Source organism: Pseudomonas bohemica (assembly GCF_002934685.1).
GTDB classification, from domain to species: domain Bacteria; phylum Pseudomonadota; class Gammaproteobacteria; order Pseudomonadales; family Pseudomonadaceae; genus Aquipseudomonas; species Aquipseudomonas bohemica.
In genome coordinates, this window is sequence record NZ_NKHL01000112.1 from 54028 (window position 1) to 111698 (window position 57671).

Annotated in this window: 52 protein-coding genes and 1 pseudogene (2 of these 53 only partly in view); 20 read left to right on the forward strand and 33 right to left on the reverse strand. The window is 61.1% G+C overall.

What is annotated here, in order from left to right; genetic code table 11:
- The 7 genes from pstB to CE491_RS17420 form a co-directional block, all read right to left on the reverse strand.
- On the reverse strand, positions 1 to 254 hold the 5' portion of the coding sequence (gene pstB / locus CE491_RS17390; RefSeq protein ID WP_110949568.1) for a phosphate ABC transporter ATP-binding protein PstB. 526 nt of this gene lie to the left of the window's left edge; the window shows 254 of its 780 coding nt (coding positions 1-254); the start codon lies at positions 252 to 254; its stop codon lies beyond the left edge, outside the window.
- Positions 254 to 1132 carry a phosphate ABC transporter permease PstA gene (pstA, locus tag CE491_RS17395; RefSeq protein ID WP_110949569.1) on the reverse strand — a complete coding sequence of 293 codons (879 nt, stop codon included), beginning with the start codon at positions 1130 to 1132 and terminating at the stop codon, positions 254 to 256. The genes pstB and pstA overlap by 1 nt, the downstream gene beginning before the upstream one ends.
- The gene (pstC, locus tag CE491_RS17400) at positions 1129 to 2124 is read right to left on the reverse strand and encodes a phosphate ABC transporter permease subunit PstC (protein ID WP_110949570.1); all 996 of its coding nucleotides are present in this window, start codon (positions 2122 to 2124) and stop codon (positions 1129 to 1131) included. The genes pstA and pstC overlap by 4 nt, the downstream gene beginning before the upstream one ends.
- A 70-nt stretch (positions 2125 to 2194) precedes the next feature.
- The gene (pstS, locus tag CE491_RS17405) at positions 2195 to 3214 is read right to left on the reverse strand and encodes a phosphate ABC transporter substrate-binding protein PstS (RefSeq protein WP_110949571.1); all 1020 of its coding nucleotides are present in this window, start codon (positions 3212 to 3214) and stop codon (positions 2195 to 2197) included.
- A gap of 520 nt (positions 3215 to 3734) precedes the next feature.
- Entirely contained in the window at positions 3735 to 5042 is a 1308-nt protein-coding gene (locus CE491_RS17410; RefSeq protein WP_110949572.1) for an MFS transporter, read from the reverse strand.
- Between the two features lie 70 nt (positions 5043 to 5112).
- Positions 5113 to 6306 carry a CaiB/BaiF CoA transferase family protein gene (locus tag CE491_RS17415; protein ID WP_199885151.1) on the reverse strand — a complete coding sequence of 398 codons (1194 nt, stop codon included), beginning with the start codon at positions 6304 to 6306 and terminating at the stop codon, positions 5113 to 5115.
- A gap of 1 nt (position 6307) precedes the next feature.
- The gene (locus CE491_RS17420; RefSeq protein ID WP_110949573.1) at positions 6308 to 7138 is read right to left on the reverse strand and encodes an enoyl-CoA hydratase/isomerase family protein; all 831 of its coding nucleotides are present in this window, start codon (positions 7136 to 7138) and stop codon (positions 6308 to 6310) included.
- Positions 7139 to 7398: 260 nt separating this feature from the next.
- Between CE491_RS17420 and CE491_RS17425 the strand changes: the two genes are divergently transcribed.
- Complete coding sequence (locus CE491_RS17425; protein ID WP_110949574.1) at positions 7399 to 8082, forward strand: GntR family transcriptional regulator; 684 nt, start codon at positions 7399 to 7401, stop codon at positions 8080 to 8082.
- Positions 8083 to 8206: 124 nt separating this feature from the next.
- Here CE491_RS17425 and CE491_RS17430 read toward each other — a convergent pair whose 3' ends face one another.
- The 5 genes from CE491_RS17430 to CE491_RS17450 form a co-directional block, all read right to left on the reverse strand.
- Positions 8207 to 8983 (reverse strand): ABC transporter substrate-binding protein, encoded by a 777-nt coding sequence (locus CE491_RS17430; protein ID WP_110949575.1) that lies wholly within the window; start codon positions 8981 to 8983, stop codon positions 8207 to 8209.
- A 138-nt stretch (positions 8984 to 9121) separates the two neighbouring features.
- Complete coding sequence (locus CE491_RS17435) at positions 9122 to 9478, reverse strand: RidA family protein (protein ID WP_110949576.1); 357 nt, start codon at positions 9476 to 9478, stop codon at positions 9122 to 9124.
- Positions 9475 to 10899 (reverse strand): NAD(P)/FAD-dependent oxidoreductase, encoded by a 1425-nt coding sequence (locus tag CE491_RS17440; RefSeq protein ID WP_110949577.1) that lies wholly within the window; start codon positions 10897 to 10899, stop codon positions 9475 to 9477. The genes CE491_RS17435 and CE491_RS17440 overlap by 4 nt, the downstream gene beginning before the upstream one ends.
- On the reverse strand, positions 10892 to 11218 hold the full coding sequence (locus CE491_RS17445) for a (2Fe-2S)-binding protein (RefSeq protein WP_110949578.1): 327 nt from the start codon (positions 11216 to 11218) through the stop codon (positions 10892 to 10894). Before CE491_RS17445 ends, CE491_RS17440 begins: the two co-directional genes overlap by 8 nt.
- On the reverse strand, positions 11208 to 12332 hold the full coding sequence (locus tag CE491_RS17450; RefSeq protein WP_110949579.1) for an NAD(P)/FAD-dependent oxidoreductase: 1125 nt from the start codon (positions 12330 to 12332) through the stop codon (positions 11208 to 11210). Before CE491_RS17450 ends, CE491_RS17445 begins: the two co-directional genes overlap by 11 nt.
- Before the next feature lie 118 nt (positions 12333 to 12450).
- On the opposite strand from CE491_RS17450, the gene CE491_RS17455 reads away from it, so the two are divergent.
- From CE491_RS17455 to CE491_RS17475, 5 genes and pseudogenes are all read left to right on the forward strand, one after another.
- A complete protein-coding gene (locus tag CE491_RS17455; RefSeq protein ID WP_110949671.1) occupies positions 12451 to 13356 on the forward strand; it encodes a LysR substrate-binding domain-containing protein in 906 nt (301 codons plus the stop codon).
- A gap of 78 nt (positions 13357 to 13434) precedes the next feature.
- Positions 13435 to 13767 (forward strand): hypothetical protein, encoded by a 333-nt coding sequence (locus tag CE491_RS17460; RefSeq protein WP_110949580.1) that lies wholly within the window; start codon positions 13435 to 13437, stop codon positions 13765 to 13767.
- Between the two features lie 690 nt (positions 13768 to 14457).
- Positions 14458 to 15789 (forward strand): OprD family porin, encoded by a 1332-nt coding sequence (locus CE491_RS17465; RefSeq protein ID WP_110949581.1) that lies wholly within the window; start codon positions 14458 to 14460, stop codon positions 15787 to 15789.
- A gap of 114 nt (positions 15790 to 15903) precedes the next feature.
- Positions 15904 to 16026 (forward strand): annotated as a pseudogene (locus CE491_RS17470) (cupin domain-containing protein); the annotation flags it as partial.
- 148 nt (positions 16027 to 16174) lie between these two features.
- Complete coding sequence (locus CE491_RS17475; RefSeq protein ID WP_110949582.1) at positions 16175 to 16438, forward strand: hypothetical protein; 264 nt, start codon at positions 16175 to 16177, stop codon at positions 16436 to 16438.
- Between the two features lie 41 nt (positions 16439 to 16479).
- Here CE491_RS17475 and xylB read toward each other — a convergent pair whose 3' ends face one another.
- The 6 genes from xylB to CE491_RS17510 all read right to left on the reverse strand — a co-directional run bounded on the left by xylB (position 16480) and on the right by CE491_RS17510 (position 24690).
- Positions 16480 to 17964, reverse strand: coding sequence for a xylulokinase (gene xylB, locus CE491_RS17480; RefSeq protein WP_110949583.1), 1485 nt, complete (start codon positions 17962 to 17964; stop codon positions 16480 to 16482).
- A gap of 29 nt (positions 17965 to 17993) precedes the next feature.
- A complete protein-coding gene (locus CE491_RS17485; protein WP_110949584.1) occupies positions 17994 to 18992 on the reverse strand; it encodes a LacI family DNA-binding transcriptional regulator in 999 nt (332 codons plus the stop codon).
- Between the two features lie 23 nt (positions 18993 to 19015).
- Entirely contained in the window at positions 19016 to 19957 is a 942-nt protein-coding gene (locus CE491_RS17490) for an ABC transporter substrate-binding protein (protein ID WP_110949585.1), read from the reverse strand.
- Between the two features lie 63 nt (positions 19958 to 20020).
- Entirely contained in the window at positions 20021 to 21013 is a 993-nt protein-coding gene (locus tag CE491_RS17495) for an ABC transporter permease subunit (RefSeq protein WP_110949586.1), read from the reverse strand.
- A gap of 839 nt (positions 21014 to 21852) precedes the next feature.
- Positions 21853 to 23412: a sugar ABC transporter ATP-binding protein gene (locus tag CE491_RS17505; RefSeq protein WP_199885152.1), complete on the reverse strand. Its 1560-nt coding sequence runs from the start codon at positions 23410 to 23412 to the stop codon at positions 21853 to 21855.
- Positions 23413 to 23790: 378 nt separating this feature from the next.
- Positions 23791 to 24690: a LysR family transcriptional regulator gene (locus tag CE491_RS17510; protein WP_110949588.1), complete on the reverse strand. Its 900-nt coding sequence runs from the start codon at positions 24688 to 24690 to the stop codon at positions 23791 to 23793.
- Positions 24691 to 24793: 103 nt separating this feature from the next.
- Here CE491_RS17510 and CE491_RS17515 point away from each other — a divergent pair, with 103 nt between their 5' ends.
- Together CE491_RS17515 and CE491_RS17520 are read left to right on the forward strand one after the other, a co-directional pair.
- Positions 24794 to 25315, forward strand: coding sequence for a GlcG/HbpS family heme-binding protein (locus CE491_RS17515; RefSeq protein ID WP_110949589.1), 522 nt, complete (start codon positions 24794 to 24796; stop codon positions 25313 to 25315).
- Between the two features lie 187 nt (positions 25316 to 25502).
- A complete protein-coding gene (locus CE491_RS17520; RefSeq protein WP_110949590.1) occupies positions 25503 to 26672 on the forward strand; it encodes an SMP-30/gluconolactonase/LRE family protein in 1170 nt (389 codons plus the stop codon).
- A 64-nt stretch (positions 26673 to 26736) separates the two neighbouring features.
- Here CE491_RS17520 and CE491_RS17525 read toward each other — a convergent pair whose 3' ends face one another.
- On the reverse strand, positions 26737 to 29100 hold the full coding sequence (locus CE491_RS17525) for a DNA polymerase II (RefSeq protein WP_110949591.1): 2364 nt from the start codon (positions 29098 to 29100) through the stop codon (positions 26737 to 26739).
- A gap of 179 nt (positions 29101 to 29279) precedes the next feature.
- On the opposite strand from CE491_RS17525, the gene CE491_RS17530 reads away from it, so the two are divergent.
- On the forward strand, positions 29280 to 30518 hold the full coding sequence (locus CE491_RS17530) for a M20/M25/M40 family metallo-hydrolase (RefSeq protein WP_110949592.1): 1239 nt from the start codon (positions 29280 to 29282) through the stop codon (positions 30516 to 30518).
- 77 nt (positions 30519 to 30595) lie between these two features.
- Here CE491_RS17530 and CE491_RS17535 read toward each other — a convergent pair whose 3' ends face one another.
- Entirely contained in the window at positions 30596 to 31777 is a 1182-nt protein-coding gene (locus CE491_RS17535) for an aspartate aminotransferase family protein (protein WP_110949593.1), read from the reverse strand.
- Positions 31778 to 31875: 98 nt separating this feature from the next.
- Between CE491_RS17535 and CE491_RS17540 the strand changes: the two genes are divergently transcribed.
- On the forward strand, positions 31876 to 32778 hold the full coding sequence (locus tag CE491_RS17540; RefSeq protein WP_110949594.1) for a LysR family transcriptional regulator: 903 nt from the start codon (positions 31876 to 31878) through the stop codon (positions 32776 to 32778).
- Between the two features lie 52 nt (positions 32779 to 32830).
- On the opposite strand, the gene CE491_RS17545 is transcribed toward CE491_RS17540, so the two are convergent.
- Positions 32831 to 33301 carry a RidA family protein gene (locus CE491_RS17545; RefSeq protein ID WP_110949595.1) on the reverse strand — a complete coding sequence of 157 codons (471 nt, stop codon included), beginning with the start codon at positions 33299 to 33301 and terminating at the stop codon, positions 32831 to 32833.
- 191 nt (positions 33302 to 33492) lie between these two features.
- Between CE491_RS17545 and CE491_RS17550 the strand changes: the two genes are divergently transcribed.
- Positions 33493 to 34509, forward strand: a complete 1017-nt coding sequence (locus CE491_RS17550; RefSeq protein WP_110949596.1) for a zinc-dependent alcohol dehydrogenase family protein — start codon at positions 33493 to 33495, stop codon at positions 34507 to 34509.
- A gap of 154 nt (positions 34510 to 34663) precedes the next feature.
- On the forward strand, positions 34664 to 35587 hold the full coding sequence (locus tag CE491_RS17555; RefSeq protein WP_234407619.1) for a PI-PLC domain-containing protein: 924 nt from the start codon (positions 34664 to 34666) through the stop codon (positions 35585 to 35587).
- Position 35588: 1 nt separating this feature from the next.
- Here CE491_RS17555 and CE491_RS17560 read toward each other — a convergent pair whose 3' ends face one another.
- The gene (locus CE491_RS17560) at positions 35589 to 35906 is read right to left on the reverse strand and encodes a hypothetical protein (protein ID WP_110949597.1); all 318 of its coding nucleotides are present in this window, start codon (positions 35904 to 35906) and stop codon (positions 35589 to 35591) included.
- 215 nt (positions 35907 to 36121) lie between these two features.
- Positions 36122 to 37579 carry an MltF family protein gene (locus tag CE491_RS17565; RefSeq protein WP_110949598.1) on the reverse strand — a complete coding sequence of 486 codons (1458 nt, stop codon included), beginning with the start codon at positions 37577 to 37579 and terminating at the stop codon, positions 36122 to 36124.
- Positions 37580 to 37775: 196 nt separating this feature from the next.
- On the opposite strand from CE491_RS17565, the gene CE491_RS17570 reads away from it, so the two are divergent.
- The 3 genes from CE491_RS17570 to CE491_RS17580 all read left to right on the forward strand — a co-directional run bounded on the left by CE491_RS17570 (position 37776) and on the right by CE491_RS17580 (position 40575).
- The gene (locus tag CE491_RS17570; protein WP_110949599.1) at positions 37776 to 38594 is read left to right on the forward strand and encodes a TatD family hydrolase; all 819 of its coding nucleotides are present in this window, start codon (positions 37776 to 37778) and stop codon (positions 38592 to 38594) included.
- A gap of 155 nt (positions 38595 to 38749) precedes the next feature.
- Positions 38750 to 40069, forward strand: a complete 1320-nt coding sequence (locus tag CE491_RS17575; RefSeq protein ID WP_110949600.1) for a methyl-accepting chemotaxis protein — start codon at positions 38750 to 38752, stop codon at positions 40067 to 40069.
- 284 nt (positions 40070 to 40353) lie between these two features.
- Positions 40354 to 40575: a hypothetical protein gene (locus CE491_RS17580; protein ID WP_110949601.1), complete on the forward strand. Its 222-nt coding sequence runs from the start codon at positions 40354 to 40356 to the stop codon at positions 40573 to 40575.
- A gap of 50 nt (positions 40576 to 40625) precedes the next feature.
- On the opposite strand, the gene CE491_RS17585 is transcribed toward CE491_RS17580, so the two are convergent.
- The 7 genes from CE491_RS17585 to CE491_RS17615 form a co-directional block, all read right to left on the reverse strand.
- Positions 40626 to 41420: an acyl-CoA thioesterase gene (locus CE491_RS17585; RefSeq protein WP_110949602.1), complete on the reverse strand. Its 795-nt coding sequence runs from the start codon at positions 41418 to 41420 to the stop codon at positions 40626 to 40628.
- A gap of 100 nt (positions 41421 to 41520) precedes the next feature.
- Complete coding sequence (locus tag CE491_RS17590; RefSeq protein ID WP_110949603.1) at positions 41521 to 42300, reverse strand: CHAD domain-containing protein; 780 nt, start codon at positions 42298 to 42300, stop codon at positions 41521 to 41523.
- 21 nt (positions 42301 to 42321) lie between these two features.
- Positions 42322 to 44322 carry a transglutaminase TgpA family protein gene (locus CE491_RS17595; protein ID WP_110949604.1) on the reverse strand — a complete coding sequence of 667 codons (2001 nt, stop codon included), beginning with the start codon at positions 44320 to 44322 and terminating at the stop codon, positions 42322 to 42324.
- A 13-nt stretch (positions 44323 to 44335) separates the two neighbouring features.
- Positions 44336 to 45292, reverse strand: coding sequence for a DUF58 domain-containing protein (locus CE491_RS17600; RefSeq protein WP_110949605.1), 957 nt, complete (start codon positions 45290 to 45292; stop codon positions 44336 to 44338).
- Positions 45289 to 46206: an AAA family ATPase gene (locus CE491_RS17605; RefSeq protein WP_110949606.1), complete on the reverse strand. Its 918-nt coding sequence runs from the start codon at positions 46204 to 46206 to the stop codon at positions 45289 to 45291. Before CE491_RS17605 ends, CE491_RS17600 begins: the two co-directional genes overlap by 4 nt.
- A 314-nt stretch (positions 46207 to 46520) precedes the next feature.
- Positions 46521 to 46799: a hypothetical protein gene (locus CE491_RS17610; protein WP_110949607.1), complete on the reverse strand. Its 279-nt coding sequence runs from the start codon at positions 46797 to 46799 to the stop codon at positions 46521 to 46523.
- Between the two features lie 172 nt (positions 46800 to 46971).
- The gene (locus tag CE491_RS17615) at positions 46972 to 47355 is read right to left on the reverse strand and encodes a tautomerase family protein (protein WP_110949608.1); all 384 of its coding nucleotides are present in this window, start codon (positions 47353 to 47355) and stop codon (positions 46972 to 46974) included.
- 158 nt (positions 47356 to 47513) lie between these two features.
- On the opposite strand from CE491_RS17615, the gene CE491_RS17620 reads away from it, so the two are divergent.
- The 3 genes from CE491_RS17620 to CE491_RS17630 all read left to right on the forward strand — a co-directional run bounded on the left by CE491_RS17620 (position 47514) and on the right by CE491_RS17630 (position 50551).
- Positions 47514 to 48578 (forward strand): patatin-like phospholipase family protein, encoded by a 1065-nt coding sequence (locus CE491_RS17620; RefSeq protein ID WP_110949609.1) that lies wholly within the window; start codon positions 47514 to 47516, stop codon positions 48576 to 48578.
- A 289-nt stretch (positions 48579 to 48867) separates the two neighbouring features.
- Complete coding sequence (locus CE491_RS17625) at positions 48868 to 50067, forward strand: MFS transporter (RefSeq protein WP_110949610.1); 1200 nt, start codon at positions 48868 to 48870, stop codon at positions 50065 to 50067.
- A 118-nt stretch (positions 50068 to 50185) separates the two neighbouring features.
- Entirely contained in the window at positions 50186 to 50551 is a 366-nt protein-coding gene (locus CE491_RS17630; protein WP_110949611.1) for a glyoxalase superfamily protein, read from the forward strand.
- A gap of 26 nt (positions 50552 to 50577) precedes the next feature.
- Here CE491_RS17630 and CE491_RS17635 read toward each other — a convergent pair whose 3' ends face one another.
- Positions 50578 to 51114: a GNAT family N-acetyltransferase gene (locus CE491_RS17635; protein WP_110949612.1), complete on the reverse strand. Its 537-nt coding sequence runs from the start codon at positions 51112 to 51114 to the stop codon at positions 50578 to 50580.
- Positions 51115 to 51137: 23 nt separating this feature from the next.
- Positions 51138 to 53153: an excinuclease ABC subunit UvrB gene (gene uvrB / locus CE491_RS17640; protein WP_110949613.1), complete on the reverse strand. Its 2016-nt coding sequence runs from the start codon at positions 53151 to 53153 to the stop codon at positions 51138 to 51140.
- 348 nt (positions 53154 to 53501) lie between these two features.
- Between uvrB and CE491_RS17645 the strand changes: the two genes are divergently transcribed.
- Positions 53502 to 54698: an amino acid aminotransferase gene (locus tag CE491_RS17645; protein ID WP_110949614.1), complete on the forward strand. Its 1197-nt coding sequence runs from the start codon at positions 53502 to 53504 to the stop codon at positions 54696 to 54698.
- Between the two features lie 1209 nt (positions 54699 to 55907).
- On the opposite strand, the gene CE491_RS17650 is transcribed toward CE491_RS17645, so the two are convergent.
- Positions 55908 to 56873, reverse strand: coding sequence for an isopenicillin N synthase family dioxygenase (locus CE491_RS17650; protein WP_110949615.1), 966 nt, complete (start codon positions 56871 to 56873; stop codon positions 55908 to 55910).
- A 319-nt stretch (positions 56874 to 57192) separates the two neighbouring features.
- Here CE491_RS17650 and CE491_RS17655 point away from each other — a divergent pair, with 319 nt between their 5' ends.
- Positions 57193 to 57671: the 5' end (the start) of an alpha-hydroxy acid oxidase gene (locus CE491_RS17655; protein WP_110949616.1), read on the forward strand. 715 nt of this gene lie beyond the right edge of the window; 479 of the gene's 1194 nt are visible here — the first part of the coding sequence; its start codon is at positions 57193 to 57195; its stop codon lies off the right edge, out of view.

A 57671-nucleotide genomic window follows, 5' to 3' on the forward strand; every position in this document is an offset into this window, starting at 1 on the left:
CCCGGCGCGAGGATGTTTTCGCCATTCAGTATCACTTCGCCCCTGGCTTCCTGTTTCGGGTACATCGAATAGATCCGGTTGAACACCCGCAGCAGGGTCGACTTGCCACAACCCGAAGGGCCGATGATCGCGGTGATGCGCTTCTCGGGAATGTTCATGTCAATCGACTTCAGCGAACGATGGCCGTTGTAGAAAAACTCGAGGTCGCGTACCTGGATTTTGGTTTTTTCGTCGGCGAGGGAAAGGTTGTTCATCAGGACGCCCTATTGCGCAAAAGGAGAAGACGGGAGCTGAGGCTCAGCAACAGCACGAACAAGGTCAGAATCAAGGCGCCGGCCCAAGCCAGGGAATGCCAGTCATCGAACGGGCTCATCGCGTACTGGAAGATCACCACGGGAACGCTTGCGATCGGTTTGAGCACATTGCTGCTCCAGAACTGATTACCGAACGCGGTGAACAGCAGCGGCGCGGTTTCGCCGGTGATGCGCGCCAGTGCCAGCAGCACCCCGGTCACGACACCGGCCTTGGCCGCACGCAGCACGATCTGCAGCGTCAGTTTCCACTGCGGCACACCCAGCGCCAGGGCGGCTTCGCGCATGGTCGAGGGTTGCAGCTGGAGCATTTCATCGGTGGTCCGCACCACGACCGGAATCACCAGCAACGCCAGGGCCAGGGCACCGGCGATGGCCGAAAAACCGACCTGATGGTTGGTCAGCGCGCTGACCGGCAGGATCACCGCGGTATAGACGAACAGACCCAGCACGATCGATGGCGCCGAGAGCAGAATGTCGTTGATGAAGCGCACCGCGTTACCCAATCTGGAGTGGCGAGCGAACTCAGCCAGCCAAATACCGGCCATCAGACCGATCGGAGTGCCGATCAACAGGCCGATGCCAGACATCAGCACGCTGCCGTAAAAGGCGTTGGCCAAGCCGCCCGTGGACCCCGGCGGCGGAGTCATCTCAGTGAACAGGCGCAGGTTCAGCGCCTCGAAACCGTTGATCACCGTGGTCAGCAGAATCCACACCAGCCACAGCAGACCGAAGGCCGTCGCGCCGCAACTGAGGACCATGGCAATCATGTTCTTGATCGCGCGGGCCCGGTACAGGTTTTCGTTGTCGACCTTACTCATAGACCCTCCTTGCGCGACAGACGAGAGAGCATCAGACGGGCGATCGCCAGCACAATGAAGGTGACCACAAACAGCAAAAAGCCTAGGGCGATCAGTGAAGAACGGTGCAGGTCGGTGTAGGCCTCGCTGAACTCGTTAGCGATCACGGAGGCGATCGAGCTGCTGGGCAGCATCAGCGATGCGGAAAACTGGTGGGCGTTGCCCAGTACGAAGGTCACCGCCATGGTTTCACCCAGCGCGCGCCCCAGGCCCAGGAAGATGCCGCCGACCACCGCCGAACGGGTGTAAGGCAGGACGATGTCCCAGACCACTTCCCAGGTAGTACCGCCGAGGGCGTAGGCCGACTCTTTCAGCGCCACCGGCACGCTGCGGAACACTTCGGTCATCACCGAGGTAATGAACGGTGTGATCATGATCGCCAGCACGATACCGGCCGTGAGCATGCCGATACCCAGCGGCGGGCCCTGGAACACCGGACCGATCAAAGGCAGGGCGCCCAGATTGTCGTTGATCCAGGGCGCCATGTTTTCCGCCATGAACGGGCCGAAGACGAACAGCCCCCACATGCCGTAGATAATCGAAGGAATGCCCGCCAGCAGTTCGACCGCGGAGGCAATCGGCATCCGCAACCAGGGCGGCGCGACTTCAGTCAGAAAAATCGCGATGCCGAAGCTCACCGGAACGGCGATCAGCAGCGCGAGAAAGGATGTCACCAAGGTGCCATAGATCGGGACCAACGCGCCGAAGTGGCCGTTGACCGCATCCCATTCGGTACTGGTAAGAAATTCGAAACCAAAGGTCTTGAACGCCAGGGCTCCGCCCCAGAGTGTCGAGCCGGCGATGCTCGCCAGCAACAGCAGCACCAACAGAGCCGCTGCCAGCATCGTGCGCCGGAACCAGGCGTCGTGTCGGTGATCGCGGGCCGCGCGTTTTTCGCTCTCGGACGTGACGTCCGCAACGGCAGCGGACATATATTGGGTGTTTTCAGTCATGGTGGGTCCACTCGCAAAGAAACCCTGTCACCGAGCGCCCGATGACAGGGGTAAACCGGATAACGTCGAGTTACCGGGTGAACTCGGTTTTCCAGTAGTCTTCGATCTTGCTGACCAGTTCTTTAGGCAGAGGTACGTAGTCCAGCGACTCTGCCTGGGCCTGACCTTTTTCCAGGGACCATTTGAAGAAGTCGAAGGCAGCAGCGCTCTTCTCGGCATTCTTCGGCTGCTTGTACATGATGATCCAGGTGGTCGCCGTGATCGGCCATGCGTCAGCGCCCGGGGCGTTGGTCATGATCAGGTTGAAGTCTTTGGCGTCTTCCCATTTGGCGGTGGCAGCAGCCGCTGCGAAAGCCTTGGCGCTAGGCTCGACCACCTTGCCAGCAGCGTTTTCCAACTTGGCGAAGGCAATGTTGTTGGTTTTGGCGTAGGCGAATTCAACGTAGCCGATCGAACCCTTGATCTGTTTCACGTAGGCAGCCACACCTTCGTTGCCCTTGCCACCCACACCGACCGGCCACTGCACGGCAGAACCTTCGCCAGGGCCGTTTTTCCAGTCAGGGCTGACCTTGGCCAGGTAGTTGGTGAAGTTGAAGGAAGTACCCGAACCGTCCGAACGATGAACCACGGTGATGTTGGATTCAGGGAGTTTCAAACCCTTGTTCAGCGCAACGATTGCCGAGTCGTTCCACTTGGTGATCTTGCCCTGGAAAATATCAGCCAGAACCTTGCCGCTCAGCTCCAGTTTGCCGGTCTCGATGCCTTCGACGTTGATGACTGGAACGATACCGCCGATCACGCTGGGGAACTGACCCAGGCCGCCGGCCTGCAGGTCTTCCGCTTTGAGAGGCGCGTCGGAAGCGCCGAAGTCCACGGTCGCAGCCTTGATCTGAGCGATACCGCCGCCCGAACCGATGGACTGGTAGTTGATCTTGGTATCAGTGCTCTTGCTGTAGTCGGTTGCCCATTTGGAAATGACTGGGAACACGAAGCTCGAACCAGCACCAGTGACGTCCGTAGCGTGTGCCATCCCGGTCAGGCACATCGAAGCCAGCAGGAGTGACAGGCGTGTTTTTGTCAGCAGATTCACGGCAATACCTCAGCAGGAGAATTTGTGTGTGTGGTCACAGTTGAAGACCCGATGCAGATTTAAAACCGGAAACATTTCTGTTTGATGACAGTCTTTAGACAGAGAAAAAAAACGGCGGATTTTGTAGGAGATTTCTTACACGCTGCAAAAGCAAAACCCCCGGTTTCATTGAAGAAAACGAGGGTTGTCTAGTGTTGAGAATTTAATATCAATACGCCACATCGGCAGTCGACTAATGGTTTTTTTGCTCCCAGACGCTACGTCCTTAAGCACCACACCGCTTCTTGGCCTCTCCTGTAAGATCGTTGCCGGACGGCTACAGGGAGCGAACGTGTATGACAAATCCCGACACGCCGCAGACCTGTTGGAAAACGTTGGAGTTTACGACGGGCAGCGATGCCGGGGTGTCAGTAACCCATCTACAACAGACCCACCGCGTTCGCTGCCGACGTAACCTCCGACGTCTCCCACACTGCGAAGCGGGTTGGCTCCAGCCCGCGCAGGTTTGCAAACGAAGGATTTACTTGGCGACTGCCTCTTTGCTCTCAAGTGTGTCGAAGGTTTTCTCGGGCGCCTTTTCCTCTGCCAAAAAGGTTTTCTGCGGCTGCATGGTGAAGGTCATCAGCACCCCGAACGCCAGCACGCCGATCGAGATCAGAAACGGCAAGGTCCAATTACCGGTCTGGTCGATCAAATAACCGGCCAGCACCGGGCTGATGATGGTCGCCGTGGCTGCCGTGCCGTTCATGATGCCGCTGGCGGTACCGGCGCGATCGGTAGCGATGTCCATCGGCACGGCCCACATCGGCCCCACCGTCATTTCATTGAAGAACAGCGCCATGGCCAGGAAGATCAGCGAGTACAGCGGCTCCTGGAACAGCAATACCGGGATCAGCGACAGCCCGGTGCAGGCCATGCACACCGCGACCAGATAACTGCGCGCGACTTTGACGTTGCCGGTCTTGTGCAGCAGCTTGTCGCTGATCAGGCCGCCGAGCAGGTCACCGACGACACCGGCGAAGAACACGCCCGACGTGAACAGCACTGCATCTTTGATGTTCAGGTGGTAGTTGTGCATGAAGTACATGGGAATCCAACTGAGCATCAGCCAGAGGATCCAGTTGTAGCAGAAGTACACGCTGGACACCGGCAACATGCGCCGGAACAGTCGCCCATAGGTGCCGGGCGCATCGACTCGACGAGGTTTGGGCGCAGGCAGTGCAGCAAGTTCCTGCTCGGTGATGCGCGGGTGGTCGCCAGGCTTTTCGGTATACGTCACGTACCACAACACCACCCAACCGAAACTCATGGCGCCGAGCAGGTAGAACGAGAAGCGCCAGTCATAGGTGGTCATCAATGCCGCGACGATCAGCGGCGCACAGGCATTGCCCAGGCGCGCGGCAGCGTGGGTGATGCCCTGAGCGAAGCCGCGACGTTCCTTGGCGACCCAGGCAGCCATGGCGCTGGTGGATGCCGGAAAGGTCGCGCCCTCCCCCAGCCCCAGCAACATGCGCGCGGCCACCAGACTCAGAAAGCCGCCAGCCATGCCGGTCAAGACCGTCGCCGCCGCCCAAATGAAGGCGCAGACGATCAACGTACGTTTGGCGCCGTAGCGGTCGCTGACCCAGCCGCCGATGAACTGGAACACCATGTACGGATAGGCGAACGCAGAAAAGATGAAACCCAGTTGCGTGTTGCTCAAGCCCAGCTCAGTGCTGAACTGCCCCGCCGCCGTACTGACATTGACCCGGTCGACGTAAGTAATGAAGTACATCAGGCACAGCATCATCATGACGACGGTGGTGGCCTTTATCTTTAACCTGTTCATGGTTGCGGTCCTCAGTGTCTTTTTTGTAATTGTTCGTTGCTCACTAACACGCTTGCGCAGGGATCAGAGGCTACAACTCGAGAATCGCCCCCTCACGGCGCAGCTCGGAAATCTGCCCGTCGTCGTAGCCGTACTCGGCGAGGATTTCCAGGGTGTGCTCACCCAACAACGGCGAGGGTCGGGTGACCTGTTTGGGGGTCTCGGAAAAGCGGATTGGCAAGGCGATGCTGCGCGCCGTACCGGTCACCGGATGATGCGTTTCGACGATCATTTCCCGCTCCAGAATCTGCGGGTGTTCGACAGCCTGCGAGATGTCCAGCACCGCGCCCACCGGCAACCCGGCGAGGTCGAGCCGCGCGACCCAATTGTCGGTGGTGTCCTGCACCAGGCATTCGGTGATCAATGCCACCAGCACTTCGCGGTTGTTCATGCGCAGCACGTTGGTGGCGAAGCGCGGGTCATCGCTGATGTGTGGCGCGTTCAGCACCTGCAGCAAACGCTCGTAATTGCCCTGATTGGCGGCACCGATGTTGATCCAGCCGTCGCGGGTCTTGAAGGCTTGATACGGCGTACTGGTGGAGTTGGCCGAGCCCATCTTCGGCAGGATCACGCCTTCGGAGAAGTAATTGGCCGCAGGCCAGTACATCTGCTGAAAACCGGCCTCCAGCAACGAGGTATCGACCACCTGCCCCAGCCCGGTCTTCTGTTTATGGGCATAGGCCGCGGCGATGCCCAGCGCGGCAAGAATCCCGGCATTGATATCGGCAATCGGCGAACCGGCCTTGATCGGCGCCTGTCCCGGTTCGCCGGTTGAACTCATCAGCCCGGACAGCCCCTGAGCGATGAGGTCGAAGCCGCCCTTGTCAGCGTAAGGACCAGTGCGGCCGTAGCCGGAAACCGAACAGTAGATCAGGCCCGGGTTGAGCTTTTTCAGCGTTTCGTAACCCAGCCCGAGCTTTTCCATGGTGCCTTTGCGGTAGTTCTCGGTGACCACATCGGCATCGCTGAGCATGCGCCGCAGCACATCCTTGCCGCCCTCGGTCTTGAGGTTCAGGGCGATGTCGCGCTTGTTACGGTTGAGGATCATGAACGAGGCGGATTCGCCGTGATCCAGAATCGGCGCGAAGCGGCGGCAGTCATCGCCGTCCATTTTCTCGACTTTGATCACATCTGCCCCCATGTCCGCCAGCATCATCCCGCAGATGGGGCCGGACATGATGTGCGACAGTTCGATGACTTTCATGCCTTGCAGTGGGCCGGCCATATTATTTGCCTCCAAAAACAGGTGTGCGTTTGGCCAGGAAGGCCTGATAACCGATCTGGAAATCCTCGGTGGCAAAGCAATCGAACGCCTCGTCGTATTCCTCGGCGGTCAAGGGCGCAGGATCCAGCGAGCGCTGAACGAACTGCTTGTGCCAGCGGGCCACCAGCGGCGCACCGTCGGCGATACGGCGCGCGCTGATCATCGCCTGCTCTTGCACGTCGGCATCGCTCACCACCCGCGTAACGATGCGTTTGTGCAGTGCCTCATCGGCGCCGAAGACCCGGCCTTCCAGGAGCATTTCGAGCGTGACGTCGGGACCTGCAATGCGCATCAGCCCGCTCATTTCATCGTGGGACATCGCCAGTCCCAGCTTGTTGACCGGCACGCCGAAGCGACTCGACTGGCCGCAAATACGGATGTTGCACAGCGAGGCAATGCCCAGGCCGCCGCCGACGCAGATACCGTGAATCATCGCCACCAGCGGGTGCCGGCAGTGGGCGATGGCCCGCAAGGCACTGTGCATCACCGGTCCGTAGCGGCGAGCCAGTTCCTGGTTGCCGCGATGGGTTTCGAACTCCGAGATGTCGTTGCCAGGCCCGAAAGCCTTGGTCCCGGCGCCACGAATCACGATGCAGCGCACCGAGTCGTCGGCGTCGAGTTGGCGGATGGTGTCGTCCAGCAGCTTCCACATTGACAGCGTCGTAGCGTTGAGCTTTTCCGGGCGATTGAGGATGACCGTGGCGATGCTTGCGTCACGTTGCAGAAGGATTTCGGGAGCGGGCTGGACACAGGTTTGGCGAGGGTCAGCCTGAGGAGAAACGTGGGTATTCATAGGAGGTCCTTATTATTTTTGGGATACCATTTTATATTTTTGGTATCCCAAATATAGCCGCTGCTTTTGTCGGTGCAAGAATTTTTTTGCGAAAAATCAGGCGAGCAGACGAAATGCACGGGATCAAACTTCCCGTAAACATTGATCCTGAGCTTTGCATTGAGATGGCGCGTAGATAATTTTTTGATTCGCCGGGATAATCCTTGCCAGACGCAAGTGTCACCTTCGCAGAATTCCGGGATACCGATGGAGAGGGACCGATGTCCGAAAACAATAATCTGGCAAACATCAACGAAGCCGCTTACGCCGCCTTGCGCGAACGCATCATCAGCGGTGAGCTCGTGCCGGGGGCTCCGCTGTCCGAACGGGCGCTGTGCGAGGAATTGGAAGTGTCCCGCACCCCGCTGCGTGAGGCGATCAAGATGCTCGCCCGCGAGGGGCTGGTGGAAATATCCGCTACCCGCCGTGCGCGGGTGGCCAGTGTCAGTCTGGAGGAGGCGGCCAACATGCTGACCCTGTTGGCGGCGCTGGAAGGGCTTTCAGGGGAACAGGCCTGCCAGAAGATCTCGGCGGCCGACATCGCCGAGCTCGAAACCCTGCAGGCGGCGATGCGCCTGTCCCACGAACAGAGCGACCTGCGCAGCTACTTCAACCTCAATCAGCAGATTCACCTGAAAATTCTGCAGGTGGCCGATAACCGGGTATTGTCAGAGATGTTCAACAACCTCAACGCCCGTCTGCGCCACGTCCGCCGCCGCCTCAACCCCACGCCGGGGCGCTGGCAACAGGCGATCAACGAGCATGAACAGATGCTGACTTACCTGAAAAAGGGTGAAAGCAAAAAGCTGCGCACGTTGATGGAAGACCATTTGCGCAACAAGATCGACGTGTTCCTGGCGACGATGCTCGAACACGGAATTGTGAGCGTGCAGCGTTCGGCGTAAAGGCTGCCACCCCAGGATGCTGCGCTCGCCTCTTTATATGCAGCAGCCCGGCCTGCCGGCAGCAGCGATCACACGGCCGCGACCGCTGGCAGGGCGGACTGCTATGAGGGAACAGCGCTAAACCTTACTCGCCATAGATATCGAAATCGAAGTACTTCTTCTCGATCTGCGCATACGTGCCGTTCGCGCGAATGGCCGCCAGGGCCTGGTTGAAGCGCTCTTGCAGCGGGTCGCCCTTGCGCACGGCCACGCCGATGCCGGTGCCGAAGTACTGTTCTTCGGTGAAGGCCGGGCCGACGAATGCGTAGTCCTTGCCCTCAGTTTTTTTCAGCAGACCTTCGTCGATGGCCACGGAACTGGCCATGGTTGCGTCGATGCGCCCGCCCAGCAAGTCGAGGAACACTTCATTCTGCGAGCTGTAGCTGACGATCTGCGCACCAGCCGGAACGAATTTGTCGGTGACGTACCGCTCGAAGTTGGTGGCGCGCTGCACGCCGATGCGCAGGCCTTTGAGCTGCGCGGGGATGTCGGTGATGCCGCTGTTCTTGCGCACCACCAGGCGTGCCGGAATGCGGTAGTAGCGGTTGCTGAAGTCCACTGACTTCATGCGCTCGGGGGTGATCGACATCGACGAGATGATCGCGTCGACCTTCTTCACTTTGAGTGCCGGGATCAGGCCGTCGAACTCGTTTTCCTTCCATACGCATTGCACTTTCATTTCCGCGCACAGCGCCTGGCCGATATCGTAATCGAAGCCGACGATCCGGTTGTCGGCGGTCTTCGAGGCAAACGGCGGATAAGCCGCTTCGATCCCCAGTTTCAGCGGTGCATCGGCGGCATGGGCGTTGACGGCGAGCAAAGAGGCGAGGCCCAGTGTGGTGACGATGGTTCTGATGTTCATGCATGGCTCCGGACGATGTTGTTCAAGTCGGACGAGCCCTCGGCATGAGGATCTCGCCCGTTATGGCAGCAGCAATGTGAACGGCGGGTGGGCGCTCTGGATGCGTGAGCGAATGGCGCCCTGCCCTTGCAGCAAAAATCAGACGGCGGCGGTGACGATGATCTCCACGAGGATTTCAGGGTCATCGAACATCACCTGGCAAGTAGCCCGCGCCGGGGTCTGCGCGGCGTCGACCCAGGCGCTCCAGGTTTCGTTCATGCCAGCGAAATCGGCGGTCATGTCTTTCATCCAGATCTGCACGCTGAGCAAGCGGCTCTTGTCGCTGCCCGAGGCGGCGAGCAGTTCGTCGACGCGCTGCAGCACCTGACGGGTCTGGCCGCGAATATCCTGGGTGCAGTCGGCGGCGACGATACCGGCCAGCCAGGCCACGCCGTTGTGAACCACGCTGCGGCTCAGGCGAGGGTTGCTTTCGATACGGTGGATCGAGGTGCTCATGACAGGCTCCTTTCAGGGGTTGAGGATGTGGACGTCTCAAGCTCACGCTCGCTGGCCAGTTGCGCCAGGGTGATGGGCTTGAGCGGTGGGCGAATGCGGTAGTAGCCGACCTGCGCCGGGGAGACGTTGCGATGCTCGGCGATGATTTCAGTGACGCTCAGACCACATTGACGGCCCTGGCATGGCCCCATGCCGCAGCGACCGAATGCCTTGGTCTGGTTGGGCCCCAGGCAACCGAGCTCGACGTAACCGCGAATGGTTCCAGCGCTGACCTCTTCGCAGCGGCAGACGATGGTGTCGTCGTGGGGAATGCGGTTTTGCGCAAGGGGGCGATACAGCGCGTCGATCAAAGGCCGAGCGGCGCTTTGTCTGCCCAGCATCTGCAGCCAGGGTTTGCTGAGGGCCTGCAGGCGACAGGCGTCGATTTTCTGCAACCGATGAGCGATCGCCAGAGCAGCCAGACGACCCTGGGTCGCCGCCACATTGGCGCCACCGATGGCCCCGCCATCACCGGCGATGAAAATCCCCGGCAAACTGGTCTCACCCCAGCTGTCGCGGCGGGCGACCCAGCACAACTGTTGCTCGTTCCAATCGTGGTCGGCGCGCAGGGATTGGCTGATCTGGATATTCGGCGCAACGCCCTGATGCAGCAGGATCAGCGACGCCCACACCTTCTGCGCCCGGCCGTCGCTGTCGAAGCACAACGCTTCTGCCCTTCGCCCGCCTTCTACCCGAAGGTTGCGGGCGGCGCGGTAGTGTTTGACGCCAGCGCGCTTGAGCGTTGCGAGCAGCGACAGCCCTTTGAGCAGGTCTCGCCAACCGGCAAGCGCCTGGCGCAGCTGCCGCGAATGCTTGAACACGTCGCGCCGCTCGCTGGTGTCCACCAACGCTTCGATGCCAATCCCGGCGCGCAGGTATTGCACCGCCAGCAGATAAAGCAAGGGTCCGCACCCGGCCAGAATCACCGGGCCCTGCGGCACCAGCGCTGCGCTCTTGAGCAGGATCTGGCCCGCGCCCGCGGTCATCACGCCCGGCAGGGTCCAGCCGGGAATCGGCATCGGACGCTCCATGGCACCGGTGGCAATCAACAACTGGCGGCCTTGCAGCACGCGCGCCTTGCCGTCCAGCAGAAAGTGCACGCAACGCTCTTCGGTCACCTGCCAGACAGCCGCATTGGGTTGATAACGCACGTTGCTGGCCAACAGCGCTTCCACCAGCGGTTGCCCTGCGCTGTAATCGCTGCCCAGCACCTGACGGGTACGCGTATCGGCCTGGGCGACGTTGCGCCAGATCTGGCCGCCGGGGCTGCCCTGCTCGTCCAGTAGCACGACCTCAAGGCCGTGGGCCGACGCTTCCAGCGCTGCGCTGATGCCTGCGGGGCCGGCGCCGATGATGATCAGATCCACGACTGGATCACTCATCGCCCTGGCCTCCGATCAGCAGATCCCGTGCACCACGCTGACGACGTACGCGCATGCCTTCGACGACCTGAATCAGACACGCCTGACAGTTGGCCTGGCCGTCGACCTCCACCAGGCATTCGAAGCACACCCCCATCATGCAGTAAGCAGCGCCGGGCCGGCCGTTGATAGCGCTCTCGCGGGTCGCCCCCAGATCATGAGTCAGCAATGCCGCGGCCAGGGACACATCGGCGGGCACCGTCAGCGGCGTGCCTTCGAACTCGATCTGCACGTATTTGTCTGCCAGCTGCAGACGCCGGAACAGTGTTTCAGTGGGCATAGTGCACCTCGCGCATGCCCTTGAATCGGGCGAGATTGAACGGCCGTATCGCAGGCTCGTCGGCCTCACCGGCGATCCAGGGCGCCAGGCGCAATGCATGGGCGGCGGCCAGGGTCACGCCGCTGTGGCAGGTGACGACAAATGCGCCGGGACTGTCGTGGGCTGCTTCGTAGATCGGATAGCCGTCGGCGCTGAGCACACGCAATGCACCCCAGGCCCGCACCATGCGCACCTGCCCCAGCCGCGGGAAACACTGCACGGCACGGGCGGCGATCTCGGACATCACCTGGCTGCTGGTGCGGTCGTCGAAACCCACTGCCTCCAGCGAATCGCCCAATTGCACCGTGCCTTCGTCGGTCTGGCGCACATAGGTGGTGGGGTATTGCAGAAACGGCTGCAGTCGTTCCGTGACCAGAATCTGCCCGCGATTGGGCCGCACCGGCACGTCCATGCCCAGCATCGCGCCCAGTGGGCGATTGCCCAGTCCTGCGGCCAGCACCAGATGTTCGGCACAGAACCGCTGCTCCCCGGCCCGCAGCTCGAAGCCGCTGGCGTGCTGATCGATTCCCTCGACGCTCAGCCCGTTGACGATCTTTACCCCTCGTGTCTGGCAAGCGGCATACAAGGCCCGCAGCAGTTTGAGCGGATTGACATGGCCATCCATCGGCGTGTAGCAGGCGCCGACTACTCCCGGACCGATGCCCGGAATACGCTTCTTGAGCTGGGTCGGGTCGAGCAGTTCGAACGGGTAATCGCCGTCGAACGCTTCTTGCAGCCAGACCAGCCGACGGGTTTCTTCAGCCAGCTCCTCGTCGCTCAAACACAGCTGAAACCCGCCGGGCTGGCGCAGATGCACGTCAATACCGGTATCGGCGTGCAGCAAGGCATTGAACTCGGGCCACAGCGCCACGGACTGTCGGGTCCAGCCGGCATAAGGCGCGTTGCGATAGCCTTTGCCTTGCACCCAGAGCAAACCGAAGTTGCCGCGAGCGGCGCGCAGGGCATCGTCGCCCTCGTCGAGGACCGTGACCCGACGTCCGAGCAGAGCCAGCCCATACGCAATGGACATACCAACCAGCCCGCCACCGACGACAATCAGATCAGTCTTGTGCATGAATCATTTCTTGGCCTACAGCCCGGTGGCAATCAATGAATCCGATGCTAGTGGCTCTGTCAGGCAACTGAAAAATGCTTTATTTTCTGCCAGTCATGTCTTTTTGTTATGGGGCCAAATGAATCTGCGTCAGCTCGAAGCTTTCAGGGCCGTGATCCTCAGCCAGACCGTCACCCGCGCCGCCGAAATGCTGCACATCTCTCAACCGGCGGCGACGCGATTGATTGCCAGCCTGGAGGACGACATCGGCTTTACCCTGTTCGATCGGATCAAGGGGCGGCTGCAGCCCACGGCCGAAGCCATGACGCTGTATCAGGAAGTGCAGCGCTCGCTGGTCGGGGTCGAGCGCATCGCGCGGACTGCGCAGGATATTCGCAGCCTCAAGCGTGGCTCGCTGCACATCGCCTGTGCGCCAGCGATGGGACTGGTGTTCATGCCTCGGGTGATTGCCGCGTTCATGGCCGAACACGACGGCGTGCATATCTCGCTGGTGGTGCATTCGTCTTCGGAAGTGATCGATCTGGTGGTCGGTCAGCGCTGTGACCTGGGCATCATCGTGCTGCCCAACACCTACCCCAGCCCGCGTTCGGAGCAACTTCTGGCGACCCGCATGTTGTGTGCATTGCCAGCAGGTCACAGGCTGTGTGACAAGTCGGTGATCGTTCCCGAGGACCTGCGCGGCGAGGCGTTCATTTCCTATCCGCATTCCATCGGTTCGCGGCAGCAGATCGACACGATATTCGCCGCGCACGGCGTCGAGCGGCAGCTGCGTCTGGAAACCCAACTGTCGCAACCGATGTGCGAATTCGTCGAACACGGCTTGGGGGTGGCGCTGGTGGATGTGCTGAGCGCGGTCAATTATCGCGGCACCGGGATTGTTTTTAAGGCCTTCGAGCCGGCCATCGAGATGGACTTCAGCATGCTGCTGCCCGTGCAAGGGCCGGCCTCGAAGCTGCAGACGGCCTTCCTCGAACACACGCAAGCCTTCATCGCCCGCCACGTCCCTGACGCCTACCGGCTTTGACCGTCTGTCGGCAAGAGGGCACGACTTGACCGAGCGGGCGGACCAATATGTATCCACGACAGAAAAGGGATTCACATCATGATCACGAAGAAATTGACTGCCCTGACCCTCGCCAGTCTGCTTGCTGTAGCGACCGGTTCTGCATTCGCGGGCTCCACCGGCCCAACCGATCCAGTTAACTCCTCCGGTACTGTAGGCCCACGCGACAGCAACCAGGGTCCAGCCACTGATGGCACGCCTAAGACCGGTGCTGGTAACAGTTCCACCCCCGGCACCAAAGGCATGGGCAGCAACGACGGTAACGGTGCTTCCGGCCAGGGCGGCGGTATGACTAACGGCAGCGGCATGGGCGGTAATGGTGGCGGCGGTGAAGGCGCAGGCGGCGCGGGAGGATCCGGCGGCAGCAAGTAATCGACGTAGCCTGCACAGGCACATATGCGTCCTGATCATGGGAGCGACTCGGTCGCTTCCATTGCATTACTTGACTTGTCGTATCGATCTCGCCCCTGCGCAACGTTCAAACCTTCCCGTTCCATGAACGCTTTGTTTCTGATTCCCCCTTGCGTCCCCCGCCGTAATATCCTTCCCGAACCCAAAGACGCACCGCAAAGGTAGGGGAATGCCTGCCCGCCATAGAAAGAGCTGCCTACCCTGGCCAGTTACCTGCCCGGCATCCTGAACCCCGATCTTGAAGACAACGACCTGCGGTCATCCAGGCATATTGGGAAACGCTGCCAGGCGAACGCCGCACGCTTCGCCCAGCCGAGCAACGAAGTCTCACCAGGCCTGTCGAGCAATCGGTGAGCACGGCCGGTTACGTGCCAAAGTGATGCCTAACAGTGCAATTTTGCAGGCAGTCGCTGAGAGCGGGTTATCCACTTTGCAGGTGCAAAATCACTTTAACCGCGCGGGTTAATTGCCTGTTAAGTAAACCAATCGTCAGAAAATCGGGCTTTGGAGGGTTGATTGCGCCGGTAAGGTGGCGAACTGCAAATCCACGATTATCCTTTGCGTCTTGCAGGCGAGTTGGTGCTTTTACTTGTGCGCGTCATTGCATGAAGTAATAGCGGGTGCCTCAGAAACCTGAGAGGTAATGCCATTATGAGAGTGATAAGTCTGAGTCTGATCGCGTTGGCGGTTTCGGCGGGATATGTCCAATCAGTAGAAGCAGAAGCCTTCGTCAGCGATCAGGCCGACGCCAAAGGCTTTGTCGATGACGCCAAGCTGAACGTGTTGTTACGCAATTACTACTTCAATCGAGATGGAAAAAGCGGCGCACAGGATCGACGTGACTGGTCCCAGGCGGCGATGGCCAACTTCACATCGGGATTCACCCCGGGCACGGTCGGTTTTGGTGTCGACGCCTTTGGCTGGTACGGGTTGAAGCTCGATGGCGGTGCCGGGCATTCGGGCACCGGCAATATTCCAGTAGACAGCAGTGGCAGTCCGGAAGACGAGTTCGCCACAGCGGGCGGGGCGATCAAGGCACGGATTTCCAAGACCGAGCTGAAGTGGGGAACCATGCAACCCACCGCGCCGGTGTTCGCGGCAGGCGGTTCGCGCCTGTTCCCGCAGACGGCGACCGGTTTCAGCCTGCAAAGCAGCGAGATCAAGGACCTGGACCTTGAAGGCGGACATTTCACCGCCGGCAATGGGCCGCAGCACACCCGTGCAAGCGGCGAGCTGTACGCCACTTATGCCGGCGTGACCACCGACAGCGTCGACTTCGTCGGCGGCAAATACGCGATCAACGACAGTCTGTCGGTGCAGTTGTACGGTTCCGAATTCGAAGACGTCTGGCGTCAATACTATGCCAACGCCAACTATGTGCTGGCGATGCCCAGTGACCAGTCGTTGACCTTCGACCTCAACATCTACCGCACCAACGACGAAGGTCAGGCCAAGGCGGGTGAGATCGACAACACCACCTGGTCTCTGGCCGCTGCCTACAGTTTCCTGGCCGGGCACATCTTCACCCTCGCCTACCAGAAGGTGCATGGCGATGAGCCGTTCGACTATGTAGCTTTCGGCGATAACGGGCCAGGCACTACGGGCGACTCGATCTTCCTCGCCAACTCCGTGCAGTATTCGGACTTCAACGGCCCGGGAGAAAAATCCTGGCAGGCACGCTATGACCTGGCAATGAGCGCCTACGGCATTCCGGGCCTGAGTTTCATGGCGCGTTACATCAACGGCCGGGACATCGACGGCACCAAAATGGCCGCCGACAGCCCTTATCGCGCTTACGGTTATGGCGAAGACGGCAAACACCATGAGACCAATCTGGAAGCCAAATACGTGATTCAGGATGGCCCGGCCAAGGACCTGTCGTTCCGCATCCGTCAGGCCTGGCATCGTGGCAATGCCGATCAGGCCGAGGGTGATCAGGACGAGTTCCGGCTGATCGTGGACTATCCGATTTCGGTCCTGTGACGCTGGATTACACGCAATTGGCCTCATGATCTTTTCCCGGATTGGCAGTGTGACCGCTGGCATGCAAGGCATAGCGTGGCAGCTGTCATCCCATCCGAGAAAGCTCATGAACCCTACGAGCCCGCAGGCTCCAAACACTACGAATCGCGCAACGCCAGCGCGACCCGACCTGCAAAATTACTGGTGTTCATCCTGCTGGACGACAACGGCGAAGTGTTGAAGCCCTTGCCGAAATAAGAAGCCTTGCGACGCGGCTGCCGCTCTGGGCCGCGGCACCGCCGGTCCGGGTTTGCTGCCGCGCCGCTAAATTTTTCTCGTCAACTGTCGATAAACCGTCGGTAGAGCCCGAAGATCGGGCCGGACTTGATGAACGAAAGGCACAGGTATGTACGACATTTTTCTGCTGGTAGAACATGGCCGCGATCAGGGCGAAGTTTCCGTTCTTGGCTGGTTCGATAACGAACGCGCAGCCAAAGACACCGCAGAGGCGATGGAGTGGAAGGCTTATCGCGAAGAATCCAAGCGCCAGCACCAGTGGTCCAGCAAACCGTTGCTGCCACCGGATCAGACCGCCCATCGGCGGTTCTGGGTCAAGGGCATTTCCAAATTCAGCCATACCCCCGCGCCACGTTCCTGGGCGGTGCATTGAGGAAAAATCCGATCACCTGCAGCTGTAACAGGTACGCCCTATCAGCCATGCAACCCCTGCGCCGCAGGCAACAACCCGCGAAACTTCGCGTAGCGCGCCTGCAACGCGGGCTGCACTGACGCTATCGGTCGGTATCGCGCCTTGATCGGCATTGCGTTGTGCAACGTTTCAACCCCCTGCCCGATCACCAGCAACCCCAGTTTCGCGGCGCCAATGCAGGCGCTCAGCTCGCTGCCGTGCAAGGTATAGACTTCGCGATCGAGAATGTTGGCCAGCAGCTGCGCCCAATACTCACTGCGCGCACCCCCGCCTACCAGCGCGCAAGCGTTAACCTTCGCCCCGGCCGACAGCGCTGCGTTCATCGCGTCCAGGAGGCCGAAACCGACGCCCTCCAGCACGGCATAACCCAGCATCGCGGGCGTGCTGTCGTGGCCGAGGCTCATGAAACCGCCGCGCAACAGGGGGTCGTTGTGCGGGGTTCTTTCCCCTGCCAGGTACGGCAGAAACATCGGACAGGTCGCGGCAACAGGCTGATCCACGGGGAGAGCCATGCGCACCTGATCCAGCAGGGTTTGCTCATCGGGCTGCCCCAATAAACGCGTCACCCACCGTAGGCAACTGGCCCCCGCAAGCATCGCGCCCATGGTGTACCAGCGCTTGGGCAGTGCATGACAAAAGCTGTGAACCGCACTGGCCGGATTGCCCGCCGCATGATCAGTGATCGCCACAATGGCCGCGCTGGTGCCGAGAGTCACGAACGCATCCCCCGCATTGATCGCACCGATGCCCACCGCCGACACCGGGTTGTCGCCACCCCCCGCCGCGACGGGCAGACCCACGGGCAAACCGAGCAACCGCGCCGCCTCTGCGTTCAAGGTTCCAGACAGCTGATCGGCCTCCAGCAGCCTCGGCATCTGCGCCAGGCTCAAACCGGTGGCACGCAGCATCGGTTCGTACCATTGACGCCGCACCACATCCAGCCACAGCGTGCCAGCCGCGTCGGACATGTCGCTGACCCGCTCGCCGGTCAACACCAGACGCAGGTAGTCCTTGGGCGACAACACGCAATCGATCTTCGCGAACATTTCAGGTTCGTTCTGCCGCAGCCACAGCAGCTTCGGCGCGGTCAGCCCGGCCATCGCCAGGCTGCCTGTGATCTGGGCGTACTCGGGGAATTCTCGATTCAACTGTTCGGCCTGCGGTACCGCTCGCGAGTCATCCCAGAGGATTGCCGGATACAAAGTCTGCCCAGCGTCGTCCAGCAGCACAGCGCCGTGCATCTGCCCGGACAGGCCCAGACACTCGATTCGCGTCCAGGCGTCCGATTGCTGGCTACGCAACTGCCCGAGTGCCGTCACGCAGCCCTGCCACCAGTCAGCGGGATTCTGCTCCGACCAGCCGGTTCGCCTGCGCGAAAGCGTGACCGGCGCTCCCGCCTGGCCCAGCACCACGCCTCGTGCGTCGAGCAGGATGGCCTTGAGCTCCGAGGTGCCCAGGTCGATGCCCAGAGAAACAGCTTGGCTCATGAATGTTCAGTTCCTGTACGGGGCAGCGATCAACGGCACCCACATGAATTTCGTATGCGCAACGTGGCCGCCAGCCGCTCGGATTGCCGCGTGCCGTCGGGGCTGTCGATACGCTGCAACAACAACTGTACGGCGCGCGCGCCCAGGGCATGCACCGGTTGGGCAATCACGCTCAGACGTGGCAGGAAGAGATCCGCCCAGTCGAAATCGTCGAAGCCCACCAGCGCCATCTGTTCCGGCACCGCGATATTTGCGTTCCTTAGCGCGTGCATGGCACCAATGGTCATCAGATTGTTGGCGGCCATGATCGCGCTTGGCGGCTTGGCCAACGCCAACAGCGTCGCAGCGGCCCTTCGCGCCGATTCGCTGTTGGATTCGCCATTGACCAGCAGCGCCTCATCGAACGCAAGCCCTGCCTGGGACAGCGCCTGGCGATAGCCTTCGATGCGCTCTTCGGTGGTACTCAAACCGCGATGACCGGCGATCATGCCAATCCGCTGATGCCCGTGGCCGATCAAATGAGCGACCAGGGCCTGTGTCGACTCGCGGTTTTCCACGCCCACCTGGTCGAAGCCGTCCGCAGCCAGACGGTCCACCAGCACCGTGGGAATGGCGTTGGCCTGCAGATACACCAGCGCCGCCCGTTCGGGATCGCTGGAGGGGGCAAGCAAAATGCCGTCGACCCGTCGATGATGCAGCGCCCTGACCACGCGAAGTTCCTGCTCGGGATCATCGTGGGTATCGACGAACAGCATCATGATGCCGTGGCGCTCACACTCGGTTTCAATGGCGTGAACGGTTTCGCTGAAGTAGTGGTTGGACAGCGCCGAAATCGCCACGCCAATGGTATTGGTGCGCGAGCGGGCCAGCGAACGCGCCAGGGTGTTGGGGATATAACCCAATTCCCTGACCGCCTGCTGCACCGCATCAAGGGTCCGCGGGCTGACCTTGCGCGTGCCATTGAGCACATGGGACACCGTCGACGTCGATACCCGCGCCAGTCGCGCCACGTCCTCCATCTTGACCACTGCGTTCACTCCCGCTTGGCGTCTCAGTGCTTGCTCGACCAGCCGCTATAGGAATCGATGTTGTCGCGGGTGATCAACTTCGGCGTGAGTTGGGTCACCGCTTCGGCCGGTTTCTTGTCGTTGAGCAGGTCGTTACCGATCACCACCGCTTGCTGGGCCATGGCCCATGGGTCCTGACTGGCCGATGCCTGTATCGAGGATTCGGACTTCAACGCGTGCTCGATGTCCGGGGCGCCGTCCACCGAGGTGATGATGATGCCGTTGCGTTTGAGCTGCCGGGCCGCCAAGTCGCTGCCGATGGCTTGCGGGTCATTGATCGCGAACAGGCCATCGAGTTTCGGGAAGCGCGTGAGGTAGCCCTGCATCGCATTCAGGCCGCCATCGCGGGAGCCCTTGGCGTCCTGATCATCGGACAAAACCTTGATGTCCGGCGCGGCGGCGAAGGCGGATTTACACCCGGTCACGCGGTCGGTCACCGCCGTGACTTGCGGGCCGTTTTCGATGATCACATTGCCCTTGCCGGACAGTTTCTCGACGATGAATTGACAGGCCAGCCTGCCGGCTTCGACGTTGTCGGTCTGCACCGTCGCGTCCACACCAGCCGCGCTGACGTCGACCGCGACCACCTTGATGCCCGCGGCTTGAGCTTTCTTGATCGCCGAGGCAATGGCTTTCGGGTCCACGGCGTTGATCAGGATCAGATCCACGCCCGCCGCGATGAAGTTGTCGATCTGCGAGAATTGCTTGCTCAGGTCGTAATCGGCGGACACCGACGTGACCTTGGCGTCGGGATTGATTTCAAGGGCCTTGGCCTTGGCGCCGTCGGCCAGCGTCACGAAATACGGGTTGCCCAGCGAGCCCAGGCTGATACCCACCGATTTCAGCTCGCGGGCCTCGACGCCTTGAGACAACAGCGCCGCCAGGCACAGGGATATGACAGCAGGGAATTTACGTTTGACGTTCATGTTTTCTCTCTTGTGATTATTGTCAGAGCAATTATTTGGAACGCGTGAAACCAAACCGTGAATTCAGGTGCGCGCACCGGACTGGCGATAGCGATCCAGCGCCACCGCGCCGATGATCACGATGCCTTTGATGATGTATTGCCAGATATCCGAGACACCGAGCAGCACCAGGCCATTGGTCAATACCGCGATGATCAGCGCGCCGATCAGGGTGCCGCCGATGGTGCCGACGCCACCGGTAAAACTGGTGCCGCCCAGGATCACGGCGGCGATGGCATCCAGCTCGTATGACTGCCCCAGTTGCAGGCCGTTGGCCGCGAACAACCGCGACGCGCTCATCACCGCGCCCAACCCCGCCAGCGCACCGGAGACGGCATACACGAACAGCAACACCTTCCACACCTTGATCCCGGAGAGGCGCGCCGCTTCCGGATTGCCGCCTACCGAGTAGATCTGCACCCCCATGACGGTGCGACGCAGGATGAACCAGGAAATCGCAATGACGGCCACGGCGATGATCACCAGCCAGGGCACGCCGAGCACTGAATCATTACCAATGAAGGCAAACGGCAGGTCCGGGTTGAACACGGTTTTGTCATCCGCCAACAACCGCGCCAGACCGCGCATGGCGGTCAGCGCGCCGAGGGTGACGATGAATGGCGGCAAGCGCATGAAGGCGATCAGGCCGCCGTTGACCAGGCCCAGCAACAGGCCGAAACCGACTCCTGCCGCGATCCCGAGCATGCCGTACTGCGGCGACATCGAGGCCTGCAAGGCCACCACGGCGGACGCCGCCAGGATCGCCCCCACCGACAGGTCGATGCCTGCGGTCAGAATCACGAAGGTCATGCCGGCGGCGAGCACCACGTTGACCGATGCCTGCTGAGTGATGATCGACAGGTTCTGCCAGGTCATGAAGCTGTCGGTCATCAACGCGAAGCCCACCAGCAGCAAAATCAGAACGGGCAGCATGCCGATGGTCCGCATCAGTTCGCGGACCCGCTCGCGCTTGCTGATGGCGGCCACGTTGGGCGAGTTTTCCAGGGGCAGACTCATGGCCTGATTTCCTTTTTTTGTTATTGAAAGAGTGCTGCATATTTCTGTATTCGGCGGTGCCGCGCGGTCACGCTGCAAACGCGCAACCGCGGGAGCGAGCTTGCACATGGAACAGTCCGGTACATCCAATACTTATCCAGCGTCTGCCAGGCATTCTTCGTGAGCAAGCTCACTCCCACTGGTCATCCGTTCTTCATGAGCAAGCTCATTCCCACAGGTCATCCCGTTCTTCGTGAGCAAGCTCATTCCCACAAGTCATCCCGTTCTTCATGAGCAAGCTCATTCCCACAAGTCATCCCGTTCTTCATGAGCAAGCTCACTCCCACAGGTCATCCCGTACTTCGTGAGCAAGCTCATTGCCACAGGTCATCCATTCTTCGTGAGCAAGCTCATTCCCACAGGTCATCCCGTTCTTCGTGAGCAAGCTCATTCCCACAAGTCATCCCGTTTTCATGAGCAAGCTCACTCCCACAGGTCATCCATTCTTCGTGACCAAGCTCATTCCCACAGGTCATCCCGTACTTCGTGAGCAAGCTCATTGCCACAGGTCATCCATTCTTCGTGAGCAAGCTCACTCCCACAGGTCATCCGTTCTTCGTGACCAAGCTCATTCCCACAGGTCATCCGTTCTTCGTGACCAAGCTCATTCCCACAGGTCATCCCGTACTTCGTGAGCAAGCTCATTGCCACAGGTCATCCCGTTCTTCGTGAGCAAGCTCATTCCCACAAGTCATCCGTTCTTCGTGAGCAAGATCACTCCCACTGGTCATCCCGTTCTTCGTGAGCAAGCTCACTCCCACTGGTCATCCGTTCTTCATGAGCAAGCTCATTCCCACAGGTCATCCGCCATCAGGGCCAGGCGCGGATACCTGCTCACCCCCGGTCGCCAGATCGATGATCCGCTCCTGAGATATCTCGTGCCCCGACGCCCCGCCGACCTCGGCCACCAACTGCCCCTCACGCATGATCAGCACGCGGTCGCAGGTGCCAATGATTTCCGGCAGTTCGCTGGAGATCACCACGATGCCCACGCCAGCCTTGGCCAGTTCGTTGATGATCCGGTAAATCTCCGATTTGGAACCGATGTCGACGCCGCGAGTGGGCTCGTCGAGAATCAGCACGTGGGGCTTGACCTCCAACAGCCGCGCCAGCAAGACCTTCTGCTGGTTGCCGCCGGACAGCGCGCCGACGTTGACCTTGCCCGACGCCACACGAATCGACAGCGACCGAATTGCCTTCAAAGCCCGTTGCGCGCCACGAGCACGGTCCAGCACACCGGCACGGGCATCCGGCACGCAGGCACAAACGTTGATGTTGTCGCGCACGCTCATGTCGAGGAACAGGCCCTGGGCCTTACGGTCTTCAGTGAGGTAGACCACGCCCGCACGAATGGCGTCGGTGGGGTTGCGCAGCTCGGTGACCGTTTTGCCAACCACTTCAAGGGTGCCGGAAGTGCGTGGATCGGCCGCGAAAATCAGCCGCGCCAGCTCTGTACGCCCCGCTCCGACCAGCCCGGCAATGCCCAGCACCTCGCCCGCATGCAGGTCGAAACTGCACGGTTTGACGCGCTTGCCATCGGCCATGTCGCGCACCCGCATGACGACGGCGCCGGGGTCGTAAGGGGCGTGTTCCTTCTTGTAGAACCCCGACAGGTCCCGCCCGACCATCATCTTCACCAGCGCATCCGCCGACAGCCCGTCGCGCTGCAACATGCCAACGTATTCGCCGTCGCGCAGCACCGATACCCGGTCCGACAGCTCGTAGATCTCCGCCATGCGGTGGCTGATATAGATGATCGCCAGACCTTGGTCGCGCAGTTGCTTGATCAGCGCGAACAAGCGATCGGTCTCCCGTGAAGACAACGGCGTGGTCGGCTCATCCATCACCAGAATCTTTGCCTTGGCGTGCAGCGCGCGAGCGATTTCCACCAACTGGCGCTCGGCGATCGACAGCACGCTGACCTTGGTCGATGGTTTGAAGTCAGCGCCCAGGCGCGCGAGCACATCGACACAACCGGCCTCCATCGCCTTGCGATCGATGCTCCAGCCGCGCCGCAGCTCACGCCCCAGATAAATGTTCTCGGCGACGCTGAGATTCGGGCACAGACTCAGCTCCTGATAAATCACCGCGATGCCTTGCGCTTTCGCGGTCAAGGGATCGAACGCCGCCAGCGTCTGGCCGCCGATGAGAATCTCGCCGCCGGCATCGGCCTGATAGGCGCCGGAAAGGATTTTCATCAGCGTCGACTTGCCCGCGCCGTTCTCCCCCATCAGCGCGTGGACTTCACCGGCATAGACTTTCAACGCGACATTTTTCAGCACCCGCAGACCATTGAAGGTCTTGGAAATGGCGTTCATTTCCAGCAAGGGCGAGGGATTTTCGGCGAGGACGGCACTCATGGGCGAGTGTCCGGGAAGGCGAGCACCAGCGCGTCGAGCGCGGGGAAAAAGTACGGCAGTACAGCGGGAAAGCTGTTCATGGGTATCTCCGAGTTTCTTGTTCTTATGCCTGGGCCGCCTCGTGACGGGCGGCTCTCGGAATTGCTTTGAAACACTCTAGAACAGCTGAAACGATTCACGCAAGCGCTTGCTTTTCATCGCAATGAAAAGCCGACCAAGCGCCACTTAGGTGGGCGACCCATCGCAGTCCCCCTTGCCGCAACGAGGCTTGCCAGCGCGAGCGCCTTCAATATCGCCTCCGCGGGCAAGCGGTGCCGCTACGGGGACTGTATGAAAGGCTCTTTCCGAACGCCGTGTAACACCCTAAAAACGCTGCAATTATGCGCCACCAAAACCCCGGAACCATCGGCTGGCTGCCTCCATGAACAAACCGACCTTGCGCGACTGGGCGCTGCGCAGCGGGTGAATGGCGTAGAACGACACAGGTTCGGGTTCGTAGGGTTCGAGCACGGTTTGCAGCAGGCCCTGGGCGATGTACGGCGCGACCTCCCACCAGGATTTCTGGGTCAGGCCGAGCCCTGCGATGGCCCAGCCGATGGGCACTTCAGAGTTGGTCGAGGCCATGGCCCCTTCTACCCTGAGCGCACGCAAGTGTTTGCCGCGACCGAAGCGCCATTCGGCGAAGTAGTGTGCCTGGCTGTTGAACACCAGGCAGCGATGATGTTTCAGGTCCTGGGGCGTCTGCGGCCGGCCTGACGCATCGAAGTAAGCCGGACTCGCCACCACCACGCGTCGGGTTTCGAACAGGCAGCGGCCGGTGAACTGGCTATCGACCATCGGACCGCCGCGAAAGGCGATGTCATAGCCCTCGGCAGCGATGTCGCTGAAGCGGTCTTCCAGGCACAGGTGCACCCTGATTTGCGGATGCTCCAGGCAGAAACTTCCCACAAAAGGCGCAACGTGCTGGCGTCCCAGAGGGCCGGGCGCGGTGACTTTCAGATCCCCGCGTGCAACCGTGCTTTCTTCCATGACCAGCGCTTCCATCGCCGCGATGTCGGCAATGATCCGGCTCGCGCGCGCAAGGTACGCGGTGCCGCTGTCGGTCAGCACCTGGGTACGCGTGGTGCGATTCAACAACTTCACACCCAAGCGCTTCTCCAATCCCTTGACCCGGTCGCTGACCACCGAGGTTGCCAGGCCCATGCGCCGGGCCGCCGCCGAAAACCCGCCCTGTTGGACGACCTCGACGAACACGGCCATGTCGGAAATGTCGTGCATTGGATTGTCCGTAATTTTCGCAAAGAGATTCCGATACTATGCGGTTTTTCGCGGGGCTGTGGTTGCCGATACTGACTCTTCCCTTAGCGAGAAGGACCAGACGATGCCCCTGAATTCGAAAATCCGCTCTCTGGCACTGGCCAGCCTGATGCTCTCAAATGGCGCTTGGGCCGCTGACAGTCACCTCATCACCAGCCAGAAACTGCCGTGGCAGACCGCCGAAAAACTGGCCAGCGAGGCCGTGTCAATCTGCGCCGCGCAGGGTTATTCGGTAACCGCTGCCGTGGTCGATCCTTCCGGGCATCAGCAGGTGGTGATCAAAGGTGACACCGTGCCGCTGCAATCGCTGTCGGTGTCGTATCGCAAGGCCTACACCGCATTTTCCTATGGGCAGGCGTTCAACAAGGACACCACCAGCGAGCTGATCGCCGGCAAGTTCGATGGCCCCACCAATGGCGCGCTGAACACCGTGCCTGAAGTGTTGTTCATTCCCGGCGGGGTAACGCTGCGCAAGGCCAACCGACAGGTGATCGGCGGGCTCGGCGTCTCTGGTGCACCGGGCGGCGACAAGGACGAAGCCTGTGCGGTGCCGGCCGTGAAGAAATTCCAGACGTCGTTCGAGTAAGCCTGGTTGCATAGCGCGGCGATTGTCTGGAACTCTGCTGCTTTCGACCCTTCAATAGACATGCGACGCAAATGCTTCAGCACACCGACCTGCTCCTGCTGCACCCGGACGGGTCTTTTTTTGACCCGGCGCTGAAACCGGTTTCAGTGTTGGGTCAATCATCACGTTGCGACAGGAGATCCTACTGATGTCGACGTTCCCGGTACTTGCGCGACTGCTTGCCGCGCTCATTGGCACAGCTATCGCCACTTCCTGTTTTTACGCGCAAGCCGAAACGGTGGACCGGAGCACAGTGCCGGTAGGCTCGATCCAGGAAGTCGCTGCGTTCCAGGGGCCGGGTCCTTCCGGCATCGTGGTGACGCCTGAAGGCCGAACCTTCGTGGGATTCCCCCGACACGCCATCGACCACACCGGCATGACCCTGGGCGAGTTGGTCAACGGCAAGCTGGTGCCCTACCCCAGCGCCGAGGTCAGCCAGCCGTCTACCCTATCGGACAGCGAACGGTTGATCTCGGTGCATGGCATGACCCTCGACAGTAAGGGCCGGCTGTGGCTGATCGACGACGGCAAGCACGCTGGCCACGACGGCATCGCGCCCGGTGCGGCCAAGGTCGTGGGTATCGACCTGAACAGCAACAAGATCGTGAGCAAGGTCGTGCTCAAGGATGCGTTGCGTCAGGACAGTCACATGAACGATTTGCGCATCGACCTGAGCCATGGCAGTCAGGGGGTGGCGTACGTCGCGGACTCCTCGTTTGCAGAAAGCCCGGCGCTGGTCGTGGTCGATCTCGCCAGCGGCAGGCAACGCCGCGTGCTGGCGAACGACCCCTCGATGGTCGCGCAGAAAGACTTCGTCACCCAGCTCGACGGCGTGCCGATGCGCTATGAAGGCGACAAGACGCCCTTCCCCCACGGCGGCGTCCATAGCCTGGCGCTCACCGCCGACAACTCGCGTCTTTATTACTCACCGCTGACCAGCCGTCATCTGTGGAGCCTGCCAACCGCAGCGCTCGCCGACTTCAGGCTCGACGACAAACAGCTGGCCGCGCAGATCAGGGATGAAGGTGAAAAGGTGATGACCGACGGCATGGACATCGATCGTCAGGGGCGGCTGTACCTGACCGATGCCGAACATCATCAGGTTCTGCGCCGCTGGCCCGACGGGCATCTCGAAGTGGTCCTGCGCGACCCTCGGCTGGTGTGGCCGGACGGGCTGTTCGTCAGCGCCGACTCGGTGTACGTGACCCTGGGCCAATGGGACCGACTCGGCAAAGGCTTCGACACCCGCAAACCGCCGTATCTGCTGATCCGCACGCCGATTGACCCGACACCTCAATTCAACGCACAGCCACAGTAGTCACAAGGCTTGAACGCCGCCTGAGGACAGCGCGGGGCCGGCCTGAGAGCATTAAACCCCGCTCTCAGAACAGCCCCATCTGTCCGCCAATCAGGGTGGCGAAATCATCCTGCACAAACGGCAGGATCGCGTCGGCAATCGGCTGCAGCTGCCGGCTGATGTAATGGTCGTAATCGATCGGGGCGCTGCGCACTTCCAGTGGTTCCGGGCCGACGACACTGATCACGTAACTGATCCAGCCGCGATTCTGGTACTGCAGCGGGCGGCCGTGTTTGCGGTTGTATTCGTCGGCGATGCGCGCGGCACGCACGTGGGGCGGGACGTTGCGCTCGTAGTCGTCCAGCGGCCGGCGCAGGCGTTTGCGGTAGATGAGTTGGTCGTCCATTTCCCCAGCCAGGGTACGACGCACATAGCCGCGCACGTAATCCTGATACGGCCGGTTGTTGAAGATGCGCAGGTAGAGTTCCTTTTGGAAATCCTGCGCCAGCGGCGACCAGTCCGTACGCACCACTTCCAGGCCCTTGTAGACCATTTCGTCTTCGCCGTTGGCGCGGGTGACCAGGCCGGCGTAGCGTTTCTTGCTGCCCTCCTCGGCGCCGCGAATGGTCGGCATCAGGAAGCGTTTGAAATGGGTTTCGAATTGCAGTTCGAGGGCACTCTCCAAGCCGTAGGCGTCATGCAGATGCTCTCGCCACCAATCGTTGACGCCCTTGACCAACGCCTTGCCGATCTGCGCGGCCTCCTCCTGGCCGTGGGGCCGCTTGAGCCAGACGAAGGTCGAATCGGTATCGCCGTAAATCACCTCGTAGCTCTGGGCCTCGATGAGCTGACGGGTCTGGCGCATGATCTGATGCCCGCGCAGCGTAATCGACGACGCCAGCCGGGTATCGAAAAAGCGGCAGCCGCTTGAGCCGAGTACGCCGTAGAAGGCGTTCATGATGATTTTCAGAGCCTGGGACAGCGGCGCATTACCCTCACGTTTGGCCACCTCTCGACCCGCTGCTACCCGCGCGACGATCGACGGCAGGCAGTGTCGGGTCCGCGAGAAACGAGCGCCACGAAAGCCCTCCACCGACTCGCTGTCGTCGGGGTGCTTGAGTCCTTCGATCAAGCCTACCGGGTCAATCAGGAAGCTGCGGATGATCGACGGGTACAGACTCTTGTAGTCGAGTACCAGCACCGAGTCGTACAAGCCGGGGCGAGAATCCATGACGAAACCGCCGGGGCTGGCCTCGGGCATGCGCTCGCCCAAATTGGGCGCCACGAACCCCTGGCGGTGCATCAGCGGCAGGTATAAATGCTCGAACGCCGCCACCGACCCGCCGCTGCGATCGACCGGCAAACCGGTGACGGTCGCGCGTTCGAGAAGGAACGTCAGCAGCTCGGTCCTGGCGAAGATCCGCGTGACCAACTCGCAATCCTTGAGGTTGTAGCGCGCCAGCGCCGGCTTGTCCTCGGCGAACATGCGGTTGATTTCGTCCATGCGCTGATACGGGTTGTCGATGGCCTTGCCTTCACCCAGCAGGGTCTGCGAGACGTTCTCCAGGCTGAACGAAGGAAAGCTCCAGGTCGCCGAGCGCAGGGCCTCGATACCATCGATGATCAAACGCCCGGCGGCCGACGCGAAGAAGTGGCTGTTGCGCGCCCCGTGCTCGCGCCAGCCCATGGCCTCGCCGTCGCGCCCCAGACGCAACGGCACGTTCAGTCGCCGGGAATGTTCGTGCAGCACACGCAGGTCGAACTGCACCACGTTCCAGCCGATGATCGCGTCCGGGTCGTGCAAGGCCATCCACTCGTTGAGCCTTTCCAGTAATTGCTCGCGGCTGTCGCAGTAGTCGAACTTGAAATCCACCTGCGACGCATCGCCATTGGCTGGCCCAAGCATGTACACCTGGCGTTCGCCGCAGCCTTGCAGCGCGATGGAATACAGCTCGCCACGCTCGGTGGTTTCGATGTCCAGCGACACCAGTTTCAACTGCGGGCGATAGTCCGGCGCGGGTTTCATCTGCGCGTCCAGCCACACGCCGTCGGCATTCGGGGTGCCGCTGTATTGCACGGGCGCGGTGATGAAACGCTCCATCAGATAGCGCTCTGGCGGGCGCACGTCGGCTTCATAGACGTCGACACTGGCCTGACGCAGGTCCTTTTCCAGGTTCATCAGTTGCCGGTGCTGCCGGGTGTACAGGCCCAGTACGGGTCGATGACGGAAATCACACAGCTGCAGCGATTTGAGCTCGACGTTCTTTTCCTGACGCAGCACGGCTTCGGCCCGCTCGCGGTGCTGAGCCGGGATGAACGCCGTCGACATCTGCAGCGGCAGGCGCACGTGACGCGGCCCGTTGTCGGTCGCCAGCCAGAAGTCGACCTCCGTGCCGGCATCCGTATCGCGCCAATGTCGGGTCAGGACAAAACCCAGTTGTAAATCCACCCTGAAACCTCGAAAACTCACCTGCCGAGACGCGATTCTACGGCGATCAGCGCGGGAAAGCCCGCGAACCGCCGACCTCAACACACCATCGTGACAGTCCCCAGGGGAACAATGCCGACCTGCGGGCTATCAGAAGATGGCTCGCACACCAGACTCGCACTTCATCTGAGGGATCCAGCATGCTCGTTCGACGTACCTCCCTGGCGACCGCCGTTGCCGCCGCTTTCTTCTGCTCACTGGCCCTGGCGGCCGAACAGCCCTCCGAACAACTGTTGAAAAAAGCCGAAGCCGAACAGAAGCCCTACCTGGCGACGGTCAAGCAGTTGGTAGACATCGATACGGGCACGGGTCAGGCCCCGGGGCTGAAAACCGTCAGCGCGGTGTTGGTCGAACGTCTCAAGGCGTTGGGCGCGACGGTCGAAACCACCCCCGCCACGCCATCGGTAGGGGACAACATCGTCGGCACGATCAAGGGCACGGGCACGAAAACCTTCCTGCTGATGATTCATTACGACACCGTTTTCGGTCCCGGCACAGCTGCCAAACGGCCGTTCCGGGTCGATGGCGACCGCGCCTACGGCCCCGGTGTCGCAGACGCCAAGGGCGGCGTGGCGATGGTGCTGCATTCGCTGAAGCTGCTGCACGATCAGAAGTTCAAGGACTTCGGCACGATCACCGTGCTGTTCAACCCGGATGAGGAAATGGGCTCGGCAGGCTCGAAGAAAATCATCGCAGAACTGGCTCGCAAACATGACTACGTTTTCTCTTACGAGCCGCCAGACAAGGACGCCGTAACCGTCGCCACCAACGGCATCAACGGCGTGTTCGTCGATGTCAAAGGCAAGTCCTCCCATGCCGGATCTGCGCCGGAAGCGGGCAGAAACGCTGCGCTGGAATTGGCGCACCAACTGGTTCAACTCAAGGACCTGGGGGATCAGGCCAAAGGTACGACCGTGAACTGGACCCTGATCAAGGGCGGTGAGAAGCGCAACATCATCCCGGCCAGCGCCTCGGCTGAGGGCGACATGCGCTATTCGGACCTCGGCGAATCTGACCGGGTGTTGGCCGACGGTCAACGTATCGTGCAGAACAAGCTGATCGATGGCACCGAAGTGACCTTTCGCCTGGACAAGGGCCGCCCGCCGCTGGTGAAAAACCCGGCCACCGAAGACCTCGCCAAAACCGCCCAGGCGCTGTACGGCAGGATCGGCCGCAATATCGAACCGATCGCCATGCGCTTCGGCACCGACGCCGGTTACGCCTACGTGCCCGACAGCCAGAAACCCGCCGTGCTGGAAACCATGGGCGTGGTCGGCGCCGGATTGCATGCCGATGACGAGTATTCGGAGCTGTCGAGCATCGCGCCCAGGTTGTACCTGACGGTGGCGATGATCATGGAGTTGTCGGCGCAGAAGTGATCGCATTCCTGACACGCACAAATACGAGGAGGAGCCGGCTTGCTGGCTCCTACCGTGTTCGCATTGTGGCCGGCAGATCAGGGAGCATTACTGCTCAACACGCCCACTACGGCACTGACAATCTTCTCGACATCCGCCTCATCGATGATCAACGGCGGCAACAGGCGTATCGTCTGGCCGCGTGTGACGTTGATCAGCACGCCATACTCTTGCGCGGCGGTCAGGCACAGATCACGAATGGGCCTGTTCAGTTCGATCCCGACCATCAACCCCAGCCCGCGAATCTGCAGCACGTCCGGATGCCCGGCCAGTTCCTCGCGCAGGCGAGTCAGCAACCGTTCGCCCTGCCCCGCCGCGTTGTTCAGCAGGCCCTGCTGCTCGACGATATCCAGCACCGTACACCCCACCCGACACGCCAGCGGATTGCCGCCGAAGGTGCTGCCATGGCTGCCAGGGGTAAACAGGCGCGATACCGCCGCCGAGGCCAGACAAGCGCCAATCGGGATGCCGTTGCCCAGCGCCTTGGCCAGGGTCACGACGTCCGGAACGATGCCCTCGTGCTGAAACGCGAACCAGCGCCCGGTCCGGCCAATGCCAGTCTGGATTTCATCGAGCATCATCAGCCAGGCGTGGTTGCTGCAATGAGCACGCAATGCCTTCAGATAGCCCGGCGGCGGCACGCTCACGCCGCCCTCGCCCTGAACCGGCTCCAGCATCACCGCGACAATGCGCTCACCGTGGACCTTCGCGGCCGCCCTGACCGCTTCCATGTCGCCGAACGGCACCTTGACGAACTCAGCGGACATCGGCTGATAGCCCAGGCGCGCGGCCCCGTTATCGCTGGCCGACAGCGTGCCGAGGGTGCGACCGTGAAAAGCGTTTTCCATCACCAGCACCAGCGGCCGCTCGATGCCTTTGGCCCAGCCATACAGGCGCGCCAGTTTGAGCGCGGTTTCGTTGGCCTCGGCGCCGGAGTTATTGAAGAACACCTGTTCCAGCCCCGATAGCCGAGTGAGCTTGCCTGCCAGCCGCTGCTGCCAGTCGATCCGGTAATGGTTAGAGGTGTGCAGCAGCAATCCCGCCTGCTCGGTGATCGCCGACACGATCCACGGATGACTGTGACCCACGCCAGTCACTGCTACTCCGGCGACAGCATCCAGATATTGACGCCCGGTTTCATCCCAGAGCTGAGCGCCCTCACCCCTGACAAAACTCAGGGGCAGCGGCTTATAGGTGTTCATCAGGCAGGCGGCGGTCATGTTCAGGGCTCCATCACGGGGTGTGGGGCCAGTATCGTTAAGCGCTTTTGCTGTATAAACATCGACTTTCTTGAGTGACTTTAAAGCAGGGCTTGATAATGGACGTCTTTCAGGCGATGACGGTGTTCGTGGAAGTGGTAGAGACCGGGAGCATGACCGCCGCTGCGCGACAGTGCGAAATGTCTACCACCATGGTCGGCAATCACCTCAAGGCGTTGGAGCAGCGTCTGGGCGTCAGCCTGTTGCAACGTACGACGCGTCGGCAGAACCTGACCGAATTCGGCCTGCAATATTACCGCCGTTGTGTCGAAGTGCTGGCGCTGGTCAGCGACTCGGAACGCATGGCTGAACACGTCCAGACCCAGCCCAGCGGCACCCTGCGCCTCACCGCGCCCCCTGCCTTTGGCGCCGAACGCCTGTCGCCGCTGCTCAGCGATTTCACCCAGCGCTACCCGGAACTCAAGGTCGAGGTGGTGCTGAGTAATCAGTTGATGGACTTGATCGAGCACGGTTTCGATGCGGCGATCCGCCTGGGTGTGCCTGAACCCTGCGCGCTGATTGCCAGACCGTTACAGGACTACACCCTAACCATATGCGCCTCCCCGGATTACCTCCAGCGTCGTGGCAGGCCGCAGACCGCCGATGATCTGCGTGACCACCATTGCCTGGCCTTCGCCTACCCCGCAGGCGACGACTGGCGCGCTGCCGACAAGCTGTGGAAGCTGACCGGCCCCGAAGGCGTGATGGAGATTCCGGTGTCCGGCCCGATGATCGTCAACAGTTCGCCAGCGTTGCGCCAGGCGGCCCTGGCCGGAATGGGTGTCGCGATGCTGCCGGATGTGCTGATCAGTGAGGATCTGAACGCGGGAACGCTGGTGCCGTTGCTGCAGGACTACCAGCCACCGAGTCGGCCCATGTGGCTGATGTATCCGCAGGATCGCTATCGGCTGCCCAAGGTCAGGCACTTCGTCGACAGCGCGTTGAAGGCTTGGGGGAAATGACCCATCCGGTGCACAACTGACGGGCAGCTACAGGGCAAATGTGCCGCCGCGTCTATCCAGCCACCGCAATCAAATCCAGCTCCACCGTCGCGTTCTTCGGCAACTGATACACGCCCACCGAACTGCGGGTATGCGCGCCTGCCTCGCCGAACACGGAAAACAACAGCTCCGATGCGCCATCGGCCACTTCGCTTTGCAGGGTGAAACTGTCGGTGCATTGCACGAACAGGGTCATGCGCAGCACCCGCCTGATCCTGTCGAGGCTGCCCAGACTGCGCTGCAACAAGGCGATGGCGCGCAGTGCGCTGATCTTCGCCCCCAACTGCGCCAGTTCCAGCGAAACATCAGCGCCGGCACGCCCGGTGACCACCACCGTGTCGCCGACACGTGGGATCTGCCCGCTGATGTAAATCTGGTCTTCATGGCGAACCAGCGGCACATAGTTGCCACCGATCTTGATCTCCCCGTCGAAGTCATACCCCAACTGCTCACATGCCTGTTTGAAGCGCACATCACACGACATAGCCAGCCCCCTGTGTTTGTAATCGCAATGGATGCTCCGCGCCGAGAGCTCTGTAAACGGGAGCGCTAAACGAGAGTTCCGTGAACCTCAATTGATAACGGACATGTCGGGTATCGACAGACAGAAATAGTCCGTCAATCCCTACCCCCGTAAAGTCATTACAACCCTAATCAAATGCGTCGAGGTTGGAAATGTCCCGCGCCATCAAATTTCATCGCTTCGGCAAAGCCGATGTGCTCAGTTGCGAGGAGCAGCCTGACCGGTCACCCGGCCCACAGGAAGTGCTGGTTCGTGCCGAAGCCATTGGTATCAGCCGGGATGACGTATTGTGGCGCCAGAATCTGGCTTTGGCTCCTGTGCAATTGCCTGCGGGTATAGGCAGCGAAATGGCCGGTATTGTCGAGGCCGTCGGTTCAGGCGTGACTGATTTGCAGGTGGGCGACAAGGTTGCCAGCTTCAAGGCCATGAGCGCCAATGACTACCCGATGTGCGGCGATCACGTGCTCGTGCCACGCAACGCCCTGACCCGCTACCCCGATGTCCTGACGTCAGTGGAGGCCAGCGTTCATTACACGCCGATGCTGCTGGCCTACTTCGCATTGGTCGACCTGGCCCAGGTGCAGGCTGGACAGACAGTGTTGGTCACCGACGCGGCGTACAGCCCCGGCATTGCATTCGTGCAGTTGGGCAAGGCGTTGGGCCTGCGGGTGATTGCCGCGACTCAACATGCCGAGCACCGCGAGTACCTGCTGGCCAACGGTGCCGAACGGGTGATCGTGACCGAGGAGGACGACATTTGCCTGCACATCGAAGCGCTGACCAAGGGCCAAGGCATAGAGGCCGTCTTCGATGGCTTCGGCGGGATGCAGATGTCGATGCTGGGCGACGTCCTGGCACCCCGGGGCAGTCTGGTGCTATACGGCCTGCGCGGCGGCAACAGAACGCCATTCCCGGCCATGCAGGCCTTCCGGAAAAACATGCGTTTCTACGTGCATTGCCTGGAAAACTTCACTGGCAAACCTGAATTGGGCATCGAACAGAACGGCGCTGCGATGCGACGTGCGCTTGAGAAGATCAACGAACTGACCGTCAAGGGTCTGCTCAAGCCCGACATCCATCGCACCTGGCCATTCGAGCAGTTCGGCAAGGCGCACAACCATCTGGATGAAGATCCGGTGCGCGGGCGGGTGGTGTTGCGGGTGCGCTGAAGCGCACCGATCAAACATCCGGTCATAATCCGAGCGGCTCTTCCCGGTTGACCGAACGCCAACCAAACGCAAACCTGTGCACCGGTTTCAGGGCAAAGACATGCCCGGCGCCTTCGCACATCGAGGCGCATTCACTACGTCAAGGACTGACAACATGACTGCTTTGCACCGCGACACCCAATCCCCTGTTCACATGCAATGGATGGCCGAGACTGCCAACCTCGAACATCTGCGTATCGACGAGCTGATCCTGCCCGGCTCCCATAACTCAGGCAGCGATAAACAGTCGCCGAACCTTGGAATTCCCATGGAATATGCGCAGGATGAGGCTCCTCTGGAGCAACTGCGCAACGGCATCCGGGTACTCGACCTGCGCGTCCTGCTCGATGATGACCACCCCGAAGGCGACCCCAATCGTTTTCAGCTTTTTCACCTCACATCGTCGGGCAGAACCGTCGCTGTCGACATCATCGAAGCGGTTCGAGCGTTCTTCGCCGAACTCGAAAGTTCGGGCGCTCCAGCCCGCGAGATCGTCATTCTCGACTTTCACCAGTTCAAATATTTCAACGACCAGGCCCACGCTCAACTGCAGGCGCAGCTGTTCAACGAACTCGGCGCGCGGGTGATACCTGATTACCTGCACAGCTGGACGCTGGGGCAACTGTGGGAATATGAGCCGGGGAGAAACGTGGTCGTATCGTACAATTCCGACCGCGGCGACGAGCCGGGATGGGACGGTGTCACTCAGCGCTGGTCGGGTTCGGAAATCTTCAATACCAACACCCTCAAGAAGTTCATTGACAAAGTCGCCGAAGAATACAAAGAGCCTTTCTATCTGCGCGCTGTACAGTGCGCCAAGTATTCACTGCCCTTACATGCGCCGACCGACCTGAGCCATAAGCTTGACGAATGGTTCGAATCCGTCGACGAAAACAGCTACATCCAGAACTTCTACATCATCAACACCGACTGGACGCTGCGCAGCCATCTGATCGCCAATTGTCGGCACGCCAATGAGATCCGGGGCGCTCGCAAGCTGAGCCATCCTCACGAACACCTGCAACCGACACGGCGCTGAGTCAGCAGCGGGTGATCAAGCCTTGGCGAGCGATGCGCGTCAGATGCCGGATCACCCCTTCGGCGTGTTCGGCAGACGGCGCCTGGATGACCGCCAGGTCGAACTGGTCGTTGGCGAAACGTTCGAGGGATTCGTCGACGTCGATGAACTGGATGAGGAACGCATGAGGACCATGCTGGCGGCGCGGCCAGCCGTCCAGATAACGCAGCAGCGTCGGCTGATGGGCACCGCCCAGCAGGATTTTCGGATTGCGACGGTTGAATTGACTGGCAATAGGGGCCAGGCGAACGAGGGGGCGCGGGCTGGAGTTGCTGCTCATAGTGTCGTTTTCTCTGCCTCAGTGTTCCGCTGGGCAGCGGTGAGAGGCAACACCGAACCAGCGCTTTAGCGGTATTTTGGTGACGTCGTCGACGACACCCGGCGCCCCGCAAGTAGCTGTTTAAATCGGCGCATGAGCGGCATCCTAGAGAAGCTGTGTGGGGATTGTCAATTGGGAGGGTATTCATCCGGTACGCCGCAGCCCCTGATGTTCGATCAATCCCTCAGTGCCACTTTGCGCGGCGAAGGACTCTCCAGCGAACTGCGCTCCTGGTCATACGCCAGATAGTACTTGTTCACGCTGTTAACGTAGGTGACCACGCTCATTCCCACCTGCTCCATCGCCACCCGCTCGACCTGAAAGAACCACTGATTGGGGTTCAGGCCCTGGCGCCTGGCCTCGGTCCGCATGGCCTGCACCCGCTCAGGCCCAAGGTTGTACGCCGCGAGCGTGAACGCCATACGTTCGCGCTCGTTGATTCTTGGGCTTGCGAAAAACTTGCGGCGGATCATCGCCAGATACTTGCTCGCGGCCTGCACATTGCCGTCGACGTCATGAATGTTGCCTACGCCCACCCGCTGCGCCGCCGAAGGGGTAATCTGCAACAGGCCCGTAGCGCCGCTGCCACCCTGGGCCACCGGATTGAGCGCCGACTCCTTGAACGCCAGCGCCGCCAGATCCAGCCAGTCCATGTTCTGCGCATCGGCATGGCGTTGCAGGGTCGGTCGCAGGGTTTCGAGACGTTGGCGATCTTCCCGGGCCAGCGGATAGTGGACGCGATAGAGGTCCTTGTAGGCTTTCTGGAACACGGCATCCTGATTGGCCGGCGGCTCATAGGTCTGAAGGAACCGGTCAACCGTGGCATGCAGCATGGTGGCATCCTTGCGCACGAACCAGTTCATGTCGCCCGGATCGCTCAGCGCCAGAGCGCGGTCGACTCGCAGCTTGGGCATGACTCTCGCCCAGCGCTCGGCAATCGGTTGTTCGACCACAGTCAGGTGATAAATCCCGGCCTGAACCATCTCCAGCACGTCTTCCACCGCAAGACTCGGGTCGACCCATTCGATCCTGACCGGCGGCAGTTTGCGCAACGCCAGCTTCTGGTTGAGCTGCACGATGGCGTCGTCAGCCACGCTGCCATTGGCCAGCATCAGCGTACGGCCGGAGAGCTGTTCCGGGCGCTTGAGCGCGCGCTCGCCACGCACCCCGACCACCACCAGCGGCACATGGCTGACGACCGGTGCGGTGGCATCGACGTATTGGGCGGCGCTGGCGTCGAGCAGTTCACCGGGAGCGACCACGTCCCCTTCCCCGCGTTGCAGCGCGGCGAGCAGTTGGTCCTTGGCCTTGGGAATCAGCTTGATCGAGACTTTCTGGCCATCTCGCGCGTGACCATTGAGGTATTTTTCGAAGGCTTGCAGGCGGCGATACTCGACGCCAATCGGCTCGCCCTGCACTTCGCCCGAGCTGTTGCGGCTCTGGTTGACCAGCACGCGCAGGACTTTGCTGCTGCGAATGGCGGCAAGGTCCCGGATCTGAGTTTTCTTGACGATCACCGGCGGGCCGGCAGGACGCGGCGTGGCATGGTTCGGGGCATGGCTGGCGTCATGGGCCCAGGCATGGACAGAAACGGGCAACAGGCACAGCAACGAGATCAGCGAGGCTCGGATCATTGACGCTCCGGGAAAATGCCGAAAAAACGGGCTTGAAGTCTGTGTCGGGCAGTCGCGCGAACTGCTTGAGCTGCATGAACATGGCGGCAGCTGGCAACGTCACAGGGGGCTAATAATTCTAAGCACTTGAGTCTGCTTGTTTTTTATCGCTTCAATCGCTCTGCTATTCTTCTCGGCCTCCGGCCTGAGGTGAACCATGCAACTTATCGACATCGGCGTCAATCTTACGAACCCATCCTTCGCCTCCAGGGAGCGCGATGTCCTCGACCGTGCCTACGGGGCAGGTGTGGCTCAATTGATCCTCACCGGTACCAGCGTCGAAAGCAGTGAACAGGCCTTGCAGATGTGCCGCCAACTGGACGAAAGCGCTCAGCGATTGTTCAGTACCGCCGGGGTCCACCCCCATTCGGCGAGCGGTTGGACACAGGACACCGAGCGACAGTTGCAAGCCCTGCTGAAAGAAAAATCGGTGCGCGCAGTCGGTGAATGCGGGCTGGATTTCAATCGCGATTTCTCGCCTCGCGCACAGCAGGAGAAAGTGCTCGAAGCCCATCTGGCGCTGGCTGTGGCTTTGCAGCTGCCGGTCTTTGTGCATGAGCGCGAAGCCGACGAGCGGCTGCTGGCGATCCTGCGCGACTACCGCGATCACCTGCCCGGCGCCGTGGTGCACTGCTTTACCGGGGAAAAACGTGCGCTGTTCAACTATCTGGATATGGATCTGCACATCGGCATCACGGGTTGGATATGCGACGAACGTCGGGGCACGCACTTGCATCCTCTGGTCCGGGAAATTCCCAGGGGCCGTCTGATGCTGGAGAGCGATGCGCCCTACCTGTTGCCTCGCAGCCTGCGTCCAAAACCGAAGAACGGCCGAAATGAACCGGCCTATCTGCCGGAAGTGCTGCGTGAAGTGGCGCTGCATCGCGGCGAGACCCTGGAAGACGTCGCCGCCCACACCACCGCCTGCGCGCGCGCCTTCTTCTCCCTGCCTGCGCTGGGCGAATCCGTCCTGTAGCAGTCCGGCGTGCCAGCGGTGGCGTTTTCAGCAACACCATCGCCGGCCCTCACCGCCCCCATCAAAAGGTGATACAGATCAACGCTTGTGTCACGCGCAGCTGAGAAACTAATGGCACCTTGCCTTATCACGTGCAATCACAGAAGAGCTTCCTCATGGGCCGCTGGTTGAGCAATATCTCGCTGAAATACAAATTCTGGGCGGTGAATGCTGTCGCCTTCTTCGCCATCTTGCTGCTGGTGCTGTACGCGCTGAATCTGGAGCAACAAAGCCGGACCGAAGATGCCCGAATAGCCGCGCAGGCTCAGGCCCAATTGCTGGCAGCCTGGCCAGCCGGTCAACCGGCGCCGAATATTGCGCAACGTGCAGCTGCGCCCTCATTCGATCAGGTACTTGCCGAACACTTCACCCACTACGCCCTCGCCGTTTGCGTACTGATGCTGGCAATGCTCAGCGCCTCGCAGTTGCTGATCCGATTCCTGCTGACCCACCTCAATACGCTCAAGGACGTGATGCTCCACGTCGAGGCAAGCGGCGATCTTTCGGCGCGGGTTCCCCTGGACAGCGATGATGAAGTCGGGCAGATGGCCAAGGCGTTCAACGCCATGCAGGCGGGGTATCAGCGCATCGTCGGCACCGTCGCGCAGTCCGCCGCACGGCTGGATAAAGGCGCGGTGTATCTGGCCACGGGCATGAGCGATGTGCGTGAGGGCATGCTCGGTCAGCAGAGCGAAACCGATCAGGTGGCGACCGCGATCAACGAAATGACCGCCACGGTCTACCACATCGCCCAGCACGCCAGTGCCACCCGCGATCAATCACAGAATGCCGATGCGCTGGCAGGCAGCGGCAAGGAGGTGGTGGATCGCGTGCAGACTTCGATTGCCGGGCTCTCCAGCGGTGTGCAACAGACGGCTGAGATGATTCAGCGCCTGGCCGAGGACAGTCAGAAGATCAACGGCGTGGTCAACGTGATCCACAGTATCGCCGAGCAGACTAACCTGCTGGCCCTGAACGCGGCCATCGAAGCGGCGCGAGCCGGGGAAATGGGTCGCGGCTTTGCGGTGGTGGCCGATGAGGTGCGCAATCTGGCCAAGCGCGTGCAGACCTCCACCGACGAGATCACCACCATGATTTCGGCGCTGCAGGCTGGCACCCGCGACGCCGTGGACTTCATGCAGGAAAGCTCATACAAGGCCGACGACTGCGTGCAGCGCGCGCAGGAAGCCGGGCAAGCGCTGGCGGCGATCACCGAGGCCGTGGCGCAGATGCGCGAAAGCAACACGCAGATCGCCGTGGCAGCCCAGCAGCAGAGCCAAGTGGCCGAAGAAATGAATCGCGCGGTGGTGAGCATTCGCGATGTCACCGAGCGCACCGTGCGCCAGACCGTTGATTCAGCCAGTACCAGCAATGAACTGGCGACGTTGGCCGGGGAGTTGAATATGGCAATAGGACAGTTGAAGGTGCAGGGATAGGGTCTGCTTGCCAACACAAGACCCTGTAGGAGTAGAGCTTTGCAGACGAAGGCGTCAGTCAGATACCGCTGGGGTGAATGACGGACTGCCTTCGTGAGCAAGCTCACTCCCACAGGTTCCGTCGGGGGGATACGAATGGGGTCCCGATCAATCGATTGCGTTCCCCCCTTATCACCTATCGCCTATCGCTGCGATAGCAAACCTCGATTCGCCCTCATGCGGCGGCAGGCCTATTCTGAACCCATCGAAAACGGTTCTTATTCAGCCTTGAAGAGGTAAGCATCATGCCCAAGTTCATTTCCAACCTGCACCTCGACGACTTCTTCTGCGCCGCGAACAAATCCGGGCTGTCGTCGAATCTGGTCTTGTCGTCGCTGGCGTTCCCGCTGTCTATCGTCTCTGGTCTGCTGTTGCTCGACGGCGCGCTAAGCGCCAGCCTCACCTCAGCCGGTATCGGCATTCTGGGGTTGATCGCGGTGCAGGCCATCAAAGCCCGAGGCCAGTAAGGTCTCGGGCGGCATCGCAAGCCAAACCGCCACACACCGAAAGCTCCCCCTCAACCGAACACGGTCACCGTCTGCCGACTGATCGCGACCAGTTCCCCATCCGGCGCCCACAACGCTGCAGCAACATGGCCATAGCCATCGCGGGCATGCTCGATCACCGCGCGGTATTGGGTCCAATCATGGGTCGTCATCGCAGGCAGGGGCTGCACGAATTCAATGGACCAGGTCAACGAACTGCCGGGCGCTGGCTTGCTCAGATGTGGCAGCACGGCTGGCGGCCAGGTGTCGACCAACGCCAACAGATGCGCCTCGGTCAGCCTCTCCTCCACAACATCATGCAACCGCGCATAGCCGCCGATGGCGGGCGACTTGGTGTTGCTGTACGGCAACCCACCCAAGGCCCAGCGCATGTCGATGTAACGCAGGTATTCGGGCATCACGCCGGGAATGAAGGGAAAATCCGGCACCTCATCCACTGGCTTGAACGAGGGTGCAGGTTCGGCGGCCACGGCAATCATCGATTCGCGCGGGGCGCCAAAACTGCCCTGGATCAGCGTCACGGTCTCACCATTCTGCACGGCGCGTCCCAGAACCTGGCTGACCGCCTTGCCCTCGCGAAGCATTTGCACCTCGAACGAAATCGGCACATCGATGGCTGGCGGGCCGATGAAGGAAATGGCCAATGAACGGACCGGCCGGTCTGCCGCCACCTTCGCGCGCATGGCCTCCAATTGCAGGGCCGCCATCAGGCCGCCGAAACAGGAGCGGCCCTGAGACCACGACGCAGGAATCGTCACGGCCTGGGGGTTATCGCGAACAGCGTCGAGCAATTGGGAAAATGTCATGGGCACTCCATGTGGCTCACAAGAAACATTCCCCGGATCTTAGCGATACCTCATTCGCCGAACAGCGCCCATAACTGCCATTCCTGCGGCCTGTTCGGGATCAATGGGGCGAGGGGTCGCCGAAGCAGGCCTGAAACAGCTGATCCAGCGCCTTGTCCGATTTTTCCTCGGCCCGCAGGATCCCCAGTTCCCATCCGGCAACGCAGGGTGCAAGGTCCGACTGATGTTCGGCCTGAGCCAACCACTGCAAATGATCGTGCCAATCGCCCAGCGCGCCTTGCGCCGACTTGAGCCGTTTCTGCATGCCCTTGGGTTGATGACTGAGTTCGGGATAGGCCTCGGCCGCGTAGCGCACGCGCTTGATCAGCAAACGCAGGCGGTGACGATCGTGTGCGGGATCGATCATGGCCTCGCGCAGTTTCTTCCATTGTTTGTCCATGCGTTTTTCGACGCGCTGACGCAGCTTCTTCAGCAGGCCATGACGCTGTTGAGCGCGCAGAAACGAGGGCAACTGATCCAGCACCCCGAACAGACGGTTCAGCTCGGCGGACGTCGCGACCTCGGGGCAGGCGGAATCCAGATGTTGAGCGCGTTTGGCCGCAGCCTGATCCAGCCCCTGAGTGGTCAGAAACAAAGCCAGTACCTGCATGTCGCGCAGTGGCGTGGTCAGATCGCCCACTCCTTTGGCCGCCTCCTCGACCTGATCCATTCCCGGCAGCCCGCGCAATGGCCGCAGCACGCTTCGCAAGCGCCGGACAGTGGTGCGCAGATCGTGCAGCGCCTCGCTGTCGGTAGACGCCGCCAGGCGGGCATAACAGGCCAATAGCTTGACATTGAGACTGATAATCTCGGCGATCAGGTGATCGACCATGGCAGACATTCGCGACTCCTTATTCATTCATTACGGCTGCTTGTCCTTCACCGCAGACAAGCGCCAGGGCAGACTGCGGCGCAGGTTTTTCAAGCGTCGGCGCAACTGGCCGACCGAGCCGGAAACCCCGGCATAACGCTGTGCTTCAAACTCCCGGGCAAATCCTTCGATCGCCTCGGCATGAGCCGGGAAACGTCGGGCAGCTCGGGACGCGAACGCTCGTGCACCTTCGCCCTGCTGACGTCTGAGACCATGCCGGGCCAGCAGACGTTCGAATGCGTTGAACAGACGCAGCTGCGAGTCGCTCTCACGGCGCCAGGGTTTGAACAGCCATAGCGCCAACAGCCCGAGAATGACCAGCGCGGCGCCCGCGAACACCGGTGCCTGGAAGCCGGAGAACCAGCGCCCCAGCACCTGCAACTGCTGTTGGCCCTGATAGCCCAGCACCCAGCGTTGCCAGCCGTAGTTGAGGTTATCCCAACTCAAGCGAATCGAATTGAGCCAGGCCAAATGCCGATAGCGCAGGGCCGACATGGGTGAGTCGGCAAGAAAGTCCTCATCGGCGGACAGAGCCTGTTCCAGCCCTTGTTCAATCCGTGCCGGCGCCACTGCGGCAGTCGGGTCAGCACTGCGCCATCCCACCCCGGCCTGCCAGTACTCGACCCAGGCATGGGCATCGAACTGGCGCACGCTGATGTAGTTGCCGCCCGGGTTCAACTCGCCACCCTGATAACCGGCCACGACCCGGGCGGGAATTCCGGCTGCGCGAAGCACGAAGGTCATCGCGCCGGCGTAATGTGCACAGAAACCCGCGCGGCTGCCGAACAGGAAGTCATCGATGCTGTTGGCCCCCAATACCGGCGGTTTCAGGGTGTAGTGGAAGGGCTGTTCGGTGAAGTAGGACAGCACGCCGTCCACCAGCGCGTCAGGCTTGGGATAGCGCCGATGCATGTCGGCCGCCCATTCCCGCGCTTCGGGGTTGCCTTTGGCAGGCAGTTGCAAATCCTGCATCCGGCTGCCGTCGCTGAGCACGGTTTCGCGCACGGCGTCGGGCCAGGAGTTGACGCTGTACAGCACCGACTGCTCGACAGGACGCCGGCGCTGCCAGCGGAAATCGCTCATCTGCCGCACCCCGGCCAAGTCGGTCTCGCCGACGTCCAGAGTCATCAGCCAGGGTTTGCCGGTGGGCTCCATGACGATGCTGTAACTGAGTTTCACGCCCTCCTTGCGCCAGTCCGGGGCGTCGGGCACCTGCGCTCGGGAAGACTGCGACCAGCGCCGACCATCGAATTGCTCGAGGGTCAGCCCGCGCCAGTACTGCTGGTTGCGCGGCGGGATCGGTCCTGCGAAGCTGGCGCGAAACACCAGCGCGGCAGACTTGCTCAGCTCCGCGATATCCCCCGGAGCCATGCTGTCGGACAAGCCGGTGAGCGCCTTGTTGCTCGGCTGCGGCAACGACCACAGCGGATCCAGACGAGGGAAGAACAGAAACAGCAGCAACATCAGCGGAACTGCTTGCAGCAGCAGTTTGGCAGCCAGCATCAAAGTGCCCGCGGGTTTGTTCGACAGTGTCGATTGCTGCAGACCGATCAGCCCGGCCAGTAACGTCGCGATGGGCAAGAGGGTGAATAGCCCCCAGAGCAGCGCGTCTTCGAACAGATAGCCAACGGCGACACAAAAGAAGCCCAGGAAGATCAGCACGAGGGCATCGCGTCGGGTCTGCATTTCCAGCATTTTCAGGATGAAAGCAGCAATCAGCAGCGCGGCCCCGGCATCGAGCCCCACCAGACTCCCTCGCGCCAGATAGATGCCGCCCGCCGTACCCACCAGTAGCCCGGATTTGACCCAGTTGCCGGGCATCCGCACGCGCATGCGAAAAATCTGGATACGCCAGAAGGTGCAGGCTAGCCACAGGACGATCAGGGAAACGGGGATGTGTAAGGAGAATGGCACGATGACCAGTGCCTGAGCGACCAGCAGCCAGTTAAGGCTGACGCGGGGAATCGGCTGGGCGAGGCTGGCCGAGGTCATGGCCACCCCGCATTCATGCCTGAACTCCATACAGCGCCAGTTGCCGCAGACAGGCTTCGCGATGGGCGTCGCCGCTGTCCACGGCCGAGAGAAAACCCGGCAGACGCAGGGCGAAAGGCTGTTGCCGTTGAGACAGCTCAAGCACCCAGTAACACAGGCGTGACAGCCGCTCTTCGATGTCGCCGCCCAGCGCCATGAAATCCAGGCACAGGTCATGCCCGCTGAGATCGGTGAACTCCTTGACCATCAGCCCCTGTCCGCGGGACCAGGCTTTCCAGTGCATACGGCGCATGGAGTCGCCGGGCTGCCACGGGCGCAGTCCCTGGTAATCGTCGACGCCCTGCCCCTGAGTCGCCTGACCGTCATCTTCGGCGTGGGGCTGAACCCCTTGCAGCAGCGGCATGCTGCCCGCCACCGGACGCGGATAGATCAGCACGGTCTGCTCCAGATCCAGCCAGCTCCAGGCGCGGAAAATACCCAGCGGAAATACGCTCTCCACTCGCAGACGCGGCGCTCGCAGCCAGCCGCGATTGACGGCAGGCAAGGTCAGCGCGACTTCTACCTGGCGCTCGGCATCGACATCGGTCTGCTCCAGTCGCTCGCTGTCCCAACCAAGGGCGATGGCTTGATGGCCGCTCAACCCGCTCTCCAGACGCAGGCGCAGTTGCACCGGCTCGCCGACGAACACCGAGCGGGCATGGCTGGCGCTGAGGATCAGGCCGCTGAAATTGCGGTAGGTGTGAAGAATCGCCAGCAAGCCCACCGAGAGCATGAGGAAAGTCAGACCGTAGGCCAGGCTGTTTTGATAGTTGATCGACACCAGCAACAGCAGAACCAGCACGAGCGCATAGGTGCCGCCAACCCGGGTCGGCAGTATGAAAATTCGGCGGTGATCCAGCTCGATCCGCGAGGCAGGGGGAATGCGACGCCCCACCCAGCGCTGCCAGACCGGTTTGAACTGAGGAATCAAAGCACCGGCACCTCACGCAGCAGCCATTGAACCAACGCCCCGCCGCTATGCCCGGTCGGATCGGTGCGCTCGCGCAGACGATGGCCGATCACTGCGGGCAGGATCGCCTGAACGTCTTCCGGTATTACGTAATCACGCCCGATCAACAGCGCCCAGGCCCGCGCCGCCGAGAGAATCGCCAGACTCGCCCGCGGCGACAGGCCGTAGGCGAACTGGGGCTGGTTGCGAGTGGCGTCCACCAGGCGCAGCACATAATCCACCAGCGCATCGCTGGCCCGAACCCCACGGGCTTGCGCCTGCAAGGCCGCCAGTTCAGTGTGGTCGATAATCGGCTCGATGCGCGGCAATAACTCACGCCGCGATTCGCCCAGCAGCAAGGCTTTTTCCGCCGAACGCGCCGGATAGCCCAGGGACAGGCGCATCAGAAAGCGGTCCAGTTGCGACTCGGGCAAGGCAAAGGTGCCACCCTGGCTGAACGGGTTTTGCGTGGCGATGACGAAAAACGGATTGGGCAACAGACGAGTTGCACCTTCGATGGTCACCTGGCCCTCTTCCATGGCTTCGAGCAACGCGCTCTGGCTCTTGGGCGTGGCGCGGTTGATTTCGTCGGCGAGCACCAGTTCGGCGAAGATCGGCCCCGGGTGAAAGGTGAACTGCCCGGTTTCCCGGTCGAAGATCGAAGTACCGAGAATGTCGCCTGGCAGCAGATCGGAGGTGAATTGAATCCGCTGGAAACTCAACCCCAGCACCCGCGCCAGGGTATGGCTGAGGGTGGTCTTGCCCATGCCGGGCAGATCCTCGATCAGCAGATGCCCCCCACCCAGCAGGCAAGCCATGGCCAGACGTACCTGAGGCTCCTTGCCCAGTACCACTTCATTGATCGCGTTTAAGCACGCATCCAGTTTTCTGCCCATCGGAAAGCCTCCCCAGGCGACTGCTCTTGGCTAGTAGGACTGCAGCAGATGCCAGACATGCAGCCACTTTAAAGTCAGCGTAGGCCTTTTCGCCAGAGCGGAGGAAGGGAATGAGCAGCAATTGTCGCGGGCAGTTCATCAGAAGTGGCTGAGAACGACGAACTCCGCTGCGCCCGACGAGCTGTGGGAGTAAGCCTGCTCACGAAAGGGCCAGCACATCGGCCATCACCGCAGCGGTTCATACGTCGCTTTTCGTGAGCAACTCACCCTCACAGTGATTGGTGTCATGCCGGGCAAAGGCTGTGATCAGGCACTCAACGCCCCGCGCGGGACTCGCGGATATAGAACCGCGCTTTCTCGGCTTTTTCGTTGCAGCCTTCGAAGGCTTCGAACTGCTGCTGGGTCTTGGCGCCGGTCAGCAATGACAGGGCCTTGGAGTAGCTGACGGTGCCGGCAAAACCTTCGGCCTTGGCCAGGTCCAGTTCGTGCCATGCCGCGTCCAGACTGGTGGCGCAGCTGTCGCGGTAGGCGGTTTTACCCGCGCAGCCTGTCAGAACAAGGGCGAGTAGTGGCAGGCAGATCCAGGCTTTCATCGGGTGTTACCTCAACAATGGAAATCGACGATGCGGCTTTGACGGTGCGGCGATGTAAAAGTGCCACAGTCAGCGGTCGCGGAGTATCTATATCCATGCTGGGCAGCGCCCGTGAACGCCGCGCGATCTGCCTGTGATCAGAGCGGACCGTGTAACCTTCGAGGCGGCCCACTCACGCGTAGTGCATTTCCCCGTTCCCAAAGGACCAATTCTCGCGCTTGGTCTCGATCAGATTGATAAACACATCCTCCTGTCGCAACCCGGTCCGCTCGTGAATCCCCTGCGCCACGGCCTTGTAGAACGCCCTCTTCACCTCGGTGGTTCGGCCCTCGTTCCAGGTGATCTGAATGAACACGATGCTCTTGGTGTAGGTGACGCCGAGATAACCGGCTGCCGGGTAGACAAGCTCGTCGTCCCCGTGGCGGTGGATGATCTGGAATTTGTCGTGTTCGGGGACGCTGGCGGTGGTGCGCATGGCGTCGTAAATCACGTCGCCGATGGTAGCGACGGTTTCGGGGGAGGTTTCAGAGGCGACATCGATTCTGACCAGAGGCATGTGGCTTTCCTTATTAGGGTGACGCTGACGTGCAACGTCATCGACCATCAGCGGTGAGCCTATACCCTATTCCCGCCGCCACACCTCATCAAGTGCATAACTTTGAATCACGCGCGGCGACGGCGTAGGGTAGGACCACTGCAACGGGGAGCTTGCGAATGAAAAAAAGAATCGCGCTGGTCTTGGGGTCCGGCGGCGCCAGAGGGTATGCACACATTGGGGTGATCGAAGAGCTGGAAAGGCGCGGTTATGACATCGCCTGTATCGCCGGTTGTTCGATGGGCGCGGTCATCGGGGGGATATATGCGGCGGGCAAGCTGCCGGAATACAAGGCGTGGATCGAGAGCCTGGATTATCTGGATGTGCTGCGCCTGGTGGACGTGAGTTTTCGGCTTGGCGCCATACGTGGCGAGAAGGTGTTCGGCAAGATCCGCGAGATCGTCGGCGAGGTGAACATCGAGGACTTGCCCATCCCCTATACCGCCGTTGCGACGGACCTGACAAACCAGCAGGAAATATGGTTTCAGGAAGGCAATCTGCATTCGGCCATGCGCGCTTCGGCGGCGATCCCCAGCCTGTTCACGCCGGTGGTGCAGGGCAATCGCACATTGGTGGATGGCGGCCTGCTCAACCCGTTGCCGATCGTGCCTGTGGTATCCAGCCATTGCGACCTGATCGTGGCGGTCAACCTCAACTCGACCAACCAGAAGCACTACCAGCTGCCCGTGATCGAACGCCCGCCGGCGGTGAAGAAGCGCTTCGACAGCCTGATCAGTTCGATCGGTTCGCACCTGCCATTCCGGCGCAAGCTGGATGTGGCCGGGGATGACGTCCTGCGCCTGGAACAGGACAGTCTCAAGGCTGCCGCTGCCACCCTGGACAATCCGTGGCTGGCGGGCCATCACGATACCGAATCGGCCGATCCGCAAGGCCAACAACCCACTGCCGCACCCACCGAGCCCGGCGCGCCGAAATCCGCCAGCGGTTCGGTGATCGTCGACAACGTCGGCCCTGCATCGCTGCTGGACCTGATCAACCAGAGTTTCGAAGTGATGCAGACGTCGCTGGCGCAATACAAGATTGCCGGCTACCCGCCAGACATTCTGATCAACGTGCCGAAGCGTGTGTGCCGGTTTTTCGAGTTCTATAAAGCGCCGGAGCTGATCGCCCTGGGCCGGGAGATCGCGCGGGATACGCTGGATCGGTATGAGGGTGAGCACTGACGCCAAGTACCCGACTCACGCGACGCGATTCCTGTAGCAACCGGCTTGCCGCCAGCAGCGATCCTGCCCGCGTCACCGCCTCGTCCGCTTCCCAATCTCCTCACCGCTATCGTCCCTAAACAAGAAACAATCATTCTCATTTCACACTAATTGTTCCACCTCGCTCCAGCCCGTAAATTTCCCCTCAGCGGTCCGGCTTCCTCCCCGAGTGGAACAAACGCACATCAATACAAGCCAGTCCTCCTCCCCCGACCTTAATGTCACGACACACACCCGTGAGGCGAAACACATGAGCCATTCACCACGCACCTGGGGCCGCAAAAGCAGCTTCCTGGTGGCCGCCGCAGTCGTCGTCCATACGCTCTGGACCAGCGCGGCCCCCGCCATGATGTACCCGCTCTACGCCCGTCAATGGCAACTGACCCCCACCATCACCACCCTCATATTCGCGGTATTTCCGGTATTCGTGGTCGCGACGCTGATCGCTCTGGGCGATCTGTCAGACTACATCGGCCGACGCGCCGCCATGCTGCTGGGCCTGTCCGCTTCGCTGATCGGCGTGCTCCTGTTCGCCGTGGCTCCGAATGTCCTCTGGCTGCTGGTGGGCCGGGCCTTCATGGGCATCGGCGTCGGGCTCTCTGCCGGACCATCGGCAGCCGCCGTGGTCGAATTTAGCGCACCAGGCAAAGCCAAACTCGCCGGAGCGATCACCACCGCAGCCCAGGCGTTCGGACTGGCAGCGGCGTTGATCCTCGGCGGCGGGCTGATTCAATATGCACCCTTCCCCACCCGCCTGAGCTTCTGGGTCCTGGTGCTCGTCCTGGTAGCCACCCTGTATGGCGTCTGGCATCTGCCGCGTCACACCAAAGCCCAAAGCCGCAAACGCTGGACGCTGAAACTGCCGCGAATCCACCCACCGCTGCGCCAGGCGTTTCTGGTGTCGGTGAGCGCCGTACTGAGCGCCTACTCGGTGGGCGCAACAATGCTGTCCCTCGGCTCGCAGATCGCCCATGACCTGATCGGTTCGAATAATGCCCTGGTCAACGGCTGCGCGATTTCGCTGTTCGCCATCGTGCTGGGCCTCACCGGTATCGTCGCCAAGCGTTTCACCTCAATGCTGTCGATCATCGCGGGGGCGAGCTTTTCCATCGCCAGCCTGGTGCTGCTGATGTTGGCGACCGCGACCCACGCACTGCCGGTATTTCTGCTGTCCAGCGCGACCAGCGGCGCCGGTTACAGCTTGCTGTTCATGGGCGGTTTGAACCTGATCAACGCCCATGCACCGATGCATCACCGCGCAGGCACGCTGTCGGCGCTGTTTCTGGTGGCTTACCTGATGCAGGGTGTGGTCGCAATGCTGCTGGGCCGCGCCGCCACTGCCTGGGGGCTGGACCTGGCGATCGATGTAGGTTCGGTTGCGCTGGCGGGCCTGAGTCTGGGCGCAATGCTGTTGGCGATTTATGTCCGGCCGCGGCAGGTCAATCGCTGAGCTTATGCGGACCTGCAGCACTCCTCGACAACGCTCATTAGATCGCTGTCGGCGTAGCCCACCAAACCAATTGAGTTCTGCTAGCATCCTCGCTCCAACCATCAGGGAGCGTGGGGCAATGCAGATTTCTGGAGCCATTCCATTGATTCGGATCTTTTCCGAAGAACAGGCCAAGGCGTTTTATGTCGATTTTCTGGGCTTTCGCATCGAGTGGGAGCACCGCTTCGAAGAGGATCTGCCGCTGTATGCCCAGGCCAGACGAGGTGAGCTGGTCATCCATCTGACCGGCCACCACGGCGATGCCACGCCGGGCTCGACGGTTTTCGTGCCGGTGACGGACATCGAGCAATTGCACGCCGAGCTGAACGCCAAGCGCTACAAGCATGCAAGGCCGGGGATTCAGGAACAGGGTTGGGGCAAGGTGATGGAGATTGCAGACCCCTTTGGCAACCGACTGAGATTTTGCGAGCTTTGCGAAGATTGATCGCCAGCATTCGGCAGCCGCGGCTATCACTGCTCCTGGCTTACCGCCTCATCCCGAGACGACCGATAAACCAGGCTCGGCGTCTGTCCCGGCACGTCACTAAGGGTGTCGATGCGATGCATGCCGGCCTTTTCCAGCACACGGATCGAAGCATGGTGCTGGGGTCTGACGACCGCGAAGACTTCTGCAACTTGTAGCTCGGTGAAGGCGAAGGCCAGCGCTGCCTGGCTGAGTTCGGTGGCATACCCCTGCCCCCAGGCCTGCACGCCAAAGCGATAACCCAGATTGAGTCGTAAGACATCCAGATAACGGCGCGCATCGACGCCGCCGAAGCCGATGACCTGATCGGGACGTTCGCGGGTAGTGATCGTCCACTGCCCGTAGCCTTCGCGTTGCCAGTGGTCCAACCAGCCCTGGAGCAACGACTGCGCCTGCTCGATGCGGCTCAAAGGCCCGGACGGGTTGAACTGATGGGTCGCCGGATCGCCGTAGATCGCGAACAGACTGTCGAGATCGTCCGGGGTAGGGGCGCGCAGAATCAGTCGCTTTGTGGTTCGTTGCATCACACGGCCTCGATGTGTTCGCTTCAAACCGCCAACAACCGCTCACGCAGCTTGGTGATTTCGTCGCGCATCTGCGCCGCTGCTTCGAACTCCAGATCTCGTGCCAGTTGGTACATCTTTTCTTCCAGCTGACGAATGCGCTTGGTGATTTCGCTCGGCGAGCGCAATTCGGCTTCGTACTTGGCGTTCTCTTCGGCAGCCTTGGCCATGCCCTTGCGCTTCTTGCTGCGCGAGCCGGGCACGGTAGCGCCTTCCATGATGTCGGTGACGTCCTTGACCACGCCTTTGGGGGTGATGCCGTTGGCCAGGTTGAAGGCGATCTGCTTGTCGCGACGGCGGTCGGTCTCGCCGATGGCCCGCTCCATGGAGCCGGTGATGTTGTCGGCGTAGAGAATCGCCCGGCCATTGAGGTTACGCGCCGCGCGGCCGATGGTCTGGATCAACGAGCGCTCGGAACGCAGGAAGCCTTCCTTGTCGGCATCGAGAATCGCCACCAGCGACACTTCAGGCATGTCCAGCCCCTCGCGCAGCAGGTTGATCCCTACCAGCACATCGAAGGTACCCAGGCGCAGGTCGCGAATGATCTCGACCCGCTCCACCGTATCGATGTCCGAGTGCAGATAGCGCACCCGCACCCCGTGGTCAGCCAGGTAATCGGTGAGGTCTTCGGACATGCGTTTGGTCAACGTCGTGACCAGCACCCGCTCCTCCGTGTCGACGCGCTTCTTGATCTCGGACAGCAGATCGTCGACCTGAGTCAGCGCCGGACGAATCTCGATCTGCGGGTCGACCAGACCGGTCGGCCGCACCACTTGCTCGACCACACGTCCCGCATGCTCGCCCTCGTATGGGCCTGGGGTCGCCGAAACGAAGATGGTCTGCGGGCTGACGCCCTCCCACTCGTCGAAGCGCATGGGCCGGTTGTCCAGCGCCGACGGCAGACGGAAGCCATACTCGACCAGGGTTTCCTTACGCGAACGGTCGCCTTTATACATGGCGCCGACCTGGGGCACGCTGACATGGGATTCGTCGATCACCAGCAATGCATCCGGCGGCAGATAGTCGTAGAGCGTAGGCGGCGGCGCGCCGGAGGGACGGCCCGACAGATAGCGCGAGTAGTTCTCGATGCCGTTGCAATAACCCAGTTCAAGGATCATCTCCAGATCGAAACGGGTGCGTTGCTCCAAACGTTGCGCTTCCACCAGCTTGTTCGCTCCGCGCAGGTACTCCAGACGCTCCTGCAACTCGACCTTGATCCCTTCCATGGCGTCCAGCAGCGTTTCGCGAGGCGTTACGTAGTGGCTCTTGGGGTAGAAGGTGAAGCGTGGCAATTTGCGGATGACTTCGCCGGTCAACGGGTCGAAGGCCGACAGGCTCTCGACTTCATCGTCGAACAGTTCGATGCGAATGGCTTCCAGATCCGATTCGGCCGGGAAAATGTCGATCACATCGCCTCGCACGCGGAAGGTCGCGCGCGCAAAGTCCATGTCATTGCGGGTGTACTGCAGGTCGGCCAGACGCCGCAGCAACGCGCGCTGATCGAGTTTGTCGCCGCGGTCGACGTGCAGGACCATGCGCAGGTAGGTTTCCGGGCTGCCCAGACCGTAGATGCACGAAACCGTGGTGACGATGATCGCGTCCTTGCGCTCCAGCAGTGCCTTGGTCGCAGACAGGCGCATCTGCTCGATGTGGTCGTTGATCGAAGCATCCTTCTCGATGAAGGTGTCCGAAGACGGCACGTAGGCTTCGGGCTGATAGTAGTCGTAGTACGAAACGAAGTACTCGACCGCATTGTTAGGGAAAAACGCCTTGAACTCGCCATACAGCTGCGCGGCGAGGGTCTTGTTCGGCGCCAGCACCAGGGTCGGGCGCTGCACCTGTTGAATCACGTTGGCGATGCTGAAGGTTTTGCCCGAACCGGTCACACCCAGCAAGGTCTGGTGCGACAGCCCGGCGTCGATGCCTTCAACCAGCTGACGAATCGCCTCCGGCTGATCACCGGCCGGCTCAAAACGGGTAACGAGCTGAAACTCGGACATAAGTACCTCTTTGTTTGCGCCCCGTGTTCGCCCCCGCCCGGAATGCTTGCGGGCCAAAGCGTGATAAGCGCGGACGACTGATCTCGCCAGGAGAAAAAGCGTAAGGAGAAAGAATGATGGGACTACAAATGGAGTCCGCAACGCCAGCTTTCAAGCCATCCTCGGGACATTAGTCCTCGCGACATGACTAATGGTCGAAAATAATCGGAAAAACCCGGAAAAAACCGGCCCCGCCCTGTCGCCCCCGCCCACGATGGTCTCTATACTGACTCCCCGTTTGTGCACCGCTCCAGTGCATTCGGCCGGAGCGATGCGACCCATTCACTCCCATTCAGAGCCGCCGCAAAAATGAGCCTGTTCTCCGCTGTCGAAATGGCACCACGCGATCCTATCCTGGGCCTTAACGAAGCATTCAACGCCGATACCCGTACCACCAAGGTCAACCTGGGTGTCGGCGTTTACAGCAACGAAGAAGGGAAAGTCCCGCTGCTGCGTGCCGTTGCCGAAGCAGAGGAAATTCGCGTCGCTCAACACGTTCCGCGCGGCTACCTGCCGATCGACGGTATTGCTGCATACGACAAGGCCGTGCAAACCCTGCTGTTCGGTGTCGAGTCGCCGCTGCTGGCTTCGGGTCGGGTAATGACCGTACAGGCCGTCGGCGGTACTGGCGCACTGAAAATCGGCGCGGACTTCCTCAAGCAACTCTCGCCGAACGCCGTAGTGGCGATCAGCGACCCGAGCTGGGAAAACCATCGCGCGCTGTTCGAAACCGCTGGCTTCGAGGTGCAGAACTATCGCTACTACGACGCCGCGACCCACGACGTGAACCGCGCAGGCATGCTCGAAGACCTGCAGAACCTGCCGTCCGGTTCGATCGTCGTGCTGCACGCCTGCTGCCACAACCCGACCGGCGTCGACCTGACCCTCGAGGACTGGAAACACGTCCTTGAAGTGCTGAAAGCCAAAGGTCACGTGCCGTTCCTCGACATGGCCTATCAGGGTTTTGGCGACGGCATCGATGAGGATGCCGCTGCGGTGCGTCTGTTCGCCGATTCCGGCCTGACCTTCTTCGCTTCCAGCTCGTTCTCCAAGTCGTTTTCGCTGTACGGCGAGCGTGTCGGCGCGCTGTCGATCGTGACCGACTCGAAGGAAGAGACCGGTCGTGTGCTGTCTCAGGTCAAACGCGTGATCCGCACCAACTATTCCAACCCGCCGACCCATGGCGCGACCATTGTGGCCGCGGTGCTGAATAACGCTGAATTGCGTCAGAAGTGGGAAGACGAATTGGCAGAGATGCGCTTGCGTATTCGCGGCATGCGTGAAGAGATGACCCACCGTTTGGCGAACAACGCGGCGGGTCAGGATTTCAGCTTCGTTGCTCGTCAACGCGGGATGTTTTCGTATTCGGGCCTGACCACACCGCAGGTTCATCGCCTGCGCAGTGAGTTCGGGATTTATGCGCTGGATACCGGGCGGATTTGTGTGGCTGCTTTGAACAAGAGCAACATCGAGGCGGTGACCAAGGCGATTCTGGCGGTCATTTAAAAGAGCGGGTCAAGCGCTGCAAGAGGGGAAGCGGATTTAGGTCTGCTTCCCTTTTTTTTGTTTTTTTCACGGGTTGGAAGTTGGCGCTGTCAGTGAGCGTATATCCGTTGTTTCGGGCGGCGCTGGCCAGGTTCGTCCTAACGGCCGAACTGTTTCGCCTTCAGCGAGTGACTTGGAAAAGCACCCGCTCTGTGTTTCAAGAAGCACCAGGTGTGCTTGCTCCCGGTTTGGTCCGGCTTCGTCGGACGCCCTCACTCCGCCTGCACCCAAGTCGCGTTCGGCGGCGTCTGAGTTTTTGCGTATGAAGAGCAAGATCAGATGCAGATGCTCAAGCCTGGCTCAAGACTTTTGGGAGCTGCCGGAGCCGTGCGACTGCCGCGAAAGCGTAGTGCCAGACAGCACATCCATAGCTGATCCACCGCCTTCGCTGCCGTCGTAACCTCCGACGTCTCCCACAAGTTACGCGGCGTATCGGAATTATGCGCATGCACACAATCCGCTGTAGCAGTCCGGCCGGGCCGGTCTTTGATCCTCGCGTTCGGCGGCGTCTAAGTTTTTGCGTATGAAGAGCAAGATCAGATGCAGATGCTCAAGCCTGGCTCAAGACCTGTGGGAGCTGCCGGAGCTGTGCGACAGCCGCGAAAGCGTAGTGCCAGACAGCACATCCATAGCTGATCCACCGCCTTCGCTGCCGTCGTAACCTCCGACGTCTCTACAAGTTAAGCGGCGTATCGGAATTGTGCGCATACACACGATCCCCAGTAGCAGTCCGGCCGGGCCGGTCTTTGATCGTTCCTACGCTCTGCGTGGGAACCCGGGCCTGGACGCTCTACATCCAGTATCTGCATGACTCAGAGGGTCAGAGGATGCGGTCCCAAGCAAAGCGTGGGAACGATCAGGGCAGGTGCATTTTGCTTTTGATTTTTGATCTTGGCGCACGAAGTTCCAGACTACACGCATCGCGACTTGGTGCAGGCAGAGCGCAGGTGACGCTCCGTGGGCCGAGCGGCATGGACGGCGGATGACCGCGGGTTCACGAAGCGTCGCCGGAGTGAGGGAATTCCGCCGAAGGAGGGGCCTAGCCAGGTGCCAGAGCATTTTGGACTCCCGCACTTGGAAAGTCACCCGCCGAGGGGGGCGGAAAGGTGAATCAGCGCCAACCCTGATCACGGATAGACCCCCAGTCCCCACGCCCACTTGAGCCCCGATTCACTGCGCCTTCTTGCGGTACGCCATCGAGTCATCAATGCGTTTGAGGATGTAGTCCCCCGCGGCCACTGACGGATACAGGCTGGCGGCTGCATCGATGCCCAGATCACAGGGGTCGACCACTGCACCATAGGTGGGGTCGTAGAACGTGGCGATGGAATACCGCTCATGCCCCGACTTATTAATCACCCGATGCAACGTCGATCGAAATCGATCATTCGACCAACGCGCTAATAGATCTCCCACATTGACCACCAAACTGCCCTCGATAGGTGCGGCATCGATCCACCTGTTGCTGGCCAACTCACGCACCTGCAACCCGCCGCTGTTGTCCTGATACAGCAACGTGATACAGCCATAATCGGTATGCGGCGCGACACCAAACTGATCGGTCTCGGCCAGCGGCGGGTGCGGCGGGTAATACACCATCTGCGTGCGCTGCAGTCGCTTCCCATATTTCGGCGCAAAAAAGCCCGGCTCGATGCCCAGCCCGACCGCCACCGCTTTGAGCAGATCCGCCCCCGCCAAACCGACCTGCTCGTAATACGCATCCAGCGCCAGACGCAGTTCAGGCATGAAACCCGGCCATTGGTTCGGCCCGCGCAACGCTTCCCCGGCCAGCACGCAAGGATCCTCTTCCGGCAGCTCCAGCCCCATGCTGAAAAACTCCTTGAAGTCCGGCTTGGTCGCCTCATACATCAGCGCCCCGCCCAGCGAATGCCATCCACGGTGGCGCTTGTTCACTGCGACCTGACGCTTCACTTCAGCCGGATAGGCGAAGAAGGTTTTCGCGGCGGCCATTGCCGTGTCGATCACCGATTGCGTCACGCCGTGGTTGACGATGTAGAAGAACCCTGTCTCGCTACAGGCCTTGCGAATGGCCTCGCCCGCCCGAAGGGTGGCGGCCTCGTCGCCCTCGCGGACCCCGGCCATGTCGATCAACGGAAGATTGGCAGTGGCATTCATGCAAGCTCCTGGCGGTGGTGCGATGGAGATGGGCTGTATAGACAGGGCGAAGCATTTAGTGTGCCGCGTATCACCCGCCATCGTCCGAATGCCGCCCAGACCAAGCGCGCGCCTAGCGGATGGAGGACGGCTGCGGTTTCCCCATGCCCCAGCACCGGGCACCCGGAACCCATTCGGTGCAACTTTTGGTGACATCACGCCTGAACCATTTCCGTCCTGATAAGCGCCAGCACCCCAGGCAGGCTCACAAAGCGAACTGGCCTGCATCTTGCCTCAGCTGTCTATACAGCTCGGCCTACCCAACGGCTAAAGGACACTCATGCGTCGCTATCATGCCGGCCCCGATTTCACCCGCGCTCACAGCATCGCTGAGCTGGCCCATATGGCCCGTCGGCGCTTGCCGCATTTCGCCTGGGAATACCTGGAAGGCGGCGCCGAGCAAGAGTTGACCCTGGCGCGCAACCGGCAGGCTTTCGCCGAGGTCAGTCTGTTGCCGCGTACCTTGGTGCCCTGGCAGACCCCGGACACCCGCCGCGCCTTCCTCGGTCGTGAGCGGCCCTTACCGATGGCGATCGCTCCCACCGGCTACAACGGCATGCTGCATCGCGACGCCGATATCCATCTGGCCCGCGCCGCTTCCGAGCGCGGCCTGCCATTTTCCTTGAGCACCGTGTCGACCAGCTCGCTGGAGCAAATCGTCGCCGCCGTGCCCGACGTCGAGCTGTGGTTTCAGCTGTACAGCATGACCGATCCTCAAGTGCAGGAAGACCTGCTGCGGCGTGCCGAGGCCGTGGGTTG

Coding starts and splice junctions, on each gene's coding strand:
- CE491_RS17455 (WP_110949671.1), top strand. CDS start 12,451: ATGAATCTGCGTCAGCTCGAAGCTTTCAGGGCCGTGATCCTCAGCCAG.
- CE491_RS17630 (WP_110949611.1), top strand. CDS start 50,186: ATGCAGATTTCTGGAGCCATTCCATTGATTCGGATCTTTTCCGAAGAA.
- CE491_RS17605 (WP_110949606.1), bottom strand. CDS start 46,206: ATGGGCAGAAAACTGGATGCGTGCTTAAACGCGATCAATGAAGTGGTA.
- CE491_RS17535 (WP_110949593.1), bottom strand. CDS start 31,777: ATGACCGCCGCCTGCCTGATGAACACCTATAAGCCGCTGCCCCTGAGT.
- CE491_RS17585 (WP_110949602.1), bottom strand. CDS start 41,420: ATGACATTTTCCCAATTGCTCGACGCTGTTCGCGATAACCCCCAGGCC.
- CE491_RS17560 (WP_110949597.1), bottom strand. CDS start 35,906: ATGAGCAGCAACTCCAGCCCGCGCCCCCTCGTTCGCCTGGCCCCTATT.
- CE491_RS17625 (WP_110949610.1), top strand. CDS start 48,868: ATGAGCCATTCACCACGCACCTGGGGCCGCAAAAGCAGCTTCCTGGTG.
- CE491_RS17435 (WP_110949576.1), bottom strand. CDS start 9,478: ATGAGCACCTCGATCCACCGTATCGAAAGCAACCCTCGCCTGAGCCGC.
- CE491_RS17440 (WP_110949577.1), bottom strand. CDS start 10,899: ATGAGTGATCCAGTCGTGGATCTGATCATCATCGGCGCCGGCCCCGCA.
- pstC (WP_110949570.1), bottom strand. CDS start 2,124: ATGACTGAAAACACCCAATATATGTCCGCTGCCGTTGCGGACGTCACG.
- CE491_RS17415 (WP_199885151.1), bottom strand. CDS start 6,306: ATGGCCGGCCCACTGCAAGGCATGAAAGTCATCGAACTGTCGCACATC.
- CE491_RS17420 (WP_110949573.1), bottom strand. CDS start 7,138: ATGAATACCCACGTTTCTCCTCAGGCTGACCCTCGCCAAACCTGTGTC.
- CE491_RS17565 (WP_110949598.1), bottom strand. CDS start 37,579: ATGATCCGAGCCTCGCTGATCTCGTTGCTGTGCCTGTTGCCCGTTTCT.
- CE491_RS17460 (WP_110949580.1), top strand. CDS start 13,435: ATGATCACGAAGAAATTGACTGCCCTGACCCTCGCCAGTCTGCTTGCT.
- CE491_RS17410 (WP_110949572.1), bottom strand. CDS start 5,042: ATGAACAGGTTAAAGATAAAGGCCACCACCGTCGTCATGATGATGCTG.
- CE491_RS17580 (WP_110949601.1), top strand. CDS start 40,354: ATGCCCAAGTTCATTTCCAACCTGCACCTCGACGACTTCTTCTGCGCC.
- CE491_RS17595 (WP_110949604.1), bottom strand. CDS start 44,322: ATGACCTCGGCCAGCCTCGCCCAGCCGATTCCCCGCGTCAGCCTTAAC.
- pstA (WP_110949569.1), bottom strand. CDS start 1,132: ATGAGTAAGGTCGACAACGAAAACCTGTACCGGGCCCGCGCGATCAAG.
- CE491_RS17575 (WP_110949600.1), top strand. CDS start 38,750: ATGGGCCGCTGGTTGAGCAATATCTCGCTGAAATACAAATTCTGGGCG.
- CE491_RS17490 (WP_110949585.1), bottom strand. CDS start 19,957: ATGAACGTCAAACGTAAATTCCCTGCTGTCATATCCCTGTGCCTGGCG.
- CE491_RS17505 (WP_199885152.1), bottom strand. CDS start 23,412: ATGAGTGCCGTCCTCGCCGAAAATCCCTCGCCCTTGCTGGAAATGAAC.
- CE491_RS17445 (WP_110949578.1), bottom strand. CDS start 11,218: ATGCCCACTGAAACACTGTTCCGGCGTCTGCAGCTGGCAGACAAATAC.
- CE491_RS17520 (WP_110949590.1), top strand. CDS start 25,503: ATGTCGACGTTCCCGGTACTTGCGCGACTGCTTGCCGCGCTCATTGGC.
- CE491_RS17590 (WP_110949603.1), bottom strand. CDS start 42,300: ATGTCTGCCATGGTCGATCACCTGATCGCCGAGATTATCAGTCTCAAT.
- CE491_RS17540 (WP_110949594.1), top strand. CDS start 31,876: ATGGACGTCTTTCAGGCGATGACGGTGTTCGTGGAAGTGGTAGAGACC.
- CE491_RS17530 (WP_110949592.1), top strand. CDS start 29,280: ATGCTCGTTCGACGTACCTCCCTGGCGACCGCCGTTGCCGCCGCTTTC.
- CE491_RS17620 (WP_110949609.1), top strand. CDS start 47,514: ATGAAAAAAAGAATCGCGCTGGTCTTGGGGTCCGGCGGCGCCAGAGGG.
- CE491_RS17555 (WP_234407619.1), top strand. CDS start 34,664: ATGACTGCTTTGCACCGCGACACCCAATCCCCTGTTCACATGCAATGG.
- uvrB (WP_110949613.1), bottom strand. CDS start 53,153: ATGTCCGAGTTTCAGCTCGTTACCCGTTTTGAGCCGGCCGGTGATCAG.
- CE491_RS17545 (WP_110949595.1), bottom strand. CDS start 33,301: ATGTCGTGTGATGTGCGCTTCAAACAGGCATGTGAGCAGTTGGGGTAT.
- CE491_RS17570 (WP_110949599.1), top strand. CDS start 37,776: ATGCAACTTATCGACATCGGCGTCAATCTTACGAACCCATCCTTCGCC.
- CE491_RS17430 (WP_110949575.1), bottom strand. CDS start 8,983: ATGAACATCAGAACCATCGTCACCACACTGGGCCTCGCCTCTTTGCTC.
- CE491_RS17635 (WP_110949612.1), bottom strand. CDS start 51,114: ATGCAACGAACCACAAAGCGACTGATTCTGCGCGCCCCTACCCCGGAC.
- CE491_RS17425 (WP_110949574.1), top strand. CDS start 7,399: ATGTCCGAAAACAATAATCTGGCAAACATCAACGAAGCCGCTTACGCC.
- CE491_RS17550 (WP_110949596.1), top strand. CDS start 33,493: ATGTCCCGCGCCATCAAATTTCATCGCTTCGGCAAAGCCGATGTGCTC.
- CE491_RS17510 (WP_110949588.1), bottom strand. CDS start 24,690: ATGCACGACATTTCCGACATGGCCGTGTTCGTCGAGGTCGTCCAACAG.
- xylB (WP_110949583.1), bottom strand. CDS start 17,964: ATGAGCCAAGCTGTTTCTCTGGGCATCGACCTGGGCACCTCGGAGCTC.
- CE491_RS17475 (WP_110949582.1), top strand. CDS start 16,175: ATGTACGACATTTTTCTGCTGGTAGAACATGGCCGCGATCAGGGCGAA.
- CE491_RS17450 (WP_110949579.1), bottom strand. CDS start 12,332: ATGCACAAGACTGATCTGATTGTCGTCGGTGGCGGGCTGGTTGGTATG.
- CE491_RS17465 (WP_110949581.1), top strand. CDS start 14,458: ATGAGAGTGATAAGTCTGAGTCTGATCGCGTTGGCGGTTTCGGCGGGA.
- CE491_RS17650 (WP_110949615.1), bottom strand. CDS start 56,873: ATGAATGCCACTGCCAATCTTCCGTTGATCGACATGGCCGGGGTCCGC.
- CE491_RS17495 (WP_110949586.1), bottom strand. CDS start 21,013: ATGAGTCTGCCCCTGGAAAACTCGCCCAACGTGGCCGCCATCAGCAAG.
- CE491_RS17615 (WP_110949608.1), bottom strand. CDS start 47,355: ATGCCTCTGGTCAGAATCGATGTCGCCTCTGAAACCTCCCCCGAAACC.
- CE491_RS17645 (WP_110949614.1), top strand. CDS start 53,502: ATGAGCCTGTTCTCCGCTGTCGAAATGGCACCACGCGATCCTATCCTG.
- CE491_RS17515 (WP_110949589.1), top strand. CDS start 24,794: ATGCCCCTGAATTCGAAAATCCGCTCTCTGGCACTGGCCAGCCTGATG.
- CE491_RS17610 (WP_110949607.1), bottom strand. CDS start 46,799: ATGAAAGCCTGGATCTGCCTGCCACTACTCGCCCTTGTTCTGACAGGC.